We start from the raw sequence: 57,671 nt of genomic DNA, 5'->3' as shown, positions 1-57,671 counted from the left end.
CGGCTGAGGCGGCCCGCAAGTCAAGCCTGGACGCGCGTGCACCCTGCGCGTATGCCGCGCCCATGACTGAGACGCAGAGCCCTGTCGCTGTCCCGAGCCGCACGGACGGCTCGTTCGATCCCGTCCCGCTCCTCGCCGAGGAGCTGAGCCTCCCGCGCCAGGGGGTCTCGGCGGTGGCCAAGCTGCTCGCCGAGGGGGCGACGGTGCCGTTCATCGCCCGTTACCGCAAGGAGGCGACCGGCGGGCTCGACGAGGTGCAGATCCGCGCGATCGAGGAGCGCCGCGCCTACCTCCTCGAGCTCGAGGAGCGCCGCGGCACGGTGCTCTCGGAGATCCAGAAGCAGGGCAAGCTCACCGACGCGCTCGCGTCGAAGATCCGCGCCTGCCGCACCAAGGCCGAGCTCGAGGACCTCTACCTGCCCTTCAAGCCGAAGCGCCGCACGCGCGCGATCATCGCGAAGGAGCGGGGGCTCGAGCCGCTCGCGGATCGCATGTGGTCGCAGGCGGCGGACGGCAGCCCCGAGGAGGAGGCCCGCGCCTTCGTCAGCGCCGAGAAGGAGGTCCCCGACACGGCGGCCGCCCTCGCCGGCGCGCGCGACATCTGCGCCGAGCGCATCGCCGAGCACGCCGACGTGCGCAAGCTCGTCCGCGACGCCTACGCGAAGGAGGGCGTCATCAAGGTCCAGAAGAACGAGGAGCACGAGGGCAAGCAGACGAAGTTCGACATGTACGCGAGCTTCGAGGAGCCCGTCGCGAACATCCCGTCGCACCGCTACCTCGCGATCCGCCGCGGCGAGGCCGAGGGCGTGCTCCGCGCCGCGATCGAGCTCGCGCCCGAGCCGCTCGTCCCGCCCATCCACGCGGCGGTGGGGCTGAAGCCGAAATCGCCGTGGGCCGGCGAGCTCACGAAGGCCGCGGACGACGCGGTGAAGCGGCTCCTGCTCCCGGCGGTGCAGAGCGACGTGCGCGTCGACCTCAAGATGCAGGCCGATCGCGCCGCGGTCGAGGTCTTCGCCCAGAACCTCCGCGAGCTCCTCCTCGCGGCGCCGTTCGGCACGAAGGCGGTGCTCGGCATCGACCCGGGCCAGCGCACCGGCTGCAAGTGCGCCGTCGTCGACGAGACCGGCAAGCTCCTCGAGCACACGACGATCTACCTGGTCGGCAGCAGCGACGCGCTCGAGCGCGCGCGGCAGGACCTGCGCCGCATCTGCCGCAAGTACCCGCTCCGCGCGGTCGCGGTGGGCAACGGCACGCACGGCCGCGAGACCGAGGCGTTCGTGAAGGACGTGCTCGCGTCGGAGGGTCTGAAGGAGCAGACGGCGAACGCCGATCCGCGACCCACGGAGAAGCTGTACTGCGTCCCGGTGAGCGAGGCGGGCGCGAGCGTCTACTCGGCGAGCGACGTCGCGCGCGAGGAGTTCCCCGACCTCGACCTCACGGTGCGCGGCGCGATCAGCATCGCCCGGCGGCTGCAGGATCCGCTCGCGGAGCTCGTGAAGGTCGACCCGAAGAGCATCGGCGTGGGCCAGTACCAGCACGACGTCTACCAGGGCCTGCTCGCGCGGAAGCTCGACGAGGTGGTGGAGAGCTGCGTCAACCTGGTCGGCGTCGAGCTCAACACCGCGAGCGCCCCGCTGCTCGCCCGCGTCGCAGGCATCGGCCCGAGCCTCGCGAAGAAGATCGTCGCCCACCGCGACCTGCACGGCGCGTTCAAGAGCCGCAAGGGGCTGCTCGACGTGGCCGGCGTCGGCCCGCGGACGTTCGAGCAGGCGGCGGGCTTCCTCCGGGTGCGGGGAGGGGAGCACCCGCTCGACGCGAGCGCGGTGCACCCGGAGCGCTACGGCCTCGTCGAGCGCATCGCGACGGATCTCGGCGTGCCGGTCGGGTCGCTCATCGGCGACACGGCGGCGATCGCGCGGATCGATCCCAAGAAGTACGAGTCCGGCGACGTCGGCTCGTTCACGCTGAACGACATCCTGAGCGAGCTGAAGAAGCCCGGGCGCGACCCGCGCGCCACGTTCGAGCCGCCGAATTTCCGCGACGACGTGCGGACGATGGAGGATCTCAAGCCGGGTATGGAGCTCGAGGGCGTGGTGACGAACGTGACGGCGTTCGGCGCCTTCGTCGACATCGGCGTCCATCAGGACGGCCTCGTGCACGTCTCGCAGCTCGCGGATCGGTTCGTGAAGGATCCGAACGAGGTCGCGAAGGTCGGCGAGAAGATCAAGGTGCGGGTGCTGGAGGTCGACCTCGTGCGCAAGCGCATCTCGCTGACGGCGAAGAAGGGCGGCGCCCCCGCCGGCGCGCGCCCCCAGGCGGGCGGCCCGCCGGCTGGCGACGCGCGGGGCCGCAACGACGGCCGCAGGCCGACCCAGGGGCAAGGGAAGGGGCAGGGGCAGGGCGGCTCGGCGGGGGGGTTCCGGAACAATCCGTTTGCGGATCTGCTGCGGAAGTAAGCGGCGAGCCCCGCCGGTATCCGTCGTCACGTCTCACCTCTCCCGTCTTCCGTCCCCCGTCTTCCGTCTTCCGTCCTCCGTCCCCGTGCTCCTCTTCGTGCGCGTGCGCGTGCGCGTGCGCGTGCGCGTGCGCGTGCGCGTGCGCGTGACCGTGTTCGTCCGCGCCTCGTCGTGTCGTCGCCGTGCTCCTCTTCGTGCGCTCCTACGCGTCATCCGTTCATGGGGAGCGCGCACGCGCACGCGCACGCGGAGGCCAGACGCAGACGGGAGACGGAAGACGGGGACGGGGGCGAGGACCTAGAACCCGTGATCCGCGAAGAACCGCTCGATCCGGAGCGAGACGAGCTCCGGAAACTCCAGCGCGGTCGTATGGGTCCCCCCGCGGACCACGAGGATCTCGGCCAGCGGAACACGCCGCGCCATCGACTGGACCAGCGCCCGGGGCGTGAACGCGTCCCGGTCGCCGGTGATGAGCAGCGTGGGGACCTCGACGTGCTCGAGCACCTCCTCGGCGTCGTGCGTCCCCAGCGCGCGCAGGTTCCGGAGGAACGCCTCCAGGTCCACCTCGCCGAACGGCTCCACCAGCTCCGCGAACACCTCGCCGTCGAGCGTCTTCCCGAGCAGCCCCAGCCGCCTCAGCCACGTCACGGCGTCCGCCTGGCCGATCGTGCGACGCGTCACGCGGCTCGCGGCCGTGTGCGCGCGCGCGGCGAGCGCCACGAGCGGCGGGAACAGCCGCCCGAGCCCCGGCAGCGGCCCCATCGTTTCGAGCGGCGGGCGATGCGTTCCGTTCAGCAGGACCAGGTTCGCGGCGAACCCCGGGAGCCGGCGGAACGCCTCGAGCGCGACCTGGACGCCCATGCTCCACGCCATGAGCGAGCCGTGCCGCACCCCCTCGGCCGCGAGGACCGCCTCCAGGTCGCGGACGTGGCGCGCGACGGCGTAGGCGTCCGGAGCGTCCGGCGACGGGCGCTTCGACGCGTACATCCCGCGGTAGTCCCACGTGATGAAGCGGTACTGGTCGGCGAGGTACTCGATCTGCGCCCGCCAGGCGAGGTAGGGCCCGCCGAGCCCGTTGACGAGGACCACCACCTTCGCCCCTTCGAACGGCGGCGGCGTCACCCGGTAGGCGATGTCGGTTCCATCAAAGCTCGTCACCCGCCGGGTTTCCATCCGGAGCGGCGGTCGCCGCGGCGGCGAGGCCTGCCGGCCCCCGCCGGGGGAAGAAGGGGGCGGCGCCTGCCGGCCCCCGCCGAACTTGAACGAGACCATGCGCCCCTGCTTCCTACCCGGTCCCCCCGCGGAGGGCCATGCTGCCGATGACCGCCTGCGTCACGGTCGGGAGCGGCCTCACTCCGCGGCGAGGGCGCTGCCGCGGATCGCGGCGGCGGTGCGGCGTCGCGCGGCGGTGGAGCGGCCTGGCGATCGCCTGCCGAAACACATCCCGCGCCAGCATCGCCATCGCGTTGACATTCCAGGCGGCGCGCCGCTAACGTGCCCGGCGGGTCGTCCGCTCGCCCGACGCTCCCGTTGTGTTGCTGATCTTTTTCTGCCCGCTCCCATGTCGGTCCGCTGGAGGCCGGCCCGTGTCACCTCCTGTCGCCGCTCGCGCGGGAGCAGCTCCGGTTCGGGCCGTGGTGGGTCGGTTCCCTCGGGCGGGCTGGAAGTTTCAGGGCGAAGTGGTGCAGCGATCCCGTCCCCGAGGAGCCGATGGCTGAAGAAAAGAAGAAGAGCAAAATCGATCTGAAGGCTCGGCTTGGCAAAACGTCGATTGGCGGGGCACCGGGAGCGGCCGTCCCCCTCCCCGTGCCTGGCCCGCAGCCCGGATCGGGGCCGCCGCCCGACGGGAGCCCGGTCCCCGGTGGCGTGCCCTCGCCGAGCGCGCGGCCGCCGATGCCGTCCGTGGGAGGCATCGCGCCCCCGCCGGGCATCTCTCCAGGCATTCCGCTGCCTCCGTTCGCGCAGCAGCCGCGCCCCGTGATCCAGACGCCCCCGCCGAAGCCGACGGCGGCCGCGCAGACCATCAAGGTCGAGGTCGGGGAGGAGGTCGAGCAGGAGCGCCGGAAGGCCTCGAAGAAGACGGCGCTCTACGCGAGCCTCGCGGCCCTGGTCGGCATCGCCGTGGGCTTCGCGATCGGCGGCGCGAAGGAGCGCGGCGATCGCGGCAAGGCCGCCGTCGAGGGCGCCGCGGCGCTCGAGAAGGACGTGCGCGCCGCGAACGAGAAGATGCAGGAGCTGAACAAGAAGCTCGAGGACGCCGCCGCGGAGCTCGCGCAGAAGAAGTTCCCCGCGCAGCTCACGACCGAGCTCGGCGCGATCAACGTCCCGTTCGACGCCACCAACCTGGAGGGGAAGCAGATCGGCAGCCTCCCGGGCCGGGTGATGCGCCAGGTGCTCGCCTACACCACGTCCGTCCAGGATCTCAACAAGACGAAGGACAGCCTCAAGAACCTGCTCGCGGCGGCGCAGGGGCCCGTCGAGAAGTCGTGGAAGGAGGCGGACGAGCCGGTGGTGAACTTCTCGGTGGTCTTCCGCCGGGACGGCGACAAGACGCTGGCCGAGCTCGTTCCGAACAAGGCGCCGTTCCCGTTCGGCAAGGACTGGCCGGCGAAGTACACGGTGACCCGTCTCGAGCGGACGCAGCAGGGCCTCAAGCCCGCCGAGAAGGAGGCCACCCGCTGGACGAAGGGCGACATCGCCGGCGGCGACCTGCAGGCCCTTCCGGTCGATCCTCAGTCCGTGGCTGCCTTCACGAGCGAGCAGATCGTCTTCAAGCTGCGCGGCGCGATGATCGACGTCCGCCAGCTCCTCGAGGGCAACAAGGACAACCCCGCCACCGAGACGCCCGGCCTCATCAAAGAGGGCGACGATCTCGCGAATGAGCTCCGCAAAATCTCCCTAGCCCGCTGAGCGGCACGCGCCCGTCGAGCGGCACGCGCCCGCTGCGGATACGGGCCCACCTCGGCGTTTTCGGTGCTCGGCGTACGAGAGTACGCCTGTGCGCCGAAAACGCCGATCTGGGCCCGTCTCCTGTGCGGGCGCGCGCCGCTCGGCCACGGCAGATCGGAAAGACGGCTGAAAGCAGGCCGCCCGTCGTCTCGACCGCTTCAGACCGCCCCCCGTCTCGATAGCTTCAGGTCGTCCGTTCAGGACGACTCGACCGCTTCAGACCGCCTGTCCGTCTCGACCGCTTCAGGGCCGCACATCCGGCCAGACGAAGCTTCAGGGCGTCCGTTCGGGGCGACTCGAACGCTTCAGGCCGCGCCGCCGGCGCCCATCGCTCGCGGACGGACGATCTCCACCTTTCCGATGTGACGCTCGTCGCTGTCGCGCACGATGAAGCGCAACCCGAACTTGCTCACGGCCGTGCCCACCTCGGGCACCTTGCCCACATGCTGTGTGAGCATGCCGCCGAGCGACTCGTACTTGCCCTCCCGGTCGAGCTCCGCGCCCAGGTAGGCCGAGAGATCGCTCATCGACACGGCCGCGTCGGCGACCAGACGGCCGTCGCCGAGGTCCTGGATCGCCGCCCCATCGTCCGTCTCGTCGTGCTCGTCCCGGATGTCGCCCACGATCTCCTCGAGCACGTCCTCCAGGGTGACAATCCCGGACATCCCGCCAAACTCGTCGACCACGATGGCAAGGTGCTGTCGCCGGCTCTTCATCTCCCGCAGCAGCGAGGAGAGCGGCTGCGACTCGGCGACGAAATTGGCAGGGCTCCGCGTGATCTCCCGGAGCGTCGTGTTCTTGAGCCGCCGCTCCTCGAGGACCTTGAACAGGTCCTTCGCATAGAGAAGACCAGCGATGTTGTCGATCTGATCCTTGTACACCGGATACCGGGAGTGACCGCTCTCGGTCACGATCTCCAGCACCTTCTCGAGCGGCGTGGAGATCTCGATCGCCTCGACCTTGGAGCGCGGCACCATGACGTCCCGCGCCGTGCGATCGGCGAACTCGAGCACATTCCGGATCATCTCCGCCGGTTCTCGCCCGAACAGGCCAGAGCGCTCGACCTCATCGACCAGGATCTCGACCTCCGCCTCCGCGACCCGCGGATCCGACGGCTGCTCACCCTCCCGCGGCCCCAGCCTGGAGCCGATCCAGCCGAGCGGCACGGCGAGCGGCAGCATCGCGATCTCCAGCGGGCGCAAGAAGCGCACCGCCATCGACGCCGCCCGATCGGCGTGCTTGCGGCCCAGCGTCGAGCTCACCTCGTACAGGGCCCCGCTGACGACGATCGTCGTCGCCAGCCCGAGGAGCAGGGCCACCTCGGGGAAGCTCCGCCGGAAGAAGAGGTCGAAGCAGGCGGCGGTCAGGCTGGTCGATACGACCCAGCCGAGCAGGTAACGCGAGCGAAGCTTGGCGTCTTCTTGACGAATCCGCTCGTAGGCGGCCTTCGTCGGGCCCGTCGACTGCTCAATCAGCGCGCCGAGCCTCGTCGCGCTCAGCGTCGTCAGTGCAGTGTCGGCGCCGACGAACAGCGAGCCAAGTACAGCGGAGAGAACTGCAGCGCCGAGCGCTGGCAATGGAACGAAATCGGGACTCAAACCGAGGCTCCTAACGGACGAATCGTAACGGAACAGGCGAGGGGAGCGCAACCGGACCGGGGCGCGAAATCTCAGGAGATGAGGGATCCTCGCGCTTTCTCCGGACTCGATGCAAGATAGACTCCCAGGCTCGGGCGTCTGCGCCGAGCTCGTCCAATGACATGATCCGTGGATCTGCTGAAGTCCAGGGAATTGCCCTCTGTTGTGGTTTTTCCCCTACCAAGCAGGATTTTCACGGACGTCGATCTTCCCCAGAAAAACCACGCAGGACGGAAAATCGAGTCGCGGGCAGCGCTGGCGAGCGTTCGGCGCCCTCGGCGTCGGCACCCTCGACGGCTTCCGGGGCGCCGAGCGCGACGACGCGTCCATCCGGATCGAGCCATACAGCGGGGCCAGGGTGCGCAGGAGCCAGGGAGAAGTCGGCGTCGGTGAGCGGCTGTCCGAGACGGGCGCGGCGCGCGCCGTCCTCGGTCAGGCGGGCGACGGGGAGGCTCTCGGCGGCGGCCTCGGCGAGCGGGCGCAGGGACGCCCGCAGCGCCTCGGCGCCGGCGTCGAGGGGCACCGCCCGCGCCACGGTGAAGGCGCCGCTCGCGGTGCGGCGGAGCGCGGACAGGTGCGCGGGCACGCCGAGGTGCGCGCCGACGTCGCGCGCCAGCGAGCGCACGTAGTAGCCCTTGCTCACCTCGAGCTCGAAGTCGAGGGTGGCGACCGCGTCGGGCGCGCCGGGGCCGCCGCGCGAGGCGCTGGAGACCGCGAGCGACCGGACCTCGACGGCCCGCGCCGCCAGATCGACCGCCTGGCCGGCGCGCGCGAGGGCGTAGCTGCGCTGCCCCGCGATCTTGATGGCCGAGTAGGCCGGCGGGGTCTGCTCCCGCCGCGACCGCTCCGCGTCGAGCGCCGCCGCGATGCGCGGCGCCGCCGCCGCGAGCGCCTCGCCGCCGGGGGGGCCGCCAGCCCCGGCGAGCGCGCCGAGCTCCTCGTCGAGCCACGCCGGAAGCGGCTGGGCCGCCGTGACCTCCCCGTCGGCGTCGAGGGTGTCCGTCCCGACCCCGAGGACGACCCGCGCCGTGTAGCGCTTGTCCTGCGCGGTCAGGTACGGGGCGAGCTTGGTGGCCTCGCCGACGAGCACCACGAGGACGCCGGACGCCATCGGGTCGAGCGTGCCGGCGTGCCCGATGCGCTTCACCCCGAGGGCGCGGCGCAGCCGGGCCACGACGTCGTGGCTCGTGGGACCGCGCGGCTTGTCGATCACCAGCACGCCCTCAGGGCGCGGCCTCACGGCCGCCGCCCGCTCGGGGGCGGGGGGCGGAGCCCCTTCCGCGGCGTGCTCGGGCATGGGCGGAGGAGCCGCCGGCGCCGTCTGCTTCATCCGAACCAGATCGACTTCCGGGTGGCCAGGGTCTCGTCGAGGAGCCCCTGGATGGTCACGCGCACCCGCTCGGCGAGGCGCCGCACCAGGATCTGGTCGTCCGCCGCCTCGGGGCCGTAGGCGTCGAACCGCACCGGCTCGGCCATGCGGATCTTCCACTTGGTGGGCGCGGGCACGAGGCCCAGCGGCCCGAGCGCGGGGAACGTGGGGGTGATCGGCAGGTACGGGATGCCGAGCGCGCGCGTGACGTGCTCGACCCGGTAAAAGAGCGGGTTCGTCTCCTCGGCCCCCACGATGGCGCACGGGACGAGCGGCGTGCGCGTGCGCAGGCAGAGCCGGATGAACCCGCCGCGACCGAACCGCTGGAGCTGGTAGCGGTCCTTGTAGAGCTTGCCGCTGCCCTTGGCCCCCTCCGGGAACACCGCGACGAGCCGCTCGCCCGCGAGCAGCCGCTCGGCGTTCTCCTGGCAAGCCCGCACCGCGCCGAGCCGGTTCATGATCGTGCCGGCGAACGGCAGGTAGTACACGAAGTCGTCGGCCAGCCAGCGGAGCTCCCGGCGCGCGGGGTGCTCCCGCCGCACCGCGGCCCGCAGCATGAGCCCGTCGTACGGGATGGGGCCGCCCGAGTGGTTCGACACCACGAGGCACCGCCCCTCGGCGGGGATGTGCTCGACGCCCTGGAGATCGATCCGGAAGTAGTGCCGGTACAGGAAGTCGAAGAGCGGCCTGTACCGGGCCTCGTACTTGGGATCGAAGCCGAACTCGTCGACCTCCTCCGAGCGGCTGCGCAGGCCGGCGCGACCCCACTGCCGCAGGTAGAAATCGGTCGACAGGACGTCTCGCGCGGTCCCGGGCTCGGACAGCGGCGGCTCGCTGGCGTAACCGAGGTGACCGAAGTGACCGCCGTGACCGACGTGCTCGCCGGGCGCGCCGCCCTCGCGGGGGCTCCGCTCGGTCTCGGGACCGCCCGCGGCCCCGCCGCTTGCGTCCTGCGGGGCGCTCCCGGCGAGCACGCCCTTGAGCCGCGACTCGAGCTCCCGGATCTGGCGCTGCAGCTCGTCGGCGGTCACCGGCACGACCGGGGCGTGCGCCTCGGACGACTGCGTCTCGCGATCGTCGGAGGCCTCCGTCGGGCCGATCGGCGCCAGGTACCGGGTCTCCTCCTCCTCGACGTCGATGCTCGGCACGACCGGCATCGACCCCGGCCGCTCCGGGCGCTTCCGCGTCGACGCCGGCGGCCCGTTCACTGCTCCCTTGCGCTCTCGATCGTGCTCCGTGCCCATGCCCTACCCCCCGAGCCGCCTCACGCGGGTGTCTCCTGCAGGAGCCGCACGTCCCGCAGCCGCTGCGCGCTGATGTAATCGAGGAGCGCCTCGCGCGTGGTGTACACCGGCCGGAACCCCATGACCCGCGCCGCCTTCTCGCCGTCCGCCACGCACACGTAGCGCAGGTAGCGCAGGAAGCTGGGCGGCGCGATCGCCGCGTGCGCGGCCCAGAGGGCGGCGACGAGCGGGCCGGCCGCGCTGTGCAGCACCGGGAACGGCGTCCGGCCCGCGAGGCGCACGATCGTGGAGACCGGCAGCACGCCGTCACCCACGATGTTGAACGTGCCCGGGAAATCGCCGTCGATGGCGAGCTTGAAGGCGGCGATCGCGTCGACCTCGTGGATGAACTGCCACAGCGGATCGAAGCCGAGCATCGTCATGACCAGCCGCCGCGCCAGGTACCGGGTGAGGTAGTTCTGGACGGTCGGCCCGAGGATCGGCGCGGTCCGCAGGATGGTGACGGTCGTGCCCTTGGCCTTCGCGCCGAAGGCGTTGAACTCCCGCTCGGCGGCCATCTTGTCCGCGAAGAAGCGCTCGTCCGGATCGGCGCGGAGCGGGTGCTTCTCGGTGAGGAAGTTGGGGTTGGTGGGGTGCGCGCCGTAGAGGATCGTCTGGCTCCAGAGGATCAGCTTGCGCAGGCTCGCCTGGCGCGCGCCGTGGAGCAGGTGCATCGTGCCCACCGACTCGAGCTCGTGCGCCCAGGCCGTCGCCGGGGTCGGCGACGAGAGGAAGCAGAGGTGGACGAGCGTGTCCACCTGCTCGGCCGCGAGCACCTCGGCGACGCGCTCCTCCGAGGCGGGCGCCGTCAGGTCGATCGTGTGCAAGCGCAGCTTGGAGCCGCCCGTGTCCGGCGGCTTGATGTCGATGGCCACCACGCGGGCGATGCCGGGGTCCTCTTCGAGGATCCCGATGAGGTTGCGCCCGAGGAAGGACGCGGCGCCGGTGAGGGCGACGACCCGGCCCCTCGGGCGCGACGACGCCTGCCGGCTGAGCGGCGAGGCTTCGGCGGACGCCGGCGCAGCGGGCGCGCCGGGGCCGCTCGCCGCCGCGCCCGCGCCGGGGGCGGGCGCGGCGCGGTCCACGCCGGCGGAGGAGCTCTGCTCGGCAAGGTCGTTGGCCGGAGCGTCGGGGTGCTCGGACGGGGGAGCCATGCGCGCGGGCGCGACACTACCTGGTCGGCCGGCGCGCGCAAGCGCAGCGCGACCGGAGGCGCGCCTCGCCGCAAGATCCGCGTCGCGGCGACGTCACAGCGTCCGGCGGAGGACCGGATACGGCTCGAACGTGTGCACTTCGACGAATCCGTTCCGCGTGAACGCGGAGACCGGACCGGTCCACAGCTCCTCGTCGCTCACCGGCTCCCGCGGGCGGCGGGGCAGGGCCTCGAGGGCGCGCGCGCCCCAGGCGGGCGCGAGCTCCACCGCGCCGGCGACGAGCGCGGTGGCGACGCCTCGCCGGCGATGGCGCGGGTGCACGACGGCGCACCCGATCAGGAAGACGCCGGCGCGATCGCCCGCGAAGCACGGCAGCCCCCGGTACAGGCGGCGCTCGTAGGCCTTCGCCACGGCCGCGGCGGGCGCGACCTTGAGCCACCCGACCACGTCCGCCGCGCCCTGCGCGAGCGCCACGACGCCGCGCGCCTCGTCGCTGCGCGCGGCGAGCGCCGCGGCGAACTCCCGGCGGTTCTCGCCCTGGCCGTCCGAGCACCGCGCGAGCCACTCGTTGTTGGTGCCCTCGAAGTGGTAGTAGCGGCAGTAGCACGGCGTGCCGGCGGCCTCGAAGAGCGCCTCGAGCCCGGCCAGGTGCTCCGGGCCGGCCGCCGCCACCGAGATCGTGGAGCTCACGCTCGCGCCCCCTCCGTCACGCGACCGGCGCGCGCAGGCCGCGCACCGGGGAGATCTGCTCCCAGGCGTAGGCCGCCCTGAAGAGCCGCGCCTCCTCCAGCGCCGGCGCGATGAGCTGCAGGCCGACCGGCAGCGGAGGCCCGCCGTCGGGGGCCGGCGCGGTCGCGCACGGGACGCTGATCGCGGGCAGCCCCGCCATGCTGGCGGGCAGCGTGTAGACGTCGGCCAGGTACATCGAGAGCGGGTCGTCGACGCGCTCGCCGAGCCGGAACGCGACCGTCGGCGAGACCGGCGCCGCGATGAGGTCGACGTCGCGGAAGGCCTCGTCGAAATCGCGCCGGATGAGCGTCCTGACCTTCTGCGCGCGCAGGTAGTACGCGTCGTAGTAGCCCGCGGAGAGCACGTACGTGCCGAGCAGGATGCGGCGCTTCACCTCCCGGCCGAACCCCTCGCCGCGCGTGCCGCCGTAGAGGCCCTGGAGGTCCGCCTTCCCGCCGCGCTCGCCGTCGACGCGCAGCCCGAAGCGCACGCCGTCGAAGCGCGCCAGGTTGGACGACGCCTCGGCCGTCGCGACGATGTAGTAGGCCGCCACGGCGTAGCGCGTGTGCGGCAGGTGCACGGGCCTCACCTCGCAGCCGAGCCCGCGCAGGCCCTCGATCGCCTCGCGCACCTTCGCCTCGACCTGCTTGTCGATGCCCTTCGCGAAGTACTCCTCGGGCACGCCGATGCGCAGGCCCGCGACGTCGCGGCCGCACGCGGCCTCGTACGCGCCCACCGGCGCGTCGAGGCTCGTCGCGTCGCGCGGATCGCGGCCCGAGATCACCTCGAGCAGCCGCGCGGCGCCCTTCACGTCCTGCGCGAACGGCCCGATCTGGTCGAGGCTCGAGGCGAACGCGATGAGGCCGTAGCGAGAGACGCGGCCGTACGTCGGCTTGACGCCGACCACGCCGGTGAGGCTCGCCGGCTGGCGGATCGAGCCGCCCGTGTCCGAGCCGAGCGAGCCAGCCGTCATCCCCGCCGCCACCGCGACGGCGCTGCCGCCGGACGATCCGCCGGGGATGCGCGTCCGGTCCCACGGGTTCTTCACCGGGCCGAAGGCGCTGTTCTCGTTCGACGAGCCCATCGCGAACTCGTCCATGTTGCACTTGCCCGGCAGGATCGCGCCGGCCTCGCGCAGGCGGGCGACGACCGTGGCGTCGTACGGCGGGCGGTACCCGCGCGCCGCGTCGGGCGCCTTCGAGGCGCCGCCGGCCGGCGCCCGCGTGAGGATCTTCGAGCCGGCGGTCGTCGGCGCGCCCTCGGTGCAGAGCGCGTCCTTGAGCCCGATCGGCACGCCGGCGAGCAGGCCGAGCGCCTCGCCGCGCGCGCGCCTCGCGTCGAGCGCGCGCGCGGCCTCGATGGCCTGCTCCCCCTGCACGGTGAGGAACGCGCCGAGCGCGCCGTCGCGCTGCTCGATGCGCGCGAGCGCGGCCCGGGCCACCTCCTCGGCGCTCACCTCGCCGCGCTGCACGAGCGCCGCGAGCTCCGGGATCGAACGGTCGAGGATCGCTGTATCCATCGGCCTCACCCCTCGTCCACGAACGCCGGCACGGCGAACCCGTCGTCCTCGACCCGCGGCGCCTCCCGCAGGGCCACCTCGCGCGGCAGGCTCGGCGCCTCCTCGTCGGCGCGGAGCGGCAGCCGCTCGATCTGCACGTGCGCCGTCGGCGGCACCGCCGAGACGTCGAGCTCCTCGAGCTGCCGGACGTAGCTGAGGATGTTGCCGAGATCACCGGTGAGGCGTTCGATTTCCTCAGCGGAGAGATCGAGGTGAGCGAGGCGCGCGATCGTCAGCGCCTCATCGCGGCGGAGAGGGGGCGAGTCAGCGTTCGACATGGCGAGCGCCCGATGTAGCACCGCCGGTTCGGCGGACGCTAGAGCCGGACGCATGCAGCGCCGCTCCGCGGGCGCCCGCCCGAATCTGGCCGCGGTACAAAAACGGTGATAACGGCGGGCTCTCGCGCGCCCTCGGCCGCTCGGGCAGGAGCCCCGGCCCTCCGCGCGTTGTAGGCGAATGCAGTCCCCGAAAACGCCCACCCTGCGCCGCGAGCGCATCGGCATCATCGTCCTCTGCGCGGCCGCGGCCGCGGCGATGGCGCCCGACGTGGGCGGAGGGGCTCGAGATCGATCGGCCGCGCTCGTCGCGGAGCTCGCGGAGCGGGGCATCGCCGCCGCGTCCGGCGACGTGGTGTGGGTGGACCCGCCGCGCGGCGGCTTCCGGCCGCTCGGCGTCGAGGCGCGCGCCGTCGCGCGCGGCGCCGTCCGCGGGGAGCCCACCGACCTCTACCTCGTCGACACGCGGCTCTCGCCCGAGGGGGTCCTGCTCGACGTCTCGGGCATCCACAACCTCACGGAGACGAGCGGCGCGGACGAGTCGAAGCCCGTGCTCCGCCGCGAGGCGCTCGCGTACGTCTCGCGCCCGCTGATCGAGGCGGCGTCGCCCACGGTGCACGTGCTCGACCTCGACGGACAGGCGCCCCCGGGCGGCGCCGACTGGTCGCCGATCGAGCGGCTCCAGCATGCCATCACCAGCTGGCAGACGACCGGCCGGCTGCGCGGGATCGGCCGGCGGACGTTCGCGATCGACCCCGCCCGCGGCGCGGACCCCGCCGCGGAGGACCCCGCTGCGGGCGCCGGGGAGGGCCCCGGCGCCGCGGCGCCCGACGAGGGCCGCCGCGCCGCGAGCGCGGTCGACGTCGCGGTCGCGCTGGAGGGCGACGGCGACGTCGTCGTCCGCGCGGACGGCCGCGAGGCGCGCCTGCCGCTGCACGGCGCGGACGCGCCGCTGCCCGCGTGGATCCGCGCCGAGTCGTTCGAGATCGCGCGGCCCGGGAACCTCGTCACCTGGGCGGTCGATCGGGTGCGCCTGGTGATCGGCGACGCCGCGATGCAGACGGTCAAGGCCGTGGCGTTCACGGCGCTCGACTTCGTCCTCCGCAACAAGGAGGCGGTGACCGGCGACACGGGCGCCGAGGACATCGCCGCGGATCTCGGCCAGAGCGCGCTGGATCCGCCCATCCGCCAGATCCCGATCGATCCCGAGATCGGCTGGCCGCCCGCGCCGCTCGAGCCCTGGGTGACGCCGGCGCTGCCCGGGGAGGGGCAGTGGAAACCGCAGGGCGGCGACGCCTTCGTCCGCAAGCTCGACGGGCTCCCGCCGGCGTTCATGACCACGTTCATCCGGGCGGACCGCTCGCGCAAGGCGACGCGCGTCTACATCGCGCTCTGGGATCCGCGGCAGGTGGAGCTCCACATGATGGCGGGCACGGTGGAGCCCAAGGGCGCGACGGGCGAGGCGGGGCCGGGGCTCATCCCGCGCACGCCCGAGGTCATGAAGCGCGTGGTCGCCGCGTCGAACGCGGGCTTCCAGGCGATGCACGGCGAGTTCGGCATGATGGCCGACGGGGTGATGTACCTGCCGCCGAAGCCGTACGCCGCGACCGTGGCCGTCCGGCGCGACGGCAGCACGCTCTTCGGGACCTGGTCGGAGGACGAGACCGTCCCCGAGTGGATGCTCTCGTACCGCCAGAACATGACGGTCATGGTCCAGGACGAGAAGTGGAATCCGTTCGGGCGCACGTGGTGGGGGGGCACGCCGCCCGGCTGGGCCGACAAGACGCACACGGTCAGGACCGGCATCTGCCTGACCCGGGAGCGCTTCGTCGCGTACTTCTACGGCGCCGACGTGAGCCCGGAGGCGCTGTCGCAGGCGATGATCCAGGCCCGCTGCTCCTACGGTATCGCGCTCGACATGAACGCGGGCCACAGCGGGCTCGAGTTCTACCACGTGGCGCCGAGCGGCGAGCTGCCGGCGCTGGGGCGCCCGCTCCAGGGCGAATGGGAGGCGGAGGGCGAGGTCTCGGGGCTCTCGGGCTACCGGTTCCGCGGCCGCCGGCTCATCCGCGGCATGGGCCTGATGAACTTCCCCCGTTACATCCGGCGGGAGGCGCGCGATTTCTTCTACATGACGCTGCGGCACCTCTTGCCGGGGCCGCCGCTCGCGCCGCGCGCCGCGCCGGCGGAGGCGGGGGAGGGCGTCTGGCGCACCCAGGGGCTCCCGCAGCACGGCTTCCCGTACGCGCTCGCGATCACCGAGATCCGCCCCGATCCCGCGCGGCCCGGCGTGCGCCTGCGGGTGCTCAAGGTCGACCCGCGGACGGTCGCGGCCGCCCCGCTGGGCGAGCCCGGGGCGCCCCCGCCGGCCGGGGCGGGCCCGCTCGTGGCGGTGCTCGGCGACGGAGGCGGGGCGCCCGGCGCGGGCCAGGGCGGGGCGTCGAGCATCTGGCACTCGGCCGGGGCGTTCTCGGCCTCGCCGACCCCGCCGGTGCGCGGCGCGGTCCGGATCGCGACGGGGGCCGACAGCAGCGCGGGGGCCGTGGCCGCGCTCGGGGTCAACGACGAGGACGGGATGCTGATCTACGTCGAGCGGGCCGCGTCCGGCCCGTCGAGCGCGCCGGACCCCGCGCTGTCGCCGGACGCCTCGGCGCCGCCCCCGACGCCCGTGGACCCGCGCGATGCGAAGCTGCTCCAGGACTTCCTGGCGGGGCTCGGGTGCTCCTCGCGGATCTATCTCCCCCGGCCGCTCTCGGTGGCCCTCGGCGGCGATACCGATCTCGCCGGCGCCGCCGTCCACCCGCCGTCGGGCCCGCGCGCCGTCGGGCTCACCCGCGCCGAGGCGCCCGGCGCGGGTCGGATGTTCGAGTCCACACCCATCGTTCCGCACAGCGTCTGGTATCCGCTCCAGCAGAAGCGCGTTCGATACTTCAAAAAGCCGAAGAAAGAGGAAACCGCGGACGGCGACCACTGAGCGTGGCGGCGCCCGGATCCTCGCCTGGGATGCAGTAGGCGCTTGTGCGTCGGCGGTCCGAGGGATTAGAAACGGGGGGTCGGTGCACCGTTTGCCGTTCTTCGCAGCTTGCGACCTTGTGGCGCGGATCGGCGTGGGCTCGCTGGCGGAGGTCGCGCGCACAGCGCGTCGGGAGCGCGGGCGCGCGATCGCGTCGAGGCGCGCAATCGAGCGCCGCGCGCGATCGATCCACGCGAACCATGCGATCCACGCCGCGCAGGGCGTCTGTTTCCGGACGATGACGGCAGGCGAGCGCTCGTCCGAGGTCGCGAGCGCCGCGGACGTCATGGGGCGTTGCGCCGGCCGCGACGCGCGAGATCCGCGCGAGATCGCGGCGCGCGCGCCGCGGCGCCGCGCCTGGGATCGTCCCGATGGCGCTCGCGAAGTCACCGGACCAGCGGTACGCTGCAGCGGGTCAGGGTCGCGCAGGGCTCTCCGAGCTCGCCCGCGACGAGGGCCCGCTCTTCAACATCACGCTCATCGCGCGACGCATGCGCGATCGTTTCTCGGAAGCCGCGGCGAACGGCGCCGCATGTCCTGAGGAGTTCTCGAACATGGCCGATAACAAGGGCGGCAGCGATCTAGACGTCTTCGAGGGGCTCGCCAAGAAGTCATCGCGCGCCACGAGCCCCGCGCTCGTGCCCCCCTCGCCGCCGACGCGCCAGCGCACCCTCGTCGGCGCCGCGGTGCCGCCGCCCCCCAACGTTCCTGCGGTGCCGCCGCCCGCTCCTGCGGTGACGCTCCCTGGGGGGATGGCCTCCCCGCTGCTGCCGCCGCCGCCGGTGTCGGCGAAGGGCGCGAGTCCCGGCTCGCTGCCGCCGCCGGTGCCGGTGAAGGGGACGAGCCCCGGCTCGCTGCCGCCGCCGATGCCCCCCTCGGTCAAGCCGGCCTCGTTGCCGCCGCCGGTGTCGGCGAAGGGGACGAGCCCCGGCTCGCTGCCGCCGCCGGTGTCGGCGAAGGGGACGAGCCCCGGCTCGCTGCCGCCGCCGATGCCCCCCTCGGTCAAGCCGGGCTCTCTGCCGCCCGTGGTGGCGCCGCCCTCGCGGCAATCGGTGCTGCCCCCGGTCACCGCCCCGGCCCTGCCGTCGAAGAGCCCGGTGCCGCCGGCGCCGACAAGCGCGCTGCCCCCGGTGGTCCCGCCGCCGGTGCGCGTGCCGTCGGTGAAGCCGCCGCAGAAGGCGGCCGACGAGGGGAAGCCTCAGTCGGGCAAGGGCGCCGCGGTCGACATGGACTGGGACGACGACGAGGAGTCGACCCACGTTTATGACCGGCCGGGCAGCGACAGCATGCCCGGGCGGACGACCCCGCTGCCGACGGTGAGCTCGCCGGCGCTCCCGAAGGCGGCCGCGGCGCTGCTCGCGAGCTCCGGCGGCGCGGCGCCGGCCGCGAGGACGCGCACCCCGATCCCGACGCCGCCGCCGATCCCGAGCGCCCCGCCGGCGCCGGCGCTGCCCTCGGAGATCGGCCACCGCTCGCTGTCGCGCAACGACGAGCCGACGGCGATCCGCCCGCGCCCTGCGACGCAGCAGGGCGCCGGCAAGGCGGGCGTGCTCCTCGGCGGGCTCGCGCTGGTCGCCGTGCTCATCCTGGCGGTGGTCATGCTCGTGCCGAAGAAGGGCGCGCTCACCATCGACCTGAAGGCCCCGGGCGGCACCTCGGTCGCGAGGGCCGAGATCTTCATCGACGGCCAGAAGCGCTGCGACACCGTGCCTTGCGTCGTGCGCGAGCTCGATCCAGGCTCCAAGGTGGTCAAGATCCTCGCCCCCGACTTCCCGCCGCACGACGCCGTCGAGGTCGTCGAGGGCGGCAAGGAGAAGGTCGTCGTGATCACGCTCGACGGCGCGGCCGCGGCGCGGGCTTCGACCAACGGGTCGACGGCGACCGGCGTGAAGGCGTCGGGCGCGCAGCCCGGCGTGAAGGTCTTCATCGACGGTGTGGAGAAAGGCACGCTCCCGCTGGAGGTCAGCGTATCTCCGGGGGAGCACAAGATCCGTTTCGACGGCGGCGAGCGCTACGAGCCCGTGGAGCAGACGGTCGAGGTGGGTCAGGGCCAGACGAAGGACCTCGGCACCGTCGCGCTCAAGGTGCTGAAGGGGCAGGTCACGCTCGATCTCGCGACGTCGGGCGCCGCGGTCAAGCTGGTGAGCGCCAAGGGGACGGAGAAGAAGCTGCCGGATTCGGCCTGGAAGAAGCCGCCCGTCAAGGTGGATGTCAATCCGTCGGAGGGCTGGAAGATCGTCGCGAAGAAGAAGGGGTATACGGACTTCTCCCAGGCGATCTCGTTCGAGGACGGGCAGGCCGAGAAGACGATCCGGATCGCGCTGGAGGAGGCGAGCAACCCCGAGCCGGCCGCCGCCGCCCCGGTCGCCGCCGCCGCGCCCGCGCCCGCGCCGGACCCTGCGCCGGCCGCCCCGGCGCCGAAGTCGGAGGCGCCCGCCGCGGCGCCGAAGGCGGAGGCGCCCGCCGCGGCGCCCGCGGCCGCCGCCGGCAACGCGACCCTGAACATCAACTCGATCCCGGTCTCGAAGGTGGTCCTCGACGGGCGGCCGCTGGGGAGCACGCCCAAGGTCGGCGTCAGCGTCCCGGCGGGGTCGCACACGGTGACCTTCATCCACTCGGAGCTCGGGAAGAAGTCGGTCACCGTCTCGGTGAAGGCCGGCGAGACCAAGACCGCGGCCGTCAGGTTCGACTGACGCGCCGCGGTGGGCCGCGGCGCCCAGCGCACGGGCGGAGCTGCTCGGACCGCCGAGGCGCTACCGCCCGGCGTCGGGGGAGACCGACCACGTCGCGCGATTCCCCGCCTGAACCCTCCCCGACACAGCTCGTTTCGAACGGCGCTGTCGCGGGGGCGACGCCCGCACCCCGGCGGCGTCGAGGGGCCTCACCGCTCGCCCTCGACCCGCTCGGCCCACGCGCGCCACGTCGTCGCGCACCGCGGCTCGCCGGCGTGCGCGCCGCCCGCGCAGTACGCCGGGTCGCGCGGGGGGCCCAGCACGAGGATCGCCGTCTTGCTGACGAACGGCAGATCGCGCCGCCAGATCTCGCTGAAGCCGTCGAGGCGCCGGCGGTAGGCCTCCGCGGCCTGCTCCCCGAGGAGCACGTCGAGCTGCGCGCGGATCTTCTGCTTCAGCTCCTCGTCGTCCGTGACGGCGAGGGTGCGCTGGAGGAACCGGATCTCTGCGTCGCGCTCGCCGGCGCGCCCGAGGATCCCCGCGCCGCCGAGCGCCTGCCAGCTGATGTTCGCGTCGTTGCCCCCGAGCTCCGCGGCGCGCGCGAGCATCCGGGCCCCGTCGAGGCGCCACTGCGCCTTCTCCGCGGGATCGGTCAGGTACGAGGCCGGCGCGATGAAGGCAACGAACTGGCCGAGCACGAGCCAGAGCTCGCCGTCGAGGGGGCGGTTCTGCACCCCGCGCTCCATGATCTCGCGCGCCTTGACGACCTCGTCGTGGGGGGTCGTGCTCGTCTGGAACGTGATGAGCGCGTCGGCGAGCAGGTACGGCTCGCGAAAGGTCGGGTCGAGCGCGTTGATGGCGTCGAGCAGCAGGGTCAGGTTCTCGAACCTGCGGCGCTCCATGGTGTGCAGCCCCTGCGAGACGAGCACGTGGGACCACAGCAGATCGGCCAGCGCGGAGCGGTAGCCGAGCGAGAGGGTGACCACCTCGTCCGGCGGCGGCAGGACGTACACGTCGGAGGTCTCGGCGACGCGCTTCTCCAGCGCCGCGGCCGGCGCGCGCACGCTCCCGATCGCGACCGCGGCGACGGCCGAGAGCGCGGCCGTGACCAGCGCGTCGCGCGCGCGCGCGACGCGGGAGAGGAGCGGGCGGGCTTCCGGACGGTCCGCGGACCCGGGCGCCGGACGAGCCCCCATCATTCCACCTCGCGGTCCACGAACATGCCCGGGAGCACGCGGGCCGATTCCCCGGGGATCCGCTCGCCGCGCACCTCGAACGTGGAGAGCGCGCCGTCGCCGTCGAGATCGCCGTGCGCGGTCGCGATGAAGCGCATGGCCTTCGACGCGTCGAGCTCGCTCGTGAACTGGAAGGCGAACGCGTGCGGCCCCTCGACGCGGAAGTCGAGCGACCGCCACGTGAGGTGCTCCCACGACTCCGGCGGATCGACCGCGCGCACGCCGCGCGGCACCTGCGCCGGGGTGAGCGGGGCGGACGGGGGGAAGCTGATCTCCTGCGGCCGCGACTCGGCGTAGGCGACCGCGCTGGTCACCAGCCGGTCGAGCCCCTCGATCGGCTCGCTCAGCTTGGATGCGCTGAGGTTTCGGAAGAACGCGGGGACGGCGACGGCGAGGACGCTGCCGCCGACCGCGAAGGCCGCGCTGAGCTCCAGCGCGCTCCAGGAGCGCCAGGACATGGGCTCCTGTCTACCTCACCCCCCCACGATCCAACAAGCGCGACCGACGGCCGTGGCCCGCGTCAGTCCGGGTCGTTGTTCGTGAAGATCACGGTGCTGGTCACGATCTCGCCGTCGCGCACCTCGCCGGTGCGGACCAGCGTGCACGGCCGGCCGTCGCCGTCCAGGTCCGCGCGCGCTCCCGCCTCGAACGCCTCCGGACCGGTCGGGAGTTGCGCGCCCGTCAGGCCCTCGCTGATGTAATCGCCGCCGACCTGGTACGAGTACCGGAAGTAGATGGGCTGGGTGATCGCGAAGCCGAGGCACTGCCAGCCCTCGTGCGTCGAGCCCGACAGGAAGTCGACGCCGGGGGTCGCGCTCGGCTGGTACTTCTTCCCCTGGACGTCGGCGGGGTCGAAGGGGACCGGCGCGGCCGACGTGCAGAGGTTGTGGGTGTTCGCCGCGGCGGTTCCCGAGGCAGGAAGCACCAAGGAGAGGTCGCGCTCGCGCTCGTACTGGTTGATGGCGCTGCGGGTGATGGCGCCGACGATCTGCTTCGCTTCAGCCGTCTTCGCGGTCGTGAGGTAGCTGCGCACCCCGGTGATCGCCAGGGCGGCGAGCACGCCGAGGATGGCCACCACGATCATGAGCTCGACGAGCGTGAATCCGCGCACACGAGACGTCGCCGTGTATCGCATGGTACACCCTCATGACCGGTGGCCTCGTTCCGCGTGCGCTGCCCGGCTCATCCGTGAGCCGGGCAGCCCGAGCTCACCTCATTCGTACTCGCGCTCGACGTGGACCTGCGTGGCCACGGTGATCTGCCCCGTCGCGTTGGTCACCGAGCCCAGGCGCGTGAACACGCTGTAAACGGCGGGGGCGGTGTCCGCGTCGAGGTTTCCGACGGCGCCCGCCTCGAAGTAGGCGTCCCCAACAGCATCAGGAGCATCGGTCTGGTTGGGAACACGATCGTTCAAAAGATAGTGGTACTGGAAATAGATCGGCTGACTTATCGCGAACCTCAGGCACGGCCAGCCCTCGGTCTCGCTGCCCTGCTCGAAGTCCGCGCCTGCCGCCGCGCTCGGCTGGTACTTGTTGCCCGCCGGAACGGTAGCGGGCACCGCATTGGCGCTCTGGCACAGGCTACGGGTCGCCGGATCCGAAGTTTCGCCGGCCGCCAGGATCGCGGAAGGGGCCGTCTCGCGCTCGTAGGCGGCGACCGCGCCTCGGGAGATCGCGCCCACGGTGTTCTTGGCCTCCGAGCTCTTCGCGCTCGCGAGGTACCGGCGGACCCCGAAGATCGCCAGCGCGGCGAGGACGCCGATGATGGCGACGACGATCATGAGCTCGACGAGGGTGAAGCCTCTTCTGTCGTATCGCTTCAGTGCACGCATGAGTGTCGATCCTCCGTGATGATTTCTTTAATTGGATTCGTTGCCGAGACGGACCGTCGAGATGCCTGGTGCGGGGCCCGGCCAGCCCGCAGCGCGAAAACCTCTCCCACGGACAGGCGCTCTCGGCGCCGCCGGGGCAAACCATCCCCTACTCCGTGTCGTTCTCCCAGTAGATCCCGGACATCGTGGATGTCGTCAGGAGCAAGGCATACTTCAGATCCGAGTCGCGATCGCCGGCCGCCTGGATGACGTACCAGGGGCCGTTCGGTCGAAACTGCGGATCCATCAGCGGATCCTGGGGCAACCCGTGAAAGCTGAAGTCCGAGTGGGGGGTCACGTTGTAGCTGGTCCCCGTGCCCGCCTTCGTCGCGTACCCGAAGCGCACCGCGCCGTCCGTCGACACGTTGAGCATCCGCCAATTGTTGCCGTCCGGGGTAGCGCTGCCCCACGCGCGCTTCTGATCGTTGAGGGTCCCCGCAGGATACCAGCTGTCGAGCGAGCTCGAGACATCCAGGTACACGAGCATCTCGGCCTTGTAGGACTCCTGCGCGCCGCGGATCCCCTGAATGACCGCCTTCGGCTCGGCGACGCCCGCCGCGTTCATGTACTTGCGATAGCCAACCATGGCGAGCGCCGCGAGAATACCCACCATCGCCACGACGACGAGGAGCTCGACGAGCGTGAACGCTCGCCTCGCCGCGTTTCGCTGTCGCCGCGTGCTCCGCATGCGCTCGAACCTTCCAGCAGGCGACGTGCCAAGGAGGGAGCGGCCCTGCGCCATCTTCGACTTCCGCGAGAAGCTCATGCGTTTCCTCGGTTTTCCTTGAGAGAGAGGGCGAGCTGCGCGAGGTGTGTGTGGTTGTGTTCGTTTCCCGCGGTGACGAAAACCGTCACTGCGGGGCGCCGGGCGGTGACGATTCTCGTCGGGATCCCCCCTCCAGGTCGTCGTCGCCGTCCCCGTCGGTGGCGAGCGCGTGCTTGGCGAGCCGGTAGCGCAGCGACCGGAACGACACGCCGAGCAGCTTCGCGGCGGCCTTGCGGACGCCGCCGGTGCGCTCGAGCGCCTGCAGGATGAGCCGGCGCTCGACCTCCCCGAGCACCTCGTCGAGCATGCACCCACCGGGCGGCAGCTGCGCGAGCAGCGGGGCCGGGCTCGCGCTGAGGCCGGCGACGGCGCTCGGGAGGTCGCCGAGGCCGATCGAGGGCCCTCCGGCGAGCGCCACCGCGCGCTCCATCATGTTCTCGAGCTCGCGCACGTTGCCCGGGAAGCCGTAGGCGTCGAGCGCGCGCATCGCGTCCGTCGTGAGGCCGCGGACGTCCTTGCCGAGCTCGGCGGCGAAGCGGCGCAGGAAGCGCTCGGCGAGCCGCGAGACGTCCCCGGGGCGCTCGCGCAGGGGCGGCAGCTCGATGCGGATGACGTTGAGCCGGTAATAGAGGTCCTGCCGGAACCGCCCCTCGCGCACCTCGACCTCCACATCCCGGTTTGTCGCGGCGAGGACCCGGACATCCACCGCGATCTCCGCGGCGGCGCCGACCGGGCGCACCTTCCGCTCCTGGAGCACGCGGAGGAGCTTCACCTGCAGCGAGGCCGGCAGCTCCCCGACCTCGTCGAGGAGCAACGTCCCGCCGTCCGCCTCCCGGAACAGCCCGAGCGCGCGCGCGCCGGCGCCCGTGAACGAGCCCTTCTCGTGGCCGAACAGCTCGCTCTCCATGAGCGCCTCCGGCAGCGCCCCGCAGTTGACGACCAGGAACGGCTTCGCGGCGCGGTCGCTCTGCTCGTGGATCGCGCGGGCCACGCGCTCCTTGCCGGTCCCGCTCTCGCCCGTGATCAGCACGGTCGTGCGCGTCGGCGCGATCTTGCCGATGAGCTCGGAGATCCGCTGCATCGCGGGGCTCGTGCCGAGCGGCTCGCGCGAAGGCAGGTCGAGCCGCTCGAGCTGCGCGCGCAGCCGCTGGTTCTCGGCGACGATCGAGCTCTTCTCGAGCGCCTTCGCGGCGAGCGCGATGAGCTCCGCGGGCGAGAACGGCTTTGTCACGAAGTCGTACGCGCCGCGACGCATCGCGTCGAGCGCGCTCTCCACGGTGGAGTGCGCGGTCATCACGATCACCTCGGTCGCGCTGCTCCGCGCCTTCGCGGCGGCGAGCACCTCGATCCCCGAGCCGTCGGGCATCACCAGGTCGGTCAGGATCAGCGGGAACGGCTGCGGGTTCTGGCGGATCGCCTCGAGGGCGGCGCCGGCGCCGGGCGCGAGCGCGACCTCGTAGCCCTGGCGGCGGAAGGCGATGCTGAGCACCTGACGGAGGCCCGGCTCGTCATCGACGACCAGCACCCGGGTGGCGGTCGGCGGGATGCTCGGCGAGATCGACGCCATCACGCCACCACACTACACGACGCTCCGCGCGCGCGTCGACGGCGGCCATCGGGCGCGGCGCGCTGCGTCGACGCGCGCGGTCGCGCGCCCGCCGGCCTTCAGGGGCAGGCGTCGTTGACGACGCCGAGCGGGGTGCGCTCCTCGACGACGAACGACTGCGCCGCGCTCTCCTCGCCTCCGTTGCCCTCCAGCTCCTGCCACACGAGCAGGACGTCGCAGAGCGCCGCCTCGATCTCGAGGTGGTACCGGCCGTTCTTGTCGGTGTCGTGCTCGATCACGCCCCGCTGGGTCCGCTCGTTGAACACGCTGACGCGCGCCCCGGGGGCGCAGTTGCCCGAGATCTGCCACACCCCCTCGCGGTCCGCGGACGGCCGCATCGTGTCGGCCGGCTCGGGCGGGGGGAGGGGCAACGTCGGGCTCAGGCAGGCCGCACCGGCGAGCAGCGAGATCGCCAGGGCAAAAGCAAGGTGAAGCGCGCGGCGGAGCATCGGCACGGGACGGCTTCATAGCACACCGCGTGCCGCGCCCGGGGCGCCGGTGAGCGCCGCGGCGCCGCGCGATCTTCAGCCGTCGCGCCGCGCCCCGCTGGTCGAGCCGTCAATTCTGTTGGCGCTCGCGTCCATCGGTTTGCAGCACGCGCAGGGCGACGCGCCGCTTCGCCGCGACGGCGCCGAGCTCCGGGGGCAGGGGGAGCGCGGCGCCGCGCTGGCCCTCGTCCTCGTCGAGCAGCTCGCCCACGAGGTCGTAGTCGCTCGCCTGGGTGATCCGGACGCGGCACATCTCGCCGGGGCGGACCTCGCCGCCGGACAGGTAGACCTGCCCGTCGATCTCGGGCGCCTGGCCGGCGTGGCGGCCCATGAGCACGTACTCGTGCTCGTCGCTCGTCCCCTCGACGAGCACCTCGAGCTCGCGGCCGATCATCGCGGCGCTCTTCTTGTGCGCGATGCGGCGCTGCAGCGTCATGAGGCGGCGGTAGCGGCTCGCGGCCGTGCGCGCGGTGACCTTGCCCTCGAGCGCGTAGCTGCGGCTCGCCTCCTCGTCGGAGTAGCGGAACACCCCGACCCGCTCGAACTCGGCCCAGCGCACGAAATCGCAGAGCTCCTCGAACTCGGCGTCGGTCTCGCCGGGGTGGCCGACGATGAACGCGGTGCGGAACGTGAGATCGGGCACGCGCTCGCGCAGCGTGGAGACGACCCGCCGGAGCCGGTCGCCGCCGTGGCCACGCCGCATCCTGCGCAGCATCGCGTCCGCGGCGTGCTGGAGCGGCATGTCGACGTAGGGCACGACGCGCGGGTGGCCGGCGAGCAGCTCGACGAGGTCGTCGGTCATCGTCTCGGGGTAGAGGTAGAAGAGCCGCACCCAGCGCACGCCGGGCACGTCGGCGACCTTCTGGACGAGCTCCGCGAGCGTCGCGCGCTCGCCGCCCTGCGCGCGGCCCGCGGCGTCGCGGCCGTAGGCGATCGTGTCCTGCGAGATGAGGTTGATCTCGCGGACGCCCGCCGCCGCGAGCTGCTCGACCTCGCGCACCACGTCCGGGATGGGCCGCGAGCGCTGCGCGCCGCGCAGGTCGGGGATCACGCAGAACGAGCAGGTGCGGTTGCAGCCCTCGGCGATCTTGACGTAGGCGCTGCCGCCGGGGGTCGAGAGGGTGCGCGGATCGCCGGCGCGGATGAGCCACTCGGCGGGGTTGCCGACGAGCATCCGCTCCGCGTCGCCCGCGAGCACCTGGCCGAGCTTGAGCATGTCGCTCGAGCCGAGGAAGTGATCGACCTCGGGCATCTCGCGGGCGAGCTCCTCGGGGTGGCGCTGCGAGAGGCAGCCGGCGACCACGAGCCGCTTGCAGCTGCCGTGCTCCTTGTGCTGCGCCATCTCGAAGATGGCGTCGATCGACTCCTTCTTCGCCTCGCCGATGAAGCCGCAGGTGTTGACGACGATCACCTCGGCCTCGGCGGCGTCGTCGACGTGCGCGTAGCCCGCCGCGCGGGCGACGCCGAGCATCACCTCGGAGTCGACGCGGTTCTTGGGGCACCCGAGGCTGACGAAATGGACCTTGCGCGAGCTCATCGTGCTGCTCCCTCGCCGTCGACGAAGACGACCCGGCCGGCGGCCAGCGTCATCTTGACGCGTCCGGTGAGCTGCTTGCCGAGCAGCGGCGTGTTCTTGCTCTTCGAGCGCAGGCGCGCCGGGTCGAGGACGAAGCTCAGGTTCGGGTCCACGAGGCAGAGCTCGGCGCGGGCGCCGGCCTTGATCGCGGGCGCCTCGAGCCGCGCGATGCGGGCGGGGGCGCGGGTGAGCGCGTCGACGAGCCGCCCGAGGGGGAGGGCGCCCTGGCGCACGAGGTCGAGCAGGACCGGGACGACGAGCTCGAGGCCGATGAGGCCGGGCGACGCCTCGGCGAACTCGCAGTCCTTCTCGAGCGTCGAGTGGGGCGCGTGATCGGTCGCGACGGCGTCGATGGTGCCGTCCGCGAGCGCCTCGCGGAGCGCGTCGACGTCCGCCTGCTCGCGCAGGGGCGGGTTGACCTTGCACGCGGTGTCGTAGCCGAGCACGGCGGCGTCGGTGAGCGTGAGGTGGTGCGGCGTCACCTCGGCGGTCACGGCGATGCCGCGGGACTTCGCCTCGCGGAGGATGCGGACCGCGCCGAGCGACGAGATGTGCGCCACGTGGTAGCGGGCCCCGGTGGCCTCGGCGAGCAGCACGTCGCGCGCGACGATGATGTCCTCCGCCACGCGGGGCCAGCCCCGGAGGCCGAGGCGCGTCGAGATCGCCCCCTCGTGCATCTGCGCCCCCTCGGTGAGGGCGTGGTCCTCGGCGTGCTGGATGACCGGCATGTCGAAGGTCTTCGCGTACTCGAGGGCGCGCCGCATGACCGCGCTCGACGTGACGCAGCGCCCGTCGTCGGAGACCGCCACGGCGCCGGCCTCCTTGAGGTCGGCCATCTCGGTGAGCTCGGCGCCCTTCTGGCCGATCGTGATCGCGCCGATGGGGTGGAGCGCGGGCCCCGAGAGCGCGCGGGCGCGGGCGACCATGGCCTCGGTGATGGAGCGGGTGTCGTTGACGGGCCGCGTGTTGGGCATCGCGCACACGTGCGCGAAGCCGCCGGCGGCCGCGGCGGCCAGCCCGGAGGCGATGTCTTCCTTGTATTCCTGCCCGGGCTCGCGGAGGTGGGCGTGGAGATCGACGAAGGCGGGGAGGAGCAGGAGCCCCTCGCCGGAGACGACCTCGGCCTGGCCGGCGCGGCGCAGATCGTCGGTCGCTGCGCCGCGCCCCACGCGGGTGATGACGCCGTCTTCCACGACGACGTCGACAACGTCGTCGAGCTGATGGGCCGGGTCGACGGCGCGGACGCCGACGAAGAGAAGGAGAGGGGGAGGTGAGCCGATGGCCGCCATGGGAGCGCGCTCCCCTAGCACATGCGCCTCTCGCCGTGCACCGCTGCGGGCCCGGCGAGGGGGTCGGCGCAGCCGGGGGGGCGGAGGGCGGACTGGGCTGCTGGGGGGAGCCGCGGGCGGCGCGCGCCGGAAGAAACGCGCGCCGGAAGAAACGCGCGCCGGAAGAAACGCGCGCCGGAAGAAACGCGCGGGAAGAAAATCGCTTCGGACGTGATGTAGGGCTTGACGGATCGCGAGGGGGTGAGGTAGTGATGCCGTCCCGCTCGCGAAGCTGGCGGAATTGGCAGACGCGCTGGATTCAGGTTCCAGTGGGGTAACTCCCGTGGAGGTTCAAGTCCTCTGCTTCGCACCAGGCGCTCTTCTTATCCTTGTCTAGCCACTGTAGTGGCCCTCTCCTTATTTGCCTTTTGCGGCATCTCTTGCGATCGCAGCGCATCCCGGCCAGGGGGCGCTGCGGCCGCAGCGTCCGGATCGAGCGACGCCAAGCCCGCTGCTGGGCCTGCGCTGAGCGCGTCGACCGAGCCGGCCGTGGCCACCTCGACGGTCGAGGTCGAGCCCCCGCGCGGGTCCGGCGTCCAGGAGTTCGCTCCGTTCGGGACCCTCACCGGGTGCAAGGTCAAGTCGGGCGACATCGCGACCTACATCCTGCGCGAGGGGATGGGGGTGGCCGGCCGGGCCGACGGCTCGTTCGGCGCCGTGTGGCTCGTGGACCTCAAGGGCGGCGACGCGCAGATCGCGTTCGCCGGCTTCGACAACGACGCCCGGCAGATCGCCCGGGCGCGGGCCATCTCGAACACCCGCGAGGCAGGGCTCCGGATCTTCTCTTCGGGGGAGGCCTGGGCGGTCACGTGGTTCGACGCCGAGGGGCTCGCCTACGCCCGGCCGCGCTGGGAGACGAACCCGCCGACGGAGATCCTGCGCGTCGGCGCCATCGGCAGGGAGGTCAGCGAGAACGTCGCCATCGCGCCGGCTCCGGGCGGCGCCCTGGTGGCTGCGGCCCCCTTCGGGGCGGAACGCAACCAGCTGGGCGTCTTCCAGTTCGCGCCGGTGGACCCGGCGCAGCCGCAGCTCAAGGCGGTCGGTGTCACGCGCCACACAAAGAAGCCGCGCTGGCCGGCGGTCGCTGCGGACGCGGCCGGCGGTTACCTCGTCGTGTGGCACGAGGAGGATGACGGGAGCGTCCGGGCCTCGCGGTTCGACGCGGCCGGCCGGGAAGGGAATGCCCACGTCGTGGCCAAGCCTGAAAGCGGCGACCGCTCGGCCGCCGCGACTCAGGAAACGCCGGACAAGGAGCGGCGGCTCGGGCTCGTGGCCACCAGCAGCGGGGCGCTCGTGGCGTGGAACGAAGGGCCCACCTTGCTCGCCCGAGCGCTGGACGCCGACGCGCGGCCGCGCGGGGCGCCCTGGGTGCTCGGCAAGGGCAAGTGGCGCGCGATGGCGCCGAGCGGCGACGGGGCGTTCGTGGCGTGGGTCGGCCACGATGGCAAGGCCGACGGGCAGCTCCTGCTCGTGAAGCTGGGCGCCGACGGAGCGCCTTCTGCCCGGGGGATCCGGGTGTCGGATGGGGTGATTCCCGTCAAGGATCCTCCCAGCCTGGCCCTCGCCGGCGAGCGCGTGGGCGTCGCATGGACGGAGGCGATGAGCCCCGGTGTGAGCACGAAGCGCGCAGTCTTAAGGGTGCTCGAGCGCGCCTGCATCCCTTGAGCCCTGGCGCGCCGTGAGGGTGCGTACGGCGAGCGTAGCGCCGACTCTGGCGCTAAGATAAGAGACGTGAGCCACGCATTCGGCCCGAGTCAGCCACCGCCGAACCGCGATGCGAACGAGCCTCTGACGGCGCCCCAGGCGGGCGTCCTGCCCCGCGGGGGCGAGCTGCCCGTCGGCGCACCCTCCGGCGACGAGGCGGCGCGCGTCGCGGCCGCGCCCCGAGCGCCGTTGCCGAGCGGCGCCTCGACGCCGCTGCCGGTCATCCACGATCCCTACCTCACCCGGCCGCTCCCGCCGGGGCGACCGCCGCTCTCGACGCTGGCCGTGAGCTCGGTCGTCGCGGCGCTCTTCGGGCCGCTCGGGGCCGTCGCCGCGATCGCCTTCGGCTGGGCGGCGCGCCGCGAGATCGAGCGGGCCCCCGAGGCGCGCAGGGGCCACGGGCTCGCCAGCATGGGGCTCTCGCTCGGCGTCCTCCTCACGCTCTGCTGGAGCTCGGCGATCGGCTTCGGCGTGTGGATGTGGACGACGCACAGCGGCGGCGAGACCACCGCCGCCCTCGGCGAGGGGGAAGCCTCGCCGGAGCCGGCGAGCACCGCGTCCCCGGCGGCGCCGCTGCCGGACGTGCCTCCTCCGGCGGCGCAGCCCGGCGGCAGCGTCCCTCAGCGCACGACCCACCGGCGCATCGGCGGGCTCTCCATCGTCGATATCGGCGTCGACGTCTCCACCCTCAGCGAGGAGCTCGCCAAGCAGCGCGCGGAGGCGCACGCCCAGGGCGAGAAGGTCCTCGTCATGACGACGAGCGATCCGTGCGAGCCGTGCCGCGGCGTCGACCGCGCGCTCGGCGATCCGCTGATGCAGACCGCGCTCCGGAGCGTGCGGCTCGTGCGCGTGGACATCGACGTCTTCAAGGAGGACCTCGATCAGATCAAGATGCCGCGGCGGCTCTACCCCGGCTTCTTCCTGCTCTCGCCGGATCTCACCCCGCAGGACGGGATCAACGGCGGCGAGTGGGACGACGACATCGCGCGCAACATCGCGCCGGTGCTCGGGGCCTTCGTGCGGGGCCAGTACACGACCCGCCGCCAGCCGTGGCACCCGCTGCCCGGCTCGGGCATGCGGCTCTGATCGCGCCGCGCGCGGCGGCCAGCCCCCCGCGCCCCGGACGGGGTAAGCTCGGCGCGTGAAGCGCTTCGTCCAGCTCGCCCTCTTCGCCGTCTGCGTCGCGTTCAGCGCCTCGGCGGCCTACAACGTCTTCTCCGACAATGCCGAGGTCGAGCGGATGGCGGCGCTCGTCGCGTGCGGCGAGGACGGCGGATCGGGCGCGCGGGGGCCGCGCCGCGCCGGCGAGGGGTGCAGGGCGCAGATGACCCGGCTGGAGCGGACGCCGTTCGGCCAGACGTTCGAGTTCACGACGCCGAAGCGCACCGTGGATGTCAGGTGCGAGCGGGCGTTCGTCCTCGCCGGCGCGTACAGCTGCAAGCTCCCGTGATCGGCGCGGCGCCGGCCTCCGGGGAACGAGCGCGCCCCATGGCCAGCGCCGCGCGCCGGCGATGGAAGCGGATAGCGCGGCGCAGGCCGCGGCCGAGGCGGCGCGCGCCGCGCCGCGCGGGCCCGCGCCACGCAAGAGGCCGCGCCGTGCGCGGAAGTTACGCTATGGTGGGCGGCCGTGACGAACCGTGCCGCGCGCCCGCCGCTCTCGATCGGCCCCGAGGCCGGGCGCATCGTCGTGCGCCTCGCCTGCGCGCTGGCGGCGGCCTCGCTCGGAGCGCCGCCGGCGGCGGCCGCGCAGATGCCCTCGCCGGCGCCGCTCGGCGCGCCCGCGCCCGCGCCGCCCGCGCCCGCGCCGCCCGCGCCCGCGCCGCCCGGCGCCGCGCCGCTGCCGCAGGGCAGCGCGTCCCAGGTCGGCGCGCCGGCCCGCCCCGCGACGCCGCCGTCGCAGGAGTCGGCGGAGAAGCGGAGCCGCATCGAGCAAGCGACCGCGCTGCACGACGAGGCGCAGGGACTCTACCAGCACGGCGAGTACCGCGCGGCCATCGCGAAGCTGAAGGCCGCGGTGGCGCTCGATCCCGAGGGCAAAGAGCTCATCTACAACTTGGCGGTCATCCACGAGCGGCTGGGCGAGATCGAGCAGGCAGAGCACTACTACCGTCGCTATCTCGAGATGGAAGCGCTCCCGAAGGAGCGTGAGGAGGTCGCGGCGGTCCTCAAGCGGCTGCAGGGCGCGAAGCGGGAGCTCTCCAGCGCGAAGCCGCCGCCGCCTTCGCCGTCCCCGTCCGCGCAGGCCCCCACGGCGCTGCCGTATCTGCCGCGCCTGCCGCGCCGCTCCGGGGCGGCGAACGGCGTGAGGCCGTACGGGGCCTGGCTCTACGTCAGCGGGGGCATCGCTGCGGGGTCCCTCGCGGTCGGCGGCGTGTTCGCCGCCCTCGCCGTGGCGCGGGATCCCGGCTCCGGCAAGCGCACCGGCGGCGGCGTCTCGGTCGCCGACCTGCAGGCCGACGCGAGCGCCGCCCACCAGTGCGCCGTCGCCGCGGACGTCGCCCTGCTGGTCGCCGGGCTCTCCGGCGCGGCGGCGCTCTACCTGTACCTGTCGCCGCGGGCCCCCGCGGCGAGCCCGCGCGCCTCTCGCCCGCTCTCGGCCGCCCTCCAGGGCGCCGCGATCCCGGGCCGCGACGGCGCTCCGCCCTCGCTCGCCGCCCGCGCAGCGGAGGAGGCGGCGCGCGTCAGCGTGTCGCTGGGCGCCGCGGGAGCCCGGCTGGAGGTGCAGTTCTGATGGGCCTCGGCGCCGCGGGGCGGAGGCTCGTCCGCGGGCTCCCGGCGCTCGCGTTGCTCGGCGTCGGGTGCGAGGTCCTCGTCGACGGCAAGCTGGGCACGGTGCTCTGCTCGGAGGAGGGCGCGATCGGACCCCCGGCGTGCCCCGAGGGCGCCCTTTGCAGCGACGGCGCCTGCGTCGACACGCAGCTCGAGCGCGCGCTGGGCGCCCCTTGCGACGATCACGACGGCTGCGGATCGCACGATTTCTGCCTCGATCCCGCGCGCTTCGGCGGCGAGGGGCCGAGCGTCTGCGCGCGCGCGTGCTGCAGCTCGAGCGATTGCGATCCCGTCCGGGACGCGGTCTGCTGGATCCCCGACGGCGGCGGGAGCGGCGTCTGCCGCATCGGCCGGGACGTCGGCCGGCCCGAGGTGGGGGCGCGCCTCGCCGGCGCGGCCTGCGCCTCGCCCGGCGAGTGCCGCTCTGGCATCTGCGACGAAGGCGTCTGCGTCGACACCTGCTGCTCGGACACCAACTGCGCGATGAACGGGGCCGCGTGCCGGCTCACGACGGACCTCGTCGCTGCCGGTTCGGCCTGGGCGTGCCAGCGCGTCGGTCCCGGCCGCGGCGGCTACCTCGAGCGGTGCGAGGAGGACGCGGACTGCTCCTCCGGCCTCTGTGCCGACGTCGGCGGGGACGACGTCGACGGGGACGACGTCGACGGGGACCTCCGCTGCACGATCCCGTGCTGCTCCTCGGACACGTGCCCGGCCGCGCCCCGCGACGCGATGCGCAACGTCGGCTGCGCCGAGGTCGCGACCGGCGACGGCTCGACCGTCCGTGCGTGCGCGAGGCTGCTGCGCGAGGACAGCATCGCCGCCGTCGGCGTCGCGTGCGACACGAACGAGGAGTGCCGGAGTGGCATGTGCGTCAACCATCCTGAACAAACGCAGCGATTCTGTAGCGATGTCTGTTGCAGCGAGGCGTCCTGCGGCGATGTCTCGCTGTTCGGCTGTCGGCCTCCTGCTGCGGGCCCGTCGTGGGCCTTGCGATGTGGGCCCAAGTGACGGACGATCACCCCCATCGCGGTGGTAGCTCCTACAGCTGACGGCCAGCTCTCCTCCAGCGCACCCGGATCGCCCGGCGAGCCCAGCCGGACGGCGCTGATCTGTCCGCGGTGCCACCACCTCGCGCCGGTCGCTCCGGACGCGAGGAGCTCGTCCAGCCTGCTCCCGCCCCCCGCCGGCGATCGCGCTTCCCAGACCGGTCCGTCCGCCAGGCTGCCGCGCTGCCCCCACGACGGGCTGGCCCTCGTGAGCCGCGAGGCGCTCGCCGAGGCCGAGGGGGATCCGTTCCTGGGGATCACGATCGCGGATCGGTTCGTGGTCGTAGGCAAGCTCGGCGCCGGGTCGATGGGCACGGTGTACCGGGCGCGCCAGGAGGCGATGGGCCGCGACGTGGCCATCAAGATCCTGCGCTCGGACCGGGCCTTCGACGCGCAGGCCAAGGCCCGCTTCACGCGCGAGGCGCGCGCGATGAGCCTCCTCCGGTCGCCGCACACGGTCACCGTCTTCGATTTCGGCGAGATCGTGGACGACGCGACCGACGCCGCCTTCGGCCGCGGCCGCTCCGCGGAGCAGAGCTCGCCCGGCGAGGGGCCGACGTGGAGCAACGGCTCGCTCTACCTCGCGATGGAGCTGCTGGAGGGCGAATCGCTCGGGCAGCGGCTCAAGCGGCTCCGGCGCCTGCGCGTCGGCGACGCCGCCCGCTTCGCCCGGCACGCGCTCCTGTCGCTCGCCGAGGCGCACGACAAGGGGATCATCCACCGGGACCTCAAGCCGGACAACCTGTTCCTGGCGAGGCCCCCCGCGGGCGAGCACGAGGAGATCTGCAAGGTGCTCGACTTCGGCATCGCGAAGGTGATGACCGGCACGGAGCGGCCGGTCGACGCCCTCGAGACCCAGGCGGGCACGGTGTTCGGAACGCCGCGCTACATGTCTCCGGAACAGGCGCAAGGTAAGCCCCTCGACGCGCGGAGCGACCTCTACTCGCTCGGCGTGCTGCTTTATCAGATGCTCGTCGGGCGGCCGCCGTTCATCGACGACGACGCGGTCGTCGTGATGGCGAGGCACATCAAGTCGTCGCCGGCGCCGGCGCTCGAGGCGGCGCCGGACGCCGGGATACCGCCGTCGCTCTCCGAGCTCCTGCAGCGCGCGCTGGCCAAGCGGCCCGAGGAGCGGCCGCGGAGCGCGCAGGAGTTCATCGCGGAGCTCGATCGCGCGATGGACGAGGCGAGGCCGAGCCTGAGCCGCGAGCGCCCCGCCCCGGCGCAGCCGGCTGAGGTCGGCGCGACCAGCGAATTGCTCGCGGTGGTGGGCGACGGCGCGGACGCCTCGCTGCCGCCGAGCACGTCGCGCCCCGCGCCGCGGAAGCTCACCTCGCGCGTCGCCGTGGGGACGGTCGCCCTGTCCCTGATCGTGACGGTGCTCGCCGTGCGCGAGCTCCGGCGCCCCGCCGACGGCGGCGTGCGCAGCCTAGAGAAGGGGGTGGCGCTGGAAGCCAGGGCGCTCGCGGGCGCGCTCGCACGCCCGGCCCCGCCTCCCGCCGCGCCTCCCGCCGCGCCGTCCGCCGCGGAGCCCGCCGCGGCGGCGCCGCCGCCGGCCCCCGCGCCGCTCCCCACGGCCGCCGCCAGCGCGGCTCACGAGCCCGCGGGCGCTCCCTCGGCGCCGGCGCCGAAGCGCAGGCCGCAGCAGTCGCGCAAGCCGTATGTGAAATTCGACTGATGACGGTACGCGCGCGGCGCGCGGCGCAGACAGCGCGCGCCGACGCGGACGCCGGAAACCGCTCGTCGACGTGGGCCCGCGGGCGCGAGAAGCAGCGGCGACCTTTCGCGGATCGGGCCGAGAGTCGCTGTACGAGCCGGAGGCTAACGTGTAACTTCGCCGCGCACCGATGGATCCCCGGGAGATGGAAACGCTCATCCAGCGCCTCGTCACGAATCCGCATGACGCTGAGGCCCTGGCGTATGCGCACCGAGCCGGGGAGCAGGACCCGCGCTCGTACGCCATGCTGCTCGAGCGCGTCGGCAGCTCCACCGCGGATCCGTCGTATGCAGCGCATTGGCTGAGCGAGGCCGCGAACGTGTGGTCGACCACGATCGGCGACGCGCACCACGCCGCGCGGACGCTCATGATCGCCATCGACAAGGATCCGACGCAGCGGACGGCGGCCGAGCGGCTGGCGCAGCTCTACCGCGACAAGGGCGATCAGAAGGCGCTCGTCGCGCTCCTGGAGCGGCTCGTGAAGGCGCTCACGCCGCTGCTCTTCGAGCGGCCCGAGGTGCGCGCGCAGCTCTCGACGCTCCACGAGGAGCTCGGCCGGCTGTGGGGCGAGCCGCCGCTGTCCCGGCCGGAGCGCGCCCTGGAGAACTGGCGCCGCCTCGCGGACCTCGACCCGCACAACGTCTACGCGATCTACGCCGCGCGCGAGCTCTTGAAGGCGCAGCAGCAGTACGCCGAGGCGATCCCGTACTTCGCGATGGAGCAGGCGCTCATCGACGACCCGGAGCGGCGGCTCGCCCTGCTGCGCGACGAGGCCGACATCCGGCGCCGCGCGGGCGACCTCGCCGGCTCCACGGCGGCGCTGCGGAGCGCGCGCGCGTTCGTGCCGCACGACGTGGGGCTGATCCAGGCGCTCGGCGTGGCCATCGTCGAGCGCATCGAGGCCGGCGAGCCGGTGCCGCAGCCGGAGCGCGACGAGGCGGCGGAGCTCTTCGTCGCGCTCGCGGAGACGTACGACGGGGAGTACGGCTACTCGTACTCGGTGTACGCCCTCCGCGCGCTGCCGGGCCACGACCGCGCGATGCAGCTCGCCGATCACTACGGAAAGCAGCTGGGCCGCACCGCCGAGCTCCGCCCGCGCTACCTCGCCTACCTCCAGGTGAACCCGAACGGGTTCATGGCGGCCGAGGCGCGCAAGCGGGCGTCCGTGCTGCCGCCCCCGCCGCGGCTGCCGTCGATGCCCCCGGGGATCCCCGCGCCGGCGCGGGCGCCCTCGGCGCCGCCCGCCTCGGCCGCGGCTCCCGAGCGGGCGCCCTCGGGGCCGCCGGTGCCGCCCTCCAGCGTGCCTTCGCCGCCTTCGGCCGCGGGCGCGGCGGAGCTGGTCCAGCCGGCGGTGGCCGCGTTCGCGCCGGCGGCCGCGGCCCCGGACGCGCCGGCGTCGCTGCGGAGCGCTGCCGCGCCGAGATCCGGCCCGGCGCAGGCCGCGCCCGGCTCCGCGCCGGCGCCTCTCTCGCCCGACGCCTCGGCCGCGCCGGAGCCGCCGCCGCTAGTTGGCGACGAGCCGACCCAGCCCCGAAAGCCGCTGCCGCTCGCCAGGCTGCGCGAGGTGCTCAAGGCCGACCCCGCCAACCTGGACGCGCTGACGCAGCTCGAGGAGCACCTCCGCCAGAAGCGCATGTTCGCCGAGCTGCGCGACGCGCTGCTCGCGGCGGCGCGCGTCCCCACGGCGCCCGTCGAGCGCAGGAAGGCGCAGCTGCGCGACGTCGCGGGGCTGTGCGAGGCGCAGCTGCGCGACGTCGACACGGCGGTCCAGGCCTTCCGGCTGCTCTCCGAGCTCGATCCCGGCGACGCGCAGGCCCAGGCCGAGCTGCGGCGGCTGCTCGAGCGGAGCTCCCGCTGGGACGACCTCGCCGCGCTGCTCGAGCAGGAGGCCGCGGCGACCCCGGACGTCGCGCAGAAGATCGAGATCGAGAAGAAGCTCGTCTCGCTCCACGAGCAGAAGCGCCGCGATCCCATCGCGGCCGCGGAGGCGTGGGTGCGCGTCGCCAGCCTGTCGCCCGAGGACGGCACGGCGGTCCAGTCCGCGGTCAAGCTCTTCGAGCGGGGCGAGCGGTTCGACCTCGCCGCGCACGTCCTCGCCGACGCGGCCTCCCGGTTCCAGGACAAGCTCACCCGCGGGCCGCTCCTCCAGAGGCTCGGCGAGCTCCGGAGCCGGCTCGACGAGCCGGGCGCCGCGGGCGACGCCTACAGCCAGGCGGCCGAGCTTCTGCGGCAGCCGAAGCTGTGGGAGCTCGCGGAGAAGGCCTACGTCGCGGCGGGCCGGCTCGTCGAGGCGGCGAGGGCGGTCTGCGAGCGCGCGCTGCTCGCGGACCGCAAGGCGCGCCCGGCGCTGTTCGTCCAGGCCGCGGAGCTGCTGCTCAGCGCCGGCGACGTCGAGGGCGCGCTCGACCGGGTCGAGCGCGCGATCGAGATCGACCCCGCGAGCGACGCCTGCGCCCCCGCGATCGAGGACCTCTACCGGCGCACGAACCGCCTGCACGAGCTCGTGCGGTTCCTCCTCGGCCGGGCCGAGCTGCTCGGCGACCGGGCGGCGCGCGTCGCGGCGCGGCGGGCCGCCGCGGCGGCGCAGCGCGAGCTCGGCGATCGCGACGGGGAGCGCGCGACGCTCGCGCTCCTGCTCTCCGACGGCGAGGACGCCGAGGCGCTCGCGCGGCTCGCCGACGACGCCGGCGAGCGCGGCGACGTCCAGCTCGGCGCCGAGCTCCTCCACCGGCTCAGCGCGCTCACGGACAGCGAGCCCGGCAAGATCTCGCTCGCCCTGCGCGAGGCGCGCATGCTCGCGGAGGGATCCGGCGACCTCGAGGCGGCGATCGCGCGCTACGAGATGGTCGTCACGGACCTCGATCCGCAGAACCGGATCGCGCTCCGGGGGATCGCCGAGCTGGAGGAGCGGCGCGGCAACCTGCGGGGCGTCGCCGGCGCGCTCGAGCGCGAGCTCGCGTTCGTCGACGGCCCCGATCGCGTCGACATCGCGCAGCGGCTCGCCGCGCTGTACGAGGGCCCGCTCGACGATCCGCACGGCGCCGTCCGGGCGCTCGAGGTCGTCCACGCCGCCGAGCCGGACGACCTCGACGCGATCGCGCGGCTCCAGCGGCTCGCCGAGCGCCTGAACGACTGGCCGAAGGTGGCGCGCCTCCTCGCGGCGCTGATCGAGGTGGAGGGCGACGAGGACGAGGCGTCGAAGATGACCCGCCGCCTCGCCGAGATCCTGGACCAGACGCTCGGCAGGAGCGACGAGGCGATCTCCCTCCTGGAGCGGCTCGCCGATCAGGGCGACGAGCCGAGCCGGGAGGCGTACGTCGCGCTCGGCGACCGGCTCGGGTGGAAGGGGCTCGTCGCGACGAAGCTGGTCGCCTGGAACGAGTCGATCGCGCGCGCGGGGCGCGATCTCGCCCTGCGCGGCGCCTTCGACAGGTTCGTGGAGGTGGGCTACCACCGCGACGCCGCGCGCGTGGGGGTGGAGCTCGCGCGGTCGCGCACCGCCGACGCCGTCCTCGCGGAGCGGCTCGAGGCGATCGCGGTGGGGCTCCGGGATCGCGAGGCCCTCGCCGTCGCGCACGAGCTCCGCGCCAGGGATCTCTCGGGGACCGCCCGCGCGGCCGAGCTCGTGCGGCAGGCCGAGGTCCGGGTCGCCCTGGGCGCCGATCCGCTGGAGTCGATCCACCACGGCGAGGGCGCGCTGGCGAGCGTGCCCACCGCCGAGGTCGAGCCGCTGCTCCAGCGGCTCGCGGCGCTGGCCGAGGCCCCGAGCCTCATCATCGACCTGTTCGAGCGCCAGGTGAGCCGGTGCCGCACGCCGGCCGATCGCCTCGCGGCGCTCGTCCGCGCCGCCCAGATCGCCTGCGAGCGCGGCGCCATCGATCGGGCGAGGAGCTTCTTCGAGCTGGCCCTCGGCGGCGGCGTCCAGGAGGAGACGATCGCCACGCTCGAGCAGGTGGCGCGGGACGACGACGCGCGGTCGCAGTCGACCGCGCTGCGCACGATCCTCGTCGATGCGCTCGCCGCCGGCGGCCAGGGCTCGCGCGACGGCGGCCGCACCCGGGCGGCGCTGCTGCGCCGCGCGGCCACGATCGCCTACCAGGATCTCGGCGACGTCGACCGCGCGTTCGGCTGGCTCGGCGACGCCGTGCTCGCGCACGTCGACGACGCGTCGCTCGACGCGCTCGAGGCGCTCGGCCGCGCGGTGGGCGACCTGCCCCGCGTGGGCGCGACGCTGAACCGCGCGCTGGACGAGGTGTTCGACGGCCCGCTCGTGCGCAAGCTCCTCCAGCGGCGGGCCAGGCTGCGCCGCGACGTGCTCGGCGACCGGCCGGGCGCCGCGGTGGATCTGAAGAAGCTCCACGACCTGTCGCCCTCGGACCAGGACGTGATGAACGAGCTGTCCGGCCTCCTGCAGGAGCTCGGCGATCACCGCGGCATGATCCAGCTGTACGAGGACCAGATCCTCCGCGGCCGCGATCCCGCGCAGCGGGCGGAGCTCGCGAGGAAGGTGGCGCGCCTCTGGGAGGAGGAGCTCGGCGAGGGGCGGGAGGCGGCGGACGCCTGGCGCCGCGTCCTCCGCATGAAGGCGGGCGATCCGGAGGCGACGGCGGGCCTCGAGCGGGCGAAGACCGGCAAGCTCAAGCGCACCCCCCCGCCGCCCGTGCTGCCGACCCGGCCGCCGGGCCTGCCCCTGACCGAGCCGCCGCTCGCGCCCCGGGTGCCGGTCCTCGACGTTCCCGGCGCGGAGATCGTCGCTGCCGCGGCGGTGAGCAACGGCTATGCGGGCGGCGAGGTGCCCGCCGGCGCCGACGCGCTGCCGGCGGACGGCCCCGGGGTGGCCGGCCCGGAGGCGCTCGAGGGCGCGCCGGAGCCGCAGGCCGAGGCCTACGGCGTCGCGTCGCTCGCGGCGGCCGAGGGCGAGGCGAGCCGCGGCGCCGCCGACGTGTACGCGGCGCCGACCGAGGGGCAGGAGCTTTCGCCGGAGGGCGCCGGCCACGTTGCGCCGCCGGCGCCTCCCGACGCGCCCGCGTTCGCTGCGCCGGGGTCGGATCTCGACGGCTACGCGGCGGCGCCCGGCTACGGCGACGACGCGGCGGCGGCGCCGGCCTACGAGGGCGAGTACGCGGCGGCGGCGCCGGGCTACGAGGGCGACTACGCGGCGGCGGCGCCGGGCTACGAGGGCGACTACGCGGCGGCGGCGCCGGCCTACGAGGGCGACTACGCGGCGGCGGCGCCGGCCTATGGCGGCGACCACGCGGCGGCGCCGGCGGCCTACGGCGGCGAGTACGCGGCGGCGCCGGGCTACGGCGGCGAGTACGCGGCGGCGCCGGGCTACGGCGGCGACGACGTTGCGCCGCCGCCGTACGGCGGCATCGGCGACGGCGGAGAGGCCTACTACGGAGATCCCGCGCAGGCGCCCGCGTCCGCAGGCGCCGGGTCCGCTGCTCTCGCGTCCGCGGCCCCTGCGCCGCCGCCGGTGTCCGCAGCCCCGCCGCTGCCGGCAGCGGCGGCCGGGGCCGCGCTCCGGCCGTCGGTCCACCCGCCCGCGCCGCCGCCCCTGCCTGACTCCCACGACATCGATATCGACGAGGACGCGGAAGACGTGGAGTTCCTCGACGACGACGCCGGCGCTCCGTAGCCGCGCAACGGAGAGCGATTGAGCCACCGAGGCACAGGGGCGACGTGCCCTCTCTGATCCTCCCCCCGGCGCTCCGGCCGGGCGACACCGTCGCCGTGATCGCCCCCTCCAGCCCGTTCGAGCACGTCCTCGCGCGGGTCGGCCTCGGCTGGCTGGCCCAGCGCTACCGCGTGCTCTTCGACACCGGCGCGGGCCCTCCGCTCGCCGGCGACAGCCGCAAGGGCGGGGAGCCGTCGCTCTCGGCGCCCTCCAGCCGCGGGCTGTTCGCGCGGACCGGCTACCTCGCCGGCAGCGACGCGCGGAGGATGGACGAGCTCGCCCGCGCGCTGTCCCACCCCGACGTGCGCGCCATCTTCGCGGCCCGCGGCGGCTACGGCGCGAACCGCTTCGTCCACCGGATCGACTGGAGCGTCCTCGCCGAGCGCCCTCGCTGGATCGTCGGCTTCTCCGACGTCACCGCCCTGCACGTCGAGGCCGCGCGCGCCGGCGTCGCGTCGCTCCACGGCGCCCACGTCACCGCGCTCGGCCGCGGCGACGCCCGCGCCCGCGCCGCGTTGCTCCGCGCCCTCGAAGATCCGCTGGGCGAGCGCCGCTTCGACGGCCTGACCACGCTGCGCGCCGGCGCCGCCGAGGGGCCGCTCTTCGGCGGCAACCTCGCCCTGCTCCACGCCTGCGCCGCGGCCGGCCGCCTGCGCGTGCCGGAGGGGTGCGTCCTCCTGCTCGAGGACGTCACCGAGCGGCCCTACCGCATCGATCGCATGCTCGCGACGCTGGAGGTCGGCGGCCACCTCGCGCCGGCCGCGGCGGTGGTCTTGGGCGACTTCGAGCAGTGCCCCCCAGGCCCGGACGGCGTCACCGTGGACGAGGTCCTGCGCGACAGGCTGCTCCCGCTGGGCGTCCCCGTCGTCGCCGGGCTGCCGATCGGCCACGGCCTCCGCAACGAGCCCGCCATCCTCGGCGGCCGCGCGCGCGTCGTCTCGCTCGGCCCCGAGGCCGTGGTCACGCTGGCGGGCGCCTGAGCGCCCGCCGCGCCGGCGCCCGCCCGCGCCGCGCGGTCACCAGAAGACGCTCTTCCGCTCCTTCAGCCCGCGGTTCAGCATCGACTGGATCCGGCCCTTCACGAGCGCGACCTTCTCCTGGATCACCGCGTCGTCGTCGTCGGGGTCGCCGTGGAACGTCATGGGCTCGCCGAAGTAGATCCGGTATCGCGTCGGCAGCGGCATCTGCCCGCCGGGGATCAGCAGCTGGGGGATGATGGGGAATGTCGGCATCCCGAGCGCCTTCGACACCGACTCCAGGTTGCCGAGCGAGATGTACTGCTCCTCGCCCCCGATCACGGCGATGGGCACGATCGGCGTGTCGGTCTCGAGCGCGAGCCGCATGAACCCGAGCCCGAAATCGAGCAGCTGATACCGGCTCGAGAACCCCTTCGAGATCCCGCGCGTCCCCTCCGGGAACACAAGGATCGCCGCGCCCATGTCGAGCAGCCGCCGCGCGTTCTCGGGCACGCCGACCACCTGGCCCACGCGCGAGAAGAAGGTCGCCACGAACGGCAGGGTCTGCGTCCACTTCTCGACCATGCTCCGCATCACCCGCGGCGGCTCCGCGTCGAGGAACAGCGAGGCCGCGATGAGCATGCCGTCGAACGGGAGCTGGCCGGAGTGGTTGGCGATCAAGAGGACCCGGCCGGTCGGAATGCGGTCGATGCCGAACACCTCGGTCCGGAAATAGAAGCGATGAAAGAACGCCGCGACCCCGACCGCGTACTTCGCCCACTCGCGGTCGAGCCCGAACGGATCCACCCCGTCCGCGGCGTGCGGCAGCGCGACCCGGCGCAGCCGGTCCTCGAAGTCCTGACCGAGCAGCCGGATGGTCGCGTCGTCGATCGTGCCGCGCAGGCTGTCGACCCCGAGTCTCGCGAGCGGCAACGCGCTGTGGGAGACGAAGTGACTCAGCCTGGCGAGCGTCGTTCTGCTGGCCATGGGCGCGGGACGATAGCAAACCTCGCGTGGGCCTGCACCGCCAGGAAGGGCTTGACCATCGGCCTCCTCGAAGCGACCGTCGCTCCGATGAGCGAACGCATGCTCGGTCGAGCCCGCCGCCCCGGCGCCGACACCGATCCGTCCCTCCGGCCCATCCTCATCACCGGCATCTGCGGCCGTCTCGGACGGCGGCTGGCGCGGCGGCTGCACCGCGAGCGGCGCGTGATCGGCGTCGACCGGCGCAGCTTCGACGGCCGCCCCAAGGACATCGAGCATCACCAGATCGATATCCGCCGCAAGAAGACCCAGGACATCTTCCGCCAGGAGCAGCTCGCCGCCGTGGTCCACCTCGGGGTCATGCACGACCCGCGGGCCAGCCAGATGGAGCACCACAGCTGGAACCTCGCCGGCTTCCAGCGGCTGCTCGAGTTCGTCGCGCAGTACGACGTGCCCAAGCTCATCGTGCTGTCGAGCGCGAACGCCTACGGGCCGCGCGCGGACAACCCGCAGTTCATCACCGAGGACGCGCCGCTGCTCGGCGGCGCGTCGTTCAGCGAGATCCGCGACCTCATCGAGGTCGACATGCTGGCGCAGTCGTTCTTCTGGAAGCACCCGCAGACCGAGACGGTCATCCTCCGGCCCGTCCACATCCTCGGCTCCGTGCGCAACGCGCCGTCGAACTACCTCCGGCTCAACGTCATCCCGACGCTCCTCGGCTTCGATCCGATGGTGCAGGTCATCCACCAGGACGACGTGGTCTCCGCGATCGCCGCGGCGCTCCGCCCGGGCGTGCGCGGGATCTTCAACCTCGCGGGGCCGGCGCCGCTGCCGCTCTCGCGCGTCATCGACATGACCGGGCGCGCGCGCGCCGCGATCCCTCACTTCGTGATGCAGACGATCATCCCGCGGCTCTGGCGGTTCCGGGCGACTTCGTTCCCGGCCCCCGAGCTCGATCACATCCGCTACGTGTGCATGGTCGACGACACGCGGGCGCGCGAGATCCTCGGCTACACGCACCAGCACGACATCCAGGAGACCGTCCAGGCGGTCGACGACATCACCTGAAGAGCGCGTCATGAAGCGAGCGACCCGGATCGAGCGCCTCGTCGACTACTACGAGGACTTCGCGCCCGACTACGTCTCCACCTGGAAGGACATCCAGCATTACGAGAAGCCCGTGCGCGCGTTCCTGCGCGACGCCGTCCCCGAGGGGGGCCGCGTGCTCGACGCCGGCTGCGGTCCGGGCCACCTCACGCGCGATCTCCCGCCGTCCATCGACGTCGTGGGCTTCGACATCGCCGAGCGCATGCTCGAGATCGCCCGCAAGAAGCGCCCCCACGGCGCCTACCACCGGCACGACTACCACGCCCCGATCCCCCGCTCGTGGGGGCGGTTCGACGTCGCGCTCGCCCTCGGAACGCTGGAGTTCTGCGACGATCTCGCGCTCGTCCTCAAGAACCTCGCCGGCGCGATGCGCTCCGGCGGCCGGATGCTGGTGAGCATCGTCGAGCGCAGGCCGCATGTCAGGATGCACGAGCGCGCCGCGCGCCCGCTCTCCGACGTCGAGCTGTCCGGCGTGAGCATGTATCTTTACACCTTCGCCGAGCAGACCGACGCCATCCAGCGCGCGGGCCTGCTCCCGCGCAGCTACCGGCTGCACCCGGGCTGGCGACACACCGAGTACGACGTCGACGTGCTCTACGCCCTCTGGGATCTCGAGGCCCCGCGCGGCCGCCCCTGATGCGCCGATGCGCCGATGCGCCGATGCGCCGCGGACATCGCGGCGAGCCTTTCCGCGCCGCGCCGTCCGCGGTAGAGAGAGCGACGGTGCGATGGGAGTGAAGCTCGGGGGCACCTTCCTGATCTGCGCGATGGGGCCTCTGCACCAGGCCGGCGCGTGCATCCAGGCCAGCCGGGTGCCGGACGGGCTCCGGGAGCTCGCCCCGGAGGGGCTCCTCGGCGGCTTCCAGCGCGGGATCGAGCAGGCGGCGAAGCTCGCCGGCGTCCGCAGGGAGGACGTCGAGCGCCTCCTCCCCATGGAGGACGTGCGCGCGGCGATCGAGCAGCTCGGCGACAGCCAGACCGAGGCCGTGGTCGCGTGGGACGTCTACGCGGGGCGCATCGGCGGGCTGCTCGAGGGGGTCGCCGAGGTGACCAACCACGGGCAGGCGCCGGACGTGAGCCTGTGCCTGGAGCGGCTGGCGAACAAGGTCCGGCGCGATCGCCCCTTCGCGGAGCCGCTCCAGGCGCTCGCGGAGGACGTGTCGCAATGGCAGGCGATGATCGGCCGCTGCCGCAAGCTGCTCGACGAGAGCGGCGGCGGCGCGCTCGCCAAGGCGTATCGCCGCCGGCAGATCCGCAAGCTCGGCTCGATCGCGGTCTCGGCGCTCGTCATCGTGGCGGCGCTCTCGGTGATCGTGCGGGTCCAGACCGCCCGCAAGCGGGTCGACGCGCTCCTCGCGCGCCCGGACGTGTGCGCCGTCCGCGAGATCGCGCAGGGCGATCTCGGCCGCGCGGCGAGCGACCAGCAGCGGCGCGTGGCCGAGCGGATCGAGCAGTGCGCCGAGGTGGAGGCCCGCGAGGCGCGCGAGCGCGAGGAGCGGGAGCGCGCCGAGGAGAGGGCGCGCGAGGAGCAGCGGCGCCGCGCCGAGCGCGACGAGAAGTGCGCCGCGCTCGCCGTGCGGTTCAAGGCGGGGGCGTTCTCGGAGGAGGACGGCAAGATCGCCGGCGTGAGCAACGACCTGCTCCGGCGGATCGCGCAGCGGAGGCTCCTCGCCACGGACGTCGGCCCGACCGGTCCGGCGCTGCCGTGCGAGGGCGCGCGCGGCGGCGACGAGCTGCGCGCGGCGTTCGCGGAGGCCTTGCTCGCGTCGGTCTGGACGTGGGTGCCGTCCGCCGATCCCGGGCCGAAGCTCGGCGAGGTGCTCGCGGCGCGCAGCGCGGAGCTGCCCCCGCGCGCGCGGACGATGCTGTCGTCCCGCACCGTGCACGAGTCCAAGCGGGCCATCGTGTCGGGCGATCCGGCCGCGCTCGGGAGGGCGTCGCGCCTGTGCGCGCTCACGGCCACGCTCGAGATCGCGAGCGGCGCCGGGTGCGCGGCGCTGGAGAGGCTCGCCGTCAAGCCGGCGCCTTGAGGGCGTGAGGGGAGGGGGGAACCGGAGCAGCGCGGGCGCGACGATGGGCGTCGCGCCCGCGGGGATGCCTACTTCTTGAAGGCGGGGATCGACTCCGAGTCGAGCACGCAGACGAAGGCGACGGGGTCGCACTTCACCTTGAGGTCCGGGGAGATGCCGGAGAGCGGATCCTGGCAGATGGATTCATCCCCCTTGCCCGTGGGGAGCGGATCGCCTTCGGGATCGGGGTTCTCGCCGTAGACCTGACAATCGACCATCGGCCACACCCCGACGACCTTGTACGTCGCCGAGCAGCTCTCTTCCGAGTACGTGACTTCAGCCTCGAACTGATTCCCGAGGTTGGCCGACGTCACGTACAGGCGCACGTTGCGCCACTCGAGCTTGCGCGATCCCGGCTCGAGCGTCGGCTCGCCGCCGCCGCCAGCGCCGCCGTCACCGGCGCCGCCAGCGCCGCCGTCACCAGCGCCGCCGTCACCAGCGCCGCCAGCGCCGCCGTCACCAGCACCGCCGTCACCGGCGCCACCAGCACCGCCCTCGCCGCCAGCGCCGCCGTCACCAGCGCCGCCCTCGCCGCCGGCGCCGCCGTCACCAGCGCCGCCCTCGCCGCCAGCGCCGCCGTCACCAGCGCCGCCCTCGCCGCCGGCGCCGCCGTCGCCAGCGCCGCCCTCGCCGCCAGCGCCGCCGTCACCAGCGCCGCCTTCGCCGCCGGCGCCGCCCTCGCCAGAGGGCAGCACCACCACCTCGGCAGGATCGAGCGACGACACCGTACAGATCTCGTTGTCATCCGGCTCGATCGACGTGAAGAACCCGACCGCGAACGGGTTCAGGTCCGGGTTCGGGTCGACCGTGGCGCCGCCGCGGGACCAGCCGCCGAACTCCTCGGTCTGGATCGCGACGAGCTTCTTATCGCTGTCGGGGATCTGGTCGCCGTTCTCGTTGGGGTTGTACGCCTGCATCCCGACGCGCTCGACCGTGCCTGCCTTCCGGCCGCAGGGGCTCTCCTCATCCCCGTCGATCAGCGTGAACTTCGCCGCGAACGGGGATACGAGCGCGGTGCCGACCGTGCATTCGGGCTTGGGCTGCGAGCAGCCCGGCGACATCGCCGCGAGCGGTGAGAGCGCCGCGAGCCCCGTCATCCAAACAAGCCATCGCCTCTTCATCGCTTGCTTCCTTTCACGCGCGCGCCGCGCCTAGAACGTGACCCGCGCGCCGAACCGGAACTGCCGGGGCGTCTGGTACTGCGTCGGCTTGCCGAAGTTCGGGTTCTTGGCCGTTTCCTTGAGCGGCTGGCCGTCCGTGGTGGTGACGCACGTCGGGGTCGCCTCGAGCTGCTCGATCGTTCCATTGACGCACGGGTTCACGTCGGCCGTGGTGTAGCGCTGGTCCACCGCGACGATCTCCTGGAAGTTGAAGATGTTGAAGACATCCATGCTGACGGTGAGCTCGCTGTCCTTCGCGAGCTTGACCGAATAGCCGAGGTGGCCGTCGAAGTTGTGCTGCCAGGGCAGCCGGCCGCCCGCGCCGCGGGGCAGGATGAACGACTCGTCGTAGCTGTACAGGTAGTGCGAGCCCCAGTAGTCGATCGGGGCGCCGGAGCGCGACCGGTAGGTGAGGCCGAGATCGATGAGCATGTTGTTCGGGAGCACGAACGTCTTCGCGCCGTAGATCTTGATCTCGTGCGTGTTGTCGCCGGGCAGGGCCCCGTCGCGGTTGACGAGGAGCGAGGCCAGATCGAACTCGGTGTTGATGTTCGGATCGAGCTGATCGGTCTCGGGCCTGAAGAGGCCCGGGTAGTTGCCGCGCAGGTAGGACAGCGTGTAGCTCGCCTGGGCGAGCCACAGGTCGGCGAAGGCCTTCTGGAAATAGAGGGTCAGCGCGTCGTAGTCGCGCGTCGCCTCGGGGAAGTCCTTCGCGATCCCCTTGCCGGGGTTGCCGATGAAGTAGGTGTTCGCCTCATCGCGGCTCATGTCCTCGATGACGTTGTTCATCCAGCGCTTCGTGTACGTCGCGCCGAGGCGCGCGTTCTCGATGATCTCGTACTCGCCGCCGATCACGAGCTCGTCCGACGACTGCGGCGACAGGTCGGGATCCACCGGGGACTTGCCGCCGCCGAGCGTGAGCCACTCGCGGTTCGGGTCGTAGTCCCCAAGGATCGTGGGCCGGTTCGCGTCGTTCCGGCACTGCCCTTCGCCGTAGCCCTTCCCGTCCACGGGATCGGCAGGGTTGCAGCCCCCCGGGCCGGCGACGTGGTAGGAGCGGATGTTCCGCTCGTCGCCGAAGGCGCGATCCATCATGTCGAGGGGGACGCTCTCGTAATACCGCGCGAAGTTCGCGAACACCTTCGAGCGGCCCTGCTGCGTGATGTCGTAGACGACGCCCACGCGCGGCGACCACTGGTTCGCGAGCGCCAGCCCGAGCTTGCCGTCGCCGGCGTACAGGTACTGCGCGTCGTAGCGCAGCCCGATGTTCAGCGTCACCTGGTCGAGGATGCTCCAGCTGTCCTGCACGAACGCGCCGATCGTCGCCCCGAGCGTGTTCACGGTGACCTTGTCCTGGATCACGTACCCCTCGGGACCGGTCAGGAAGCCGAGCTGTCGCTCGTCGTGGAAGGCCGACCCGTCTCCCTCTTCCTGGTAGCTGGTGCCGCCCGCGTACGCCTTGATGTGCTCGTACGTCGTGATCTCGCCGTCGATGCCGGCCTTGACCACGTGGTGACCGAGCCCCTCGAAGATGCTCGTCACCATCGCCTTGAGCTGGAAGCGGTTGAGCGACGCGTCGTCGAGGAAGTCGGGGCCGCCGTCCCAGTACGTGCGCACCGCGCACGGCACCGCGACGACCTCGCCGTCCGCGTTGCGCAGCGGCTCGCACATCGCCCGGGCCTCGGGCGAGAGCTTCTCGAACTCGTAGATCGAGCGCCGGTGGGGGTCGAACCTCGCCCAGAGCACGAAGGGCCTGCCCGACAGGCCTTCGTTCGACGCGATCTCCGAGCCGTCCGGGGCCAGCCGCGCGCTGCGCTGGTTGTGCCAGCCGAGCGTCGCGTCGAACAGGAGGGTCTTGTTGTTGAACGCCGACGCCCACTTCAGCGCGACGTCGGTGGACGACGCCACGTACTCGTGCGCGATCGCGCTGTACCGGCCGGTGATGTTGGCCGCCTCGACGACGCCCCGCGCCGGGTCGAACCCGAAGTTGCCGTCGCCGCCGGAGTACTGCGGCGATCCGTAGACCGAGAGCGCGATGCTGTGATCCGGGTTGATCTGGTAGGTCAGCTTGCCGAGGTACTGCAGCGTCTGCTCCTCGGCGCGGTAGAACCGCTGCGTGCCCGGCAGCCGGTCGACGACGTTGAAATTCGTCTCGGGATCCTTCACCGGCTCGAAGGTGGTCGGGTCGTAGCGCGTGGCGAACAGGTTGCGCTCCATCTCGTAGCTCTTGAACGCGATCGCGGCGCCCGCGTAGAACCAGAGCTTGTCCTTCAGGATGGGGCCGCCGACCTCGAAGCCGTAGTCGCGGATGGACGACAGGCGCGTGTCGGTCTGGATGGTGTCGCCCTGGCGGCGGACCTCCTTGATCTTCCCCTCGAACGCGCCGGGCGTGATGTTGAAGAAGACCGAGCCCTGGAACGTGTTGCCGCCGCTCTTCGTCACGACGTCGAGGACGCCGCCGGTCGCGCGGCCGTACTCGGGCATGTACCCGCCGGCCACCACGTTCACCTCCTTGATGAACTCCATGGTGAGCGGCGTGCCGATGATCCCGTATGCGGGGTCGTTCACCGAGAGGCCGTCGATCACGTACTGGTTCTCGGGGGACGACGTGCCGGCGATCGACGTGCCGTACTCGTCCGCCTGCGCGCCGGGCGTGATCGCCGCGACCGACTCGAACGAGCGCGACGCCGCGCCCTTGCCCGTCGGGGGCGCCACGGCGATGCGCCGCGTGAAGTCCCCCGTGATGCTCTGGCCCACCGTGCTCGAGCCGACGTCGACCGTCGGCGCGCGGCCGACCACGACGATCTCCTCCGCCTTCAGCGCCTCCGGGAGCAGCTCCACGTTGACGCGGATCGTCGTCCCGGTGCGGACCGCGATTCCGCTGCGCACGTAAGGCTTGTACGACTCCTTCTCCAGGCGGAGTGTGTAGTCGCCTGGCGGCAGGTTCGGGATACGGTACTGGCCGGTGCCGTCCGTGACCACGAGCTGCTCCCCTTGCAGCTCGGGCGACGTCGCCGTCACGACCACATCGGCGGCGGGCGCTTTGCTCGAGGCGTCAATTACCCGTCCGATCAGAACGCTGTTGCCCGTCTGCGCGAGCGCCGGGGCCGCGGTCAACAAAGTCATGGCGAGCAGCAGCAACGCCGCCCACATCCCCCACGGCGCACGTGGTGAGCGCGCTCCGTGTTTCATCCTCTTTTCGAGAAACTTCACGGAATTCCCTCCAGAAGTGTAGGCCCCTCGAGTCCCTCCTTACCCTAGACAGGAATCGCGCGAGACAATAGACTTTTTTGTAGTACTTGCTCGCTTGTGCACTCCGGGTAGGCGCCGCACGCCCCCACACGTCGCGGCCCATCGACGCAGATCAGCTCGAGTTCTAGGAGTTACGACCCCCCATGTTCGACTCGGTACTCGGTCGCACCACCGCCACCCAGGGGCGTCTCGGGACGGGCGCAATGCTCTCCATCGTCGCCCACGCGGCGATCGCGGGGGCCCTCCTCTGGCAGGCCACGCGCCCTCGGGTCGAGAAGCAGAAGGACGTCGAGGTGACGTTCTTCGCCCCGGCGCCGCCGCCCCCGCCGCCCCCGCCGCCGCCGCCTCCGCCGGGCGGCGGCGCGAAGCGGCCGCCGAAGGTGGAGCAGCGGATCGAGCAGCCGAAGCCTGTCAAGACGCCGGACACCATTTACGACATGCCGGAGAAGCCCAAGGCCAAGGCGCCTGAGCCGGAGCCGCCCAAGCAAGAGGCCCCGGAGCAGCCCGGCGGCGTCGAGGGCGGCGTCGAGGGCGGCGTTCAAGGGGGGACCGTCGGCGGCCAGGTCGGCGGGCAGATCGGCGGTCAGCTGGGCGGCCAGCTCGGCGGCCAGCTCGGCAGTACGGCGCCGCCGCAAAACGTGGTGCTGCCGTTCGGCGCCGGGATGAACCGGCCGACGATGATCTCGGGGCGAGATCCGCAGTACACGCGCGAGGCGCTCGCCGCGCGGGTGGAGGGGCTCGCGATTGTCAAGTGCGTCATCAAGACCGACGGCTCGCTGACCAATTGCCGGATGGTCAAGTCACTCCCGCACATGGATCGGGCGATCCTCGATGCGCTCTCGGGCCGTCGCTACACCCCCGTGATGTACCAGGGGCGCCCGGTCTCGGTCGACTATGTGTTCAACATCCGGCTCAAGCTCCCTTGACCGCCGGCGGCCGGGTGTTGTTGAACGGACGGGGCACGTAGTAGACAAGGTCACGGGGTAGGTACGCTCTGCTGTACTGTCGAGTTCGCTGCGGCGTCCAGAGGCGCTGATCCAGCATAGCTGAAACCATCACGACACCAGGGGGCGCCAGGAGGCGCGAGCGAGACGATGCAATTCACGTTGATTGAGCTGTGGGGCCACATGGGGCTCTTCGCGAAGCTGATCGTCTTCGCGCTGGCCCTCATGTCCGTGTCGTCCCTGATCGTCTTCGGCGAGCGCCTCGTCGTGTCGCTCAAGTCGCGCGCCGCCTCGCGCGCGTTCGCGGAGCGGGTGGGGCCGATGCTCGCCCGGGGCGAGCTCGACGGCGCCCGGGCCGCCGCCAAGCCCGCGGGGGAGATCGGCTATCTCGGCCGGGTCATCGGCGCCGGGCTCGCCGCCTACGCGTCGAGCGCGCCCTCGCGGCTGCCGGCGCAGGGGCACGAGCGCGACGGCGTGTTCGAGTCGGTGTCGCGCGCGCTGGAGCGGCAGGCGCAGCGCGAGGTGCTCAGCCTGAAGCGCGGCTACGGCCTGCTCGCCACGGTCGGCTCCACGGCGCCGTTCGTCGGCTTGCTCGGGACGGTCATGGGCATCGTGACCGCGTTCCAGCAGATGGCGGCCTCCGGCTCCGGCGGCCTCGGCACCGTCTCGGCGGGCATCGCGGAGGCGCTGGTCACGACCGCCTTCGGCCTGCTCGTCGCGATCCCGGCCGTCATGGCCTACAACTACCTCCAGGGTTGGGTCGACGCCCGGGCGATCGACATCTCGGAGTCGTCGAACGAGTTCCTCGACATCGTGGCGAAGCGGCTCGACGGCCGCCTCGCGCCGGCCGCCGACGAGGCCGCTTGACACAGAGCCCGCGCGACACGGCGCCTGTCTGGTCGCGGGGAGCGGCGCGCGTCGCCGCGCGCCCGCGGCGAGGCGCGCGCTGACGCGCCCAGCCGGGAAGCGAGCGTTCCAATGGGGATGGCTGTCGGCCCGCAGAAGGGCCCCAAGAGCGAGATCAACGTCACGCCGCTCGTCGACGTCGTCCTCGTCCTGCTCATCATCTTCATGGTCGTCACGCCGATGCTCCAGCGCGGCAAGGACGTGAAGCTGCCGCAGGCCGCGAAGGTGGACGAGGAGAAGAAGGAGGTCGACCCGCTGATCCTCTCCGTGACGCTGGAGAAGACGGTGTGGGTCGAGAACGACCAGTACGACGAGGCCGGGCTCGCCGAGCGGCTCACGCGCGAGTTCGCCGCGCAGCCGGGGCGCAAGGTGCTCGTCAAGGGGGACCAGCGCCTCTCGTTCGGCGACGTCCGCCGGGTGATGGAGACGGCGCGCAAGTCGGGCGCCAAGAGCGTGTCGCTGGCGGTCGAGGAGCTGAAGGGGAGGTAGCGGCGATGAGCGCGCGCGCGAAGAGGAAGTTCGTCGTGAAGCCGGCGGTGCCGCTGAACTCCGACATCAACGTGACGCCGCTCGTCGACGTCGTGCTGGTGCTGCTGATCATTTTCATGGTCGTGACGCCGCTGCTCGAGAAGGACATCGGCGTGCGCGTGCCGGACACCGAGCAGGTCAAGGAGGACACCCCTCCGCCGCCCGACCAGCTGGTCGTCCGGGTGAACGCGCAGGGCGAGCTCATGGTGAACGACGAGCGGGTCGAGCGCGCCGATCTCGTCGGCAAGCTCAGGCCGCTCCTCGAGCGCCAGAGCAGGCCGCAGGACCGGATCGTCTTCGTGGTCGCGGACGACGCCGCCGTCTACGGCACCGTCGTCGAGGTGCTCGACGGCGCGAAGGCGGCCGGCGCGCAGACGCTCGGCATGATGACCGAGCTCCCCGAGCCGCCGCCGTCGCCCTGAGCGCGCCGCGGGCTCTGGTCTGCGGCTCGGGGCGGGCGGCCCGGCGCGACGCGAGGCTTGCGTCGCGCGCGGTCGCGACCTACACCGCCCACCTCGAAAGCGAGGTCGTCGATGTTGCGGACCGAATGGGTGAGCAAGCGCGCCGGGAGCCCCAACCAGAGCCAGATGCACTTCGCGCGGAAGGGCATCGTCACGGAGGAGATGGAGTACGTCGCCCGCCGTGAGAACCTCGCGCCCGAGCTCATCCGCAGCGAGGTCGCGCGCGGCCGGATGATCATCCCCGCCAACAAGAACCACCTGAACCTCGAGCCGATGTGCATCGGCATCGCGTCGCTCTGCAAGGTGAACGCGAACATCGGGAACAGCCAGACCACGAGCGACGTGAACGGCGAGCTCGAGAAGCTGCGCTACGCCGTCAAGTACGGCGCCGACACCGTGATGGACCTGTCGACCGGCGGCGACATCGACGGCATCCGCCGGGCGATCATCGCCGACTCCCCGGTGCCGATCGGCACGGTGCCGATCTACCAGGCGCTCGAGGTTTGCAAGGGCACGGCCAAGATGACGGCCGACGACCTCATCGACATGCTCGAGCACCAGGCGAAGCAGGGGGTCGATTACTTCACGATCCACGCGGGCGTGCTGCTCGAGCACCTGCCGCTCGTGAAGGGCCGCATCACCGGCATCGTCTCGCGCGGCGGCTCGATCATGGCGCAGTGGATGATCGAGCACCACAAGCAGAACCCGTTCTACACGCACTGGGACAAGGTGCTCGAGGTCTGCGCCAAGTACGACGTCACGATCTCGGCCGGCGACGGCCTCCGCCCCGGCTGCCTCCACGACGCGAGCGACGCGGCGCAGTTCGCCGAGCTGAAGACGCTCGGCGAGCTCACGAAGCGCGCCTGGGAGAAGGACGTGCAGGTCATGATCGAGGGCCCCGGGCACGTGCCGTTCGATCAGATCGCGATGAACGTGCAGAAGGAGATGGAGCTCTGCCACGAGGCGCCGTTCTACGTGCTCGGCCCGCTCGTCACCGATTTCGCGCCCGGCTACGACCACATCACGAGCTGCATCGGCGCCACGATGGCCGGCTTCGCGGGCGCCGCGATGCTCTGCTACGTGACGCCGAAGGAGCACCTCGGCCTGCCGAACCCGGAGGACGTGAAGCAGGGCCTCATCGCCTACAAGATCGCCGCGCACGCCGCGGACGTGGCGCGCAAGCGCCCGGGCGCGCGGGATCGCGACGACGCGCTGAGCCGCGCCCGCTACGCCTTCGACTGGAAGAAGCAGTTCGCGCTCTCGCTCGATCCGGAGACGGCGCAGGCGATGCACGACGAGACGCTCCCGCAGGAGTACTTCAAGACCTCGGAGTTCTGCTCGATGTGCGGGCCGAAGTTCTGCTCGATGCACATCAACCGCGTGGTCGACGAGTACAACGCGCGGCAGGATCGGCAGGAGCCCGAGAACGCGCCCACGAAGCGGTCGCTCTCGCTCATCGATCAGCCGTGAGGCAGCCGTGAGGCAGCGGTGAGGCGGGGGCAGCGGTGAGGCGGGGGAGGGGACGCGCAGGCCTCCCCGCCGCGCTGGCAGGCGGGCGCGCGTCTGCCCGCCCGCGCGCGGCCCTCGTCGCGTCCCCGGCGCCTCGCCTCGCGCGCCCGGCGCTCGTCGCGCCGCTGTCGCTTCGCCTCGCGCGCCCGGTCCTCGTCGCCTCCCTCGCGCTCGCCGTCCTCGGCCCCCTCGCGTGCCGCGGCGAGCGCGCGATCTCCACGAGCGCCTCCTCGTCGGCCTCCTCGCCCGCTGCCTCGCTGTCGGCGGCGCCGCGCCCGCCGAGCCCTCGTCTCACGGATCCGCGCTGGCGCCTCGCCGCCGGGGACGACCCGCTGGAGCGCGCCCGGCTCGCCGAGGCCGAGGGCGCGACGGGGCTCCTCGCCGGGCTGGAGGACGGCGGCGACATCGCGCTCACGGCCCTGGGCGCGCTGCCGTACGCGGACGACGCCGATCTCGCGCTCGCGCCGCTCGCCGAGCGCGCCCGCGCGGCGTCCGGTCCGTCGCTGACGCCCCTGCTCGAGGCGCTGCTCGGGATCGCCGGTCGCCCGCCGCGCCCGCGCGAGCCGCTCGACCCGGACGGGGTCCGCGCCGCGGCCGCGGCGCTGGTCGAGCTGTCGGGCAGGCGCGGCCTCCCCGCGGAGCAGCGCGCGCTCGCGATCTCGGCGGCGCGCGCCCTCGCCGAGAAGGGGCTCGTCGACCCTCGCGACATTCCCGCGGATCTGGATCCGGCGGGGCCCGACGCGGGCTCCGCGGGGGCCCAGGCGCCGCGGCCCTGACGTCCGGCGCGGCTGCGCGCCCATCGGCGCCCCGTACGGCCGTCCAGCGCGGCGTCCGCGCGGCCGTTAAGCGCGGCGTCCGCGCGGCCGTCCAGCGGGCGGTGGCCGGATTTGCACACGAAGGCGGGAAGGCGGGAAGAAAGACCAATGATCTTCCTGTCTTCCCGCCTTCATGGGGATCGCTCCGGGGCAAATCGGTCCACCACCGTCCAGCGCGGCGCCCGCGCCGCTGGATCATCCCGCCGCGCTTTGGGCCGGTTGGGGTCCCTTTTGGTACCTTCCCCCCCGTGACGACGCCGTACACCTCCGAGGCCTTCATCCATCAGCTCCTCGGCAAGGCGCTTGCCGCCCACGCCAGCGACATCCACCTGAAGGTCGGTCAGCCGCCGGGCGCGCGGGTGCGCGGCGACATGGTCTACTTCCGGGTCGACCGGATCCGGCCCGAGGACAGCGAGGCCGCGGCGCGCGTGCTGCTCGCGGGCAGGCCTTCGCGCGAGCTGCTCGCCACGCTCCAGGAGCTCGACACCGCGTATGTCGTCCCGGGGCTCGGCCGGTTCCGGGTCAACATCTACCGCCAGCGCGGCTCGCTCGCGATCGTCCTGCGCAGCATCCCCCTCAAGATCCCGACCTTCGAGGAGCTGGGCGTGCCCTCGGCCGTGCGGGCGATGGTGGAGCACGACCACGGCCTCATCCTCGTCGCGGGCACGGCGGGCAGCGGCAAGAGCACGACGCTCGCGGCGTTCGTCGCGCAGATCAACGCGACCTTGCCGCGGCACATCGTGACCCTCGAGGACCCGATCGAGCACGTGCACGAGGACAACCGCTCCAGCATCAGCCAGCGCGAGATCGGCGTCGACACGTCGGATTTCCCGACCGCGCTGCGCTCGGCGCTGCGGCAGGACCCGGACGTCGTGATGCTCAGCGCGCTGCGCGACGGCGAGTCGCTCGAGCTCGCGCTGCACGCCGCCGAGACCGGGCACCTCGTGCTCGCGGCGGTGCACACGCCGGACGTCGCGCGCACGCTCGGTCGGCTGGTGGCGCTCGGCAAGAGCCCGAGCGAGGTGCGCGATCGGCTGGCCGACTGCTTCCAGGGCGCGGTCGCGCAGCGCCTCTTGCCCCGCCGCGACGGCGCGGGGGAGGTCCTGGCCTCCGAGGTGCTGGTCGCGACGGCCGCGGTGCGCGAGGCGATCCGCCGCCCGGAGGGGAGCTCGTCGCTGCGCGAGCTGATGGAGAAGGGGGTCACGCCGTACGGCATGCAGACCTTCGAGGCGCACCTGCGGCAGCTCGTCGGCCAGGGGGCGATCGCGAAGGAGACGGCGAAGGCGGTGACGGCGCTGTAGTCGACAGGGCGGGCTGCGGTTCTTCGTCGGAATCCGTCTTCCGTCCCCCGTCCCCCGTCCCCCGTCTCCCGTGCTCCTCTTCGTGGGCGTGCGCGTGTCCGTCCTCGCTCGTGCACGGACCGGAGCGAGCACGGGAACGCGCACGCGCACGCGCACGCGCAGTGCTCAAAATTGAACATGAAGGCGGGAAGGCGGGAAGAAAAGATCAATCATCTTCCTGCCTTCCCGCCTTCATGTGAGCTCTCTCGAGGCAAATTTGAGCACTACCCGCGCACGCGCACGAAGAGGGAAGACGGGAGAGGGAAGAGGGATGATGACGAATCTATCGGGGTCAGTGTCTCGCCCGTCTTCCAGTTGAACGGATCGCCGTCCCGAACCGCGATGTTCGGCTCATCAAACTTCGCGCCCTGCTCCAAGATGGGCTCGACCCGGGCCACGTCTCCATCCAGGTCCTTCAGCGCCTTTCGCGTTCGCGAGCTGGTCACGCACCTTCCTGACCACGACGTCGCATACGGCTGCTTGCCGAAGGCCGCCGCACCCGCGGGCGAGGCGGCCGCGCCCCCGGCGAAGCGCTCCCGCACAGGAATCGCGGCACGCGGCGCGCCCCCGAGACCTTCGTGCGCCGGCGCGAAGGCTTCCGTCGCGCTCCGGAAGCTTCCGTCACGGAAACGAAGCCCTTCGCCGCGCTCCCGAGCACGACATTTCGCGTACTTGGCGGTGCCGGCCCCGCCCTCGACGGCCTCCGTCGTGCGCCGGAGGGCCAGATCCCCGGCAAATCAGACCTCCCGCTCCGCGCCGGAAG

The 57,671-nt window shown here is 73.0% G+C and carries 44 protein-coding genes and 1 tRNA gene (1 of these 45 running past the window's edge); 24 read left to right on the top strand and 21 right to left on the bottom strand.

Annotation, left to right across the window (positions count from 1 at the left end; genetic code table 11):
• Together hutI and WMF26_RS25850 are read left to right on the top strand one after the other, a co-directional pair.
• Positions 1 to 7, top strand: partial view of an imidazolonepropionase gene (gene hutI, locus WMF26_RS25855; RefSeq protein WP_437994846.1) — the end only. It extends 1,292 nt beyond the left edge of the window; 7 of the gene's 1,299 nt are visible here — the last part of the coding sequence; the start codon falls outside the window, past its left edge; the stop codon is at positions 5 to 7.
• 55 nt (positions 8 to 62) lie between these two features.
• Entirely contained in the window at positions 63 to 2,456 is a 2,394-nt protein-coding gene (locus WMF26_RS25850; RefSeq protein WP_437994845.1) for a Tex family protein, read from the top strand.
• Positions 2,457 to 2,753: 297 nt separating this feature from the next.
• On the opposite strand, the gene WMF26_RS25845 is transcribed toward WMF26_RS25850, so the two are convergent.
• The gene (locus tag WMF26_RS25845) at positions 2,754 to 3,728 is read right to left on the bottom strand and encodes an alpha/beta fold hydrolase (protein WP_437994844.1); all 975 of its coding nucleotides are present in this window, start codon (positions 3,726 to 3,728) and stop codon (positions 2,754 to 2,756) included.
• A gap of 705 nt (positions 3,729 to 4,433) precedes the next feature.
• On the opposite strand from WMF26_RS25845, the gene WMF26_RS25840 reads away from it, so the two are divergent.
• A complete protein-coding gene (locus tag WMF26_RS25840; RefSeq protein ID WP_437948864.1) occupies positions 4,434 to 5,366 on the top strand; it encodes a formin in 933 nt (310 codons plus the stop codon).
• A gap of 344 nt (positions 5,367 to 5,710) precedes the next feature.
• Here WMF26_RS25840 and WMF26_RS25835 read toward each other — a convergent pair whose 3' ends face one another.
• From WMF26_RS25835 to gatC, 7 genes are all read right to left on the bottom strand, one after another.
• On the bottom strand, positions 5,711 to 7,054 hold the full coding sequence (locus WMF26_RS25835) for a hemolysin family protein (protein WP_437994843.1): 1,344 nt from the start codon (positions 7,052 to 7,054) through the stop codon (positions 5,711 to 5,713).
• A gap of 181 nt (positions 7,055 to 7,235) precedes the next feature.
• Positions 7,236 to 8,372 carry a tRNA pseudouridine synthase B gene (locus WMF26_RS25830; RefSeq protein WP_437994842.1) on the bottom strand — a complete coding sequence of 379 codons (1,137 nt, stop codon included), beginning with the start codon at positions 8,370 to 8,372 and terminating at the stop codon, positions 7,236 to 7,238.
• Complete coding sequence (locus WMF26_RS25825; protein WP_437322311.1) at positions 8,369 to 9,655, bottom strand: lysophospholipid acyltransferase family protein; 1,287 nt, start codon at positions 9,653 to 9,655, stop codon at positions 8,369 to 8,371. The genes WMF26_RS25830 and WMF26_RS25825 overlap by 4 nt, the downstream gene beginning before the upstream one ends.
• Before the next feature lie 20 nt (positions 9,656 to 9,675).
• Positions 9,676 to 10,848 carry an NAD-dependent epimerase/dehydratase family protein gene (locus WMF26_RS25820; RefSeq protein ID WP_437994841.1) on the bottom strand — a complete coding sequence of 391 codons (1,173 nt, stop codon included), beginning with the start codon at positions 10,846 to 10,848 and terminating at the stop codon, positions 9,676 to 9,678.
• A gap of 93 nt (positions 10,849 to 10,941) precedes the next feature.
• A complete protein-coding gene (locus WMF26_RS25815) occupies positions 10,942 to 11,538 on the bottom strand; it encodes a GNAT family N-acetyltransferase (RefSeq protein WP_437948862.1) in 597 nt (198 codons plus the stop codon).
• Between the two features lie 16 nt (positions 11,539 to 11,554).
• On the bottom strand, positions 11,555 to 13,096 hold the full coding sequence (gene gatA / locus WMF26_RS25810; protein WP_437994840.1) for an Asp-tRNA(Asn)/Glu-tRNA(Gln) amidotransferase subunit GatA: 1,542 nt from the start codon (positions 13,094 to 13,096) through the stop codon (positions 11,555 to 11,557).
• Positions 13,097 to 13,101: 5 nt separating this feature from the next.
• Entirely contained in the window at positions 13,102 to 13,413 is a 312-nt protein-coding gene (gene gatC, locus WMF26_RS25805; RefSeq protein ID WP_012236913.1) for an Asp-tRNA(Asn)/Glu-tRNA(Gln) amidotransferase subunit GatC, read from the bottom strand.
• A gap of 178 nt (positions 13,414 to 13,591) precedes the next feature.
• Here gatC and WMF26_RS25800 point away from each other — a divergent pair, with 178 nt between their 5' ends.
• Together WMF26_RS25800 and WMF26_RS25795 are read left to right on the top strand one after the other, a co-directional pair.
• Complete coding sequence (locus WMF26_RS25800) at positions 13,592 to 16,384, top strand: hypothetical protein (RefSeq protein WP_437994839.1); 2,793 nt, start codon at positions 13,592 to 13,594, stop codon at positions 16,382 to 16,384.
• Positions 16,385 to 16,794: 410 nt separating this feature from the next.
• A complete protein-coding gene (locus WMF26_RS25795) occupies positions 16,795 to 19,116 on the top strand; it encodes a PEGA domain-containing protein (protein WP_437994838.1) in 2,322 nt (773 codons plus the stop codon).
• Positions 19,117 to 19,304: 188 nt separating this feature from the next.
• On the opposite strand, the gene WMF26_RS25790 is transcribed toward WMF26_RS25795, so the two are convergent.
• The 9 genes from WMF26_RS25790 to WMF26_RS25750 all read right to left on the bottom strand — a co-directional run bounded on the left by WMF26_RS25790 (position 19,305) and on the right by WMF26_RS25750 (position 27,925).
• Entirely contained in the window at positions 19,305 to 20,291 is a 987-nt protein-coding gene (locus WMF26_RS25790; RefSeq protein WP_437994837.1) for a hypothetical protein, read from the bottom strand.
• Positions 20,291 to 20,788, bottom strand: a complete 498-nt coding sequence (locus WMF26_RS25785; RefSeq protein ID WP_437322304.1) for a hypothetical protein — start codon at positions 20,786 to 20,788, stop codon at positions 20,291 to 20,293. Before WMF26_RS25785 ends, WMF26_RS25790 begins: the two co-directional genes overlap by 1 nt.
• Before the next feature lie 62 nt (positions 20,789 to 20,850).
• The gene (locus WMF26_RS25780) at positions 20,851 to 21,441 is read right to left on the bottom strand and encodes a type IV pilin protein (protein WP_437994836.1); all 591 of its coding nucleotides are present in this window, start codon (positions 21,439 to 21,441) and stop codon (positions 20,851 to 20,853) included.
• A 102-nt stretch (positions 21,442 to 21,543) separates the two neighbouring features.
• Positions 21,544 to 22,161 (bottom strand): type IV pilin protein, encoded by a 618-nt coding sequence (locus tag WMF26_RS25775; protein WP_437994835.1) that lies wholly within the window; start codon positions 22,159 to 22,161, stop codon positions 21,544 to 21,546.
• A 148-nt stretch (positions 22,162 to 22,309) separates the two neighbouring features.
• The gene (locus WMF26_RS25770) at positions 22,310 to 22,966 is read right to left on the bottom strand and encodes a type IV pilin protein (protein WP_437994834.1); all 657 of its coding nucleotides are present in this window, start codon (positions 22,964 to 22,966) and stop codon (positions 22,310 to 22,312) included.
• 85 nt (positions 22,967 to 23,051) lie between these two features.
• A complete protein-coding gene (locus WMF26_RS25765) occupies positions 23,052 to 24,533 on the bottom strand; it encodes a sigma-54-dependent transcriptional regulator (RefSeq protein WP_437948854.1) in 1,482 nt (493 codons plus the stop codon).
• Between the two features lie 98 nt (positions 24,534 to 24,631).
• On the bottom strand, positions 24,632 to 25,021 hold the full coding sequence (locus tag WMF26_RS25760; protein WP_438002445.1) for a hypothetical protein: 390 nt from the start codon (positions 25,019 to 25,021) through the stop codon (positions 24,632 to 24,634).
• Positions 25,022 to 25,130: 109 nt separating this feature from the next.
• Positions 25,131 to 26,597, bottom strand: a complete 1,467-nt coding sequence (gene rimO / locus WMF26_RS25755; RefSeq protein ID WP_437994833.1) for a 30S ribosomal protein S12 methylthiotransferase RimO — start codon at positions 26,595 to 26,597, stop codon at positions 25,131 to 25,133.
• Positions 26,594 to 27,925 (bottom strand): dihydroorotase, encoded by a 1,332-nt coding sequence (locus WMF26_RS25750; RefSeq protein WP_437994832.1) that lies wholly within the window; start codon positions 27,923 to 27,925, stop codon positions 26,594 to 26,596. Before WMF26_RS25750 ends, rimO begins: the two co-directional genes overlap by 4 nt.
• A gap of 265 nt (positions 27,926 to 28,190) precedes the next feature.
• Here WMF26_RS25750 and WMF26_RS25745 point away from each other — a divergent pair.
• The 9 genes from WMF26_RS25745 to WMF26_RS25705 all read left to right on the top strand — a co-directional run bounded on the left by WMF26_RS25745 (position 28,191) and on the right by WMF26_RS25705 (position 41,857).
• Positions 28,191 to 28,277: transfer RNA gene (locus tag WMF26_RS25745), tRNA-Leu, on the top strand.
• Between the two features lie 176 nt (positions 28,278 to 28,453).
• Positions 28,454 to 29,629, top strand: coding sequence for a hypothetical protein (locus tag WMF26_RS25740; RefSeq protein ID WP_437994831.1), 1,176 nt, complete (start codon positions 28,454 to 28,456; stop codon positions 29,627 to 29,629).
• A gap of 66 nt (positions 29,630 to 29,695) precedes the next feature.
• On the top strand, positions 29,696 to 30,754 hold the full coding sequence (locus WMF26_RS25735; protein WP_437994830.1) for a DUF4190 domain-containing protein: 1,059 nt from the start codon (positions 29,696 to 29,698) through the stop codon (positions 30,752 to 30,754).
• 55 nt (positions 30,755 to 30,809) lie between these two features.
• Positions 30,810 to 31,118: a hypothetical protein gene (locus tag WMF26_RS25730; RefSeq protein WP_437994829.1), complete on the top strand. Its 309-nt coding sequence runs from the start codon at positions 30,810 to 30,812 to the stop codon at positions 31,116 to 31,118.
• Between the two features lie 177 nt (positions 31,119 to 31,295).
• A complete protein-coding gene (locus WMF26_RS25725; RefSeq protein ID WP_437994828.1) occupies positions 31,296 to 32,399 on the top strand; it encodes a tetratricopeptide repeat protein in 1,104 nt (367 codons plus the stop codon).
• Positions 32,399 to 33,445 (top strand): hypothetical protein, encoded by a 1,047-nt coding sequence (locus tag WMF26_RS25720; RefSeq protein WP_437994827.1) that lies wholly within the window; start codon positions 32,399 to 32,401, stop codon positions 33,443 to 33,445. Before WMF26_RS25725 ends, WMF26_RS25720 begins: the two co-directional genes overlap by 1 nt.
• A 21-nt stretch (positions 33,446 to 33,466) precedes the next feature.
• A complete protein-coding gene (locus WMF26_RS25715; protein ID WP_437994826.1) occupies positions 33,467 to 35,161 on the top strand; it encodes a serine/threonine-protein kinase in 1,695 nt (564 codons plus the stop codon).
• Positions 35,162 to 35,345: 184 nt separating this feature from the next.
• A complete protein-coding gene (locus tag WMF26_RS25710) occupies positions 35,346 to 40,838 on the top strand; it encodes a hypothetical protein (protein WP_437994825.1) in 5,493 nt (1,830 codons plus the stop codon).
• Between the two features lie 44 nt (positions 40,839 to 40,882).
• Entirely contained in the window at positions 40,883 to 41,857 is a 975-nt protein-coding gene (locus tag WMF26_RS25705) for a S66 peptidase family protein (RefSeq protein ID WP_437994824.1), read from the top strand.
• A gap of 36 nt (positions 41,858 to 41,893) precedes the next feature.
• On the opposite strand, the gene WMF26_RS25700 is transcribed toward WMF26_RS25705, so the two are convergent.
• Positions 41,894 to 42,820 carry a lysophospholipid acyltransferase family protein gene (locus tag WMF26_RS25700; protein WP_061627322.1) on the bottom strand — a complete coding sequence of 309 codons (927 nt, stop codon included), beginning with the start codon at positions 42,818 to 42,820 and terminating at the stop codon, positions 41,894 to 41,896.
• A 99-nt stretch (positions 42,821 to 42,919) separates the two neighbouring features.
• On the opposite strand from WMF26_RS25700, the gene WMF26_RS25695 reads away from it, so the two are divergent.
• The 3 genes from WMF26_RS25695 (at position 42,920) to WMF26_RS25685 (ending at position 45,954) form a co-directional block, all read left to right on the top strand.
• Positions 42,920 to 43,885 (top strand): NAD-dependent epimerase/dehydratase family protein, encoded by a 966-nt coding sequence (locus WMF26_RS25695; protein WP_044988736.1) that lies wholly within the window; start codon positions 42,920 to 42,922, stop codon positions 43,883 to 43,885.
• Positions 43,886 to 43,895: 10 nt separating this feature from the next.
• Positions 43,896 to 44,561 (top strand): class I SAM-dependent methyltransferase, encoded by a 666-nt coding sequence (locus tag WMF26_RS25690; RefSeq protein WP_437322288.1) that lies wholly within the window; start codon positions 43,896 to 43,898, stop codon positions 44,559 to 44,561.
• Between the two features lie 91 nt (positions 44,562 to 44,652).
• A complete protein-coding gene (locus WMF26_RS25685; protein ID WP_437994823.1) occupies positions 44,653 to 45,954 on the top strand; it encodes a hypothetical protein in 1,302 nt (433 codons plus the stop codon).
• Between the two features lie 68 nt (positions 45,955 to 46,022).
• Here the strand turns inward: WMF26_RS25685 and WMF26_RS25680 are convergent, their stop codons facing one another.
• Both WMF26_RS25680 and WMF26_RS25675 read right to left on the bottom strand, forming a co-directional pair.
• Complete coding sequence (locus WMF26_RS25680; RefSeq protein WP_437994822.1) at positions 46,023 to 47,114, bottom strand: hypothetical protein; 1,092 nt, start codon at positions 47,112 to 47,114, stop codon at positions 46,023 to 46,025.
• Between the two features lie 30 nt (positions 47,115 to 47,144).
• The gene (locus WMF26_RS25675; protein ID WP_437994821.1) at positions 47,145 to 50,306 is read right to left on the bottom strand and encodes a TonB-dependent receptor; all 3,162 of its coding nucleotides are present in this window, start codon (positions 50,304 to 50,306) and stop codon (positions 47,145 to 47,147) included.
• A 242-nt stretch (positions 50,307 to 50,548) separates the two neighbouring features.
• On the opposite strand from WMF26_RS25675, the gene WMF26_RS25670 reads away from it, so the two are divergent.
• The 7 genes from WMF26_RS25670 (at position 50,549) to WMF26_RS25640 (ending at position 56,869) form a co-directional block, all read left to right on the top strand.
• A complete protein-coding gene (locus tag WMF26_RS25670; protein WP_437994820.1) occupies positions 50,549 to 51,331 on the top strand; it encodes a TonB family protein in 783 nt (260 codons plus the stop codon).
• Positions 51,332 to 51,499: 168 nt separating this feature from the next.
• The gene (locus WMF26_RS25665; RefSeq protein ID WP_437994819.1) at positions 51,500 to 52,216 is read left to right on the top strand and encodes a MotA/TolQ/ExbB proton channel family protein; all 717 of its coding nucleotides are present in this window, start codon (positions 51,500 to 51,502) and stop codon (positions 52,214 to 52,216) included.
• A 111-nt stretch (positions 52,217 to 52,327) separates the two neighbouring features.
• Positions 52,328 to 52,744, top strand: coding sequence for an ExbD/TolR family protein (locus tag WMF26_RS25660; RefSeq protein WP_020737071.1), 417 nt, complete (start codon positions 52,328 to 52,330; stop codon positions 52,742 to 52,744).
• A gap of 5 nt (positions 52,745 to 52,749) precedes the next feature.
• Positions 52,750 to 53,205, top strand: a complete 456-nt coding sequence (locus WMF26_RS25655; protein ID WP_437948836.1) for an ExbD/TolR family protein — start codon at positions 52,750 to 52,752, stop codon at positions 53,203 to 53,205.
• A gap of 111 nt (positions 53,206 to 53,316) precedes the next feature.
• Entirely contained in the window at positions 53,317 to 54,714 is a 1,398-nt protein-coding gene (gene thiC, locus WMF26_RS25650) for a phosphomethylpyrimidine synthase ThiC (protein WP_061627330.1), read from the top strand.
• A gap of 35 nt (positions 54,715 to 54,749) precedes the next feature.
• Positions 54,750 to 55,529: a thiamine biosynthesis protein gene (locus WMF26_RS25645; protein ID WP_437994818.1), complete on the top strand. Its 780-nt coding sequence runs from the start codon at positions 54,750 to 54,752 to the stop codon at positions 55,527 to 55,529.
• Positions 55,530 to 55,816: 287 nt separating this feature from the next.
• A complete protein-coding gene (locus WMF26_RS25640; protein WP_061627595.1) occupies positions 55,817 to 56,869 on the top strand; it encodes a type IV pilus twitching motility protein PilT in 1,053 nt (350 codons plus the stop codon).
• A 263-nt stretch (positions 56,870 to 57,132) separates the two neighbouring features.
• On the opposite strand, the gene WMF26_RS25635 is transcribed toward WMF26_RS25640, so the two are convergent.
• Complete coding sequence (locus tag WMF26_RS25635) at positions 57,133 to 57,354, bottom strand: hypothetical protein (protein ID WP_437994817.1); 222 nt, start codon at positions 57,352 to 57,354, stop codon at positions 57,133 to 57,135.
• Between the last annotated feature and the right edge of the window lie 317 nt (positions 57,355 to 57,671).

The organism is Sorangium sp. So ce185, assembly GCF_051526825.1.
Classification (GTDB): domain Bacteria; phylum Myxococcota_A; class Polyangia; order Polyangiales; family Polyangiaceae; genus Sorangium; species Sorangium cellulosum_D.
This window is presented reverse-complemented; position numbering and strand designations above follow the sequence as displayed.

Excerpts from the sequence above, each read along its gene's own strand:
- WMF26_RS25655 (WP_437948836.1), top strand. The coding sequence starts at position 52,750 with ATGAGCGCGCGCGCGAAGAGGAAGTTCGTCGTGAAGCCGGCGGTGCCG.
- WMF26_RS25660 (WP_020737071.1), top strand. The coding sequence starts at position 52,328 with ATGGGGATGGCTGTCGGCCCGCAGAAGGGCCCCAAGAGCGAGATCAAC.
- WMF26_RS25690 (WP_437322288.1), top strand. The coding sequence starts at position 43,896 with ATGAAGCGAGCGACCCGGATCGAGCGCCTCGTCGACTACTACGAGGAC.
- WMF26_RS25800 (WP_437994839.1), top strand. The coding sequence starts at position 13,592 with ATGCAGTCCCCGAAAACGCCCACCCTGCGCCGCGAGCGCATCGGCATC.
- WMF26_RS25825 (WP_437322311.1), bottom strand. The coding sequence starts at position 9,655 with ATGGGCACGGAGCACGATCGAGAGCGCAAGGGAGCAGTGAACGGGCCG.
- WMF26_RS25790 (WP_437994837.1), bottom strand. The coding sequence starts at position 20,291 with ATGGGGGCTCGTCCGGCGCCCGGGTCCGCGGACCGTCCGGAAGCCCGC.
- WMF26_RS25760 (WP_438002445.1), bottom strand. The coding sequence starts at position 25,021 with ATGCTCCGCCGCGCGCTTCACCTTGCTTTTGCCCTGGCGATCTCGCTG.
- WMF26_RS25685 (WP_437994823.1), top strand. The coding sequence starts at position 44,653 with ATGGGAGTGAAGCTCGGGGGCACCTTCCTGATCTGCGCGATGGGGCCT.
- WMF26_RS25710 (WP_437994825.1), top strand. The coding sequence starts at position 35,346 with ATGGAAACGCTCATCCAGCGCCTCGTCACGAATCCGCATGACGCTGAG.
- WMF26_RS25770 (WP_437994834.1), bottom strand. The coding sequence starts at position 22,966 with ATGAGCTTCTCGCGGAAGTCGAAGATGGCGCAGGGCCGCTCCCTCCTT.
- WMF26_RS25665 (WP_437994819.1), top strand. The coding sequence starts at position 51,500 with ATGCAATTCACGTTGATTGAGCTGTGGGGCCACATGGGGCTCTTCGCG.
- WMF26_RS25830 (WP_437994842.1), bottom strand. The coding sequence starts at position 8,372 with ATGAAGCAGACGGCGCCGGCGGCTCCTCCGCCCATGCCCGAGCACGCC.
- WMF26_RS25720 (WP_437994827.1), top strand. The coding sequence starts at position 32,399 with ATGGGCCTCGGCGCCGCGGGGCGGAGGCTCGTCCGCGGGCTCCCGGCG.
- WMF26_RS25845 (WP_437994844.1), bottom strand. The coding sequence starts at position 3,728 with ATGGTCTCGTTCAAGTTCGGCGGGGGCCGGCAGGCGCCGCCCCCTTCT.
- WMF26_RS25785 (WP_437322304.1), bottom strand. The coding sequence starts at position 20,788 with ATGTCCTGGCGCTCCTGGAGCGCGCTGGAGCTCAGCGCGGCCTTCGCG.
- WMF26_RS25820 (WP_437994841.1), bottom strand. The coding sequence starts at position 10,848 with ATGGCTCCCCCGTCCGAGCACCCCGACGCTCCGGCCAACGACCTTGCC.
- WMF26_RS25750 (WP_437994832.1), bottom strand. The coding sequence starts at position 27,925 with ATGGCGGCCATCGGCTCACCTCCCCCTCTCCTTCTCTTCGTCGGCGTC.
- WMF26_RS25675 (WP_437994821.1), bottom strand. The coding sequence starts at position 50,306 with ATGTGGGCGGCGTTGCTGCTGCTCGCCATGACTTTGTTGACCGCGGCC.
- WMF26_RS25775 (WP_437994835.1), bottom strand. The coding sequence starts at position 22,161 with ATGCGTGCACTGAAGCGATACGACAGAAGAGGCTTCACCCTCGTCGAG.
- WMF26_RS25795 (WP_437994838.1), top strand. The coding sequence starts at position 16,795 with ATGGCGCTCGCGAAGTCACCGGACCAGCGGTACGCTGCAGCGGGTCAG.
- gatC (WP_012236913.1), bottom strand. The coding sequence starts at position 13,413 with ATGTCGAACGCTGACTCGCCCCCTCTCCGCCGCGATGAGGCGCTGACG.
- WMF26_RS25695 (WP_044988736.1), top strand. The coding sequence starts at position 42,920 with ATGCTCGGTCGAGCCCGCCGCCCCGGCGCCGACACCGATCCGTCCCTC.
- thiC (WP_061627330.1), top strand. The coding sequence starts at position 53,317 with ATGTTGCGGACCGAATGGGTGAGCAAGCGCGCCGGGAGCCCCAACCAG.
- WMF26_RS25700 (WP_061627322.1), bottom strand. The coding sequence starts at position 42,820 with ATGGCCAGCAGAACGACGCTCGCCAGGCTGAGTCACTTCGTCTCCCAC.
- gatA (WP_437994840.1), bottom strand. The coding sequence starts at position 13,096 with ATGGATACAGCGATCCTCGACCGTTCGATCCCGGAGCTCGCGGCGCTC.
- WMF26_RS25765 (WP_437948854.1), bottom strand. The coding sequence starts at position 24,533 with ATGGCGTCGATCTCGCCGAGCATCCCGCCGACCGCCACCCGGGTGCTG.
- WMF26_RS25680 (WP_437994822.1), bottom strand. The coding sequence starts at position 47,114 with ATGAAGAGGCGATGGCTTGTTTGGATGACGGGGCTCGCGGCGCTCTCA.
- WMF26_RS25670 (WP_437994820.1), top strand. The coding sequence starts at position 50,549 with ATGTTCGACTCGGTACTCGGTCGCACCACCGCCACCCAGGGGCGTCTC.
- WMF26_RS25850 (WP_437994845.1), top strand. The coding sequence starts at position 63 with ATGACTGAGACGCAGAGCCCTGTCGCTGTCCCGAGCCGCACGGACGGC.
- rimO (WP_437994833.1), bottom strand. The coding sequence starts at position 26,597 with ATGAGCTCGCGCAAGGTCCATTTCGTCAGCCTCGGGTGCCCCAAGAAC.